Origin of the sequence: Massilia suwonensis (assembly GCF_042655665.1) — a bacterium.
In the GTDB taxonomy this organism is placed as follows: domain Bacteria; phylum Pseudomonadota; class Gammaproteobacteria; order Burkholderiales; family Burkholderiaceae_D; genus Telluria; species Telluria suwonensis.
The window spans coordinates 503,699-560,218 of record NZ_JBHSMR010000014.1; the positions used below are offsets into that span (position 1 = coordinate 503,699).

Here is a 56,520-nt window from a genome sequence, read left to right on the forward strand (position 1 = left end):
ACGCCGCTGACGGTGATCGTCGGCTTCCTCGAGATCGCCATGTCCGACCCGTGCATGGACGCGGGCACGCGCGAAGCGCACCTGAAGCTGATGACCGAGCAGGGGCAGCGCATGCAGCGCCTGATCGAGGATATGCTGACGCTGTCGCGCCTGGAGTCGGACGAGTTCCCGCTGCGGCGCGAGCGGGTCGACGTCGCGGCCCTGATCGAGTCGGTGGCGTCGGAAGCACGCGCGCTGTCGGGCGGACGGCATGAGGTGACGGTGGAGATCGACGGGCCGGATGTCATGGGCAGCATGGAAGAGTTGCGCAGCGCCTTTGCCAATCTCGCGTCGAATGCGGTGCGCTATTCGCCGCAGGGCGGCTGCATCGCGCTTTCCTGGCGGCGGGGAGACGACGACCTGCAGTTCGCGGTGAAGGATTGCGGGATCGGGATCGATCCGCAGCATATCTCGCGCCTGACCGAGCGCTTTTATCGAGTGGACAAGAGCCGTTCGCGCGAGACGCAGGGGACGGGGCTCGGGCTGGCGATCGTCAAGCACGTGCTGTTGCGGCATGGCGGGCGCCTCAAGATCAGTTCGACGCCGGGGGAGGGGAGCACCTTCGTTGCCTCTCTGCCGAATACTTCGCTTCAGAGTTAACTGTAGGGTGGAGTCCCGACTCCACGCGGTGATACGCGGCGGCGAGATCATCGCGCACGATAACGGAGCCGTCACGTATCACCGCGTGGGCTCGGAGAGCCCACCCTACGATACCCCTAAGTCTCGTCTCATCCACTGCCCCATGTTGCGCGGTACAATCGAGAATTGTCCTTCTCGATCCCGCACATGCTCTCTCGACGTAGCTCTCTCATCGCCCTTGGCGCCTTGCTGCTCACCGCCTGCGGCAGCACGCCTCCGCCGCCAGCCCCGGTTCCGGTCTTTGTCCAGGCCCCGCCCGCAGCACCTAAGAAAATCAGGATCGGCCTCGCCCTCGGCGGCGGCGCCGCGCGCGGCTTCGCCCACATCGGCGTGATCAAGGCGCTGGAAGCGCAGGGAATCCATGCCGACATCGTGGTCGGCACCAGCGCCGGCTCGGTGGTCGGCGCCCTGTACGCCTCGGGCTACAACGGCTTCGCGCTGCAGAAGATCGCCATGGACATGGACGAGGCCACGATCTCGGACTGGGCCATGCCGCTGTTCTCGAGCAGCCCCGGCCTCCTGAAAGGCGAGGCGCTGCAGAACTACGTCAACAAGGCGGTCGGCAACCGGCCGATGGAAAAGCTGCCGAAACGCTTCGGCGCCGTCGTCACCGACCTCAAGACCGGCGAAGCCATCATGTTCGACAAGGGCAATACCGGCATGGCCGTGCGCGCCTCGTCCGCCGTGCCTTCGGTGTTCCAGCCGGTGAAGATCGGGAACAAGACCTATGTCGACGGCGGCCTGGTCGCGCCGGTGCCCGTAAAATTCACGCGCGAGAAAATGGGCGCCGACTTCGTCATCGCGGTCAACATCTCGACCCAGGCCGACACCCAGGCCACCGTCAGCTCGCTCGACGTGCTGATGCAGACCTTCAGCATCATGGGCCAGCGCCTGAACCACTTCGAACTGAAGGAAGCGGACGTCGTGATCACGCCGGCCCTGGGCAAGATGGGCAGCGCCGATTTCGCCGGCCGCAACCTCGCGATCCTCGCCGGCGAGCAGGCCGCCGCGGCCGTCATGCCGCAACTGAAGGCCAAGCTGAAAGCCAAGCAGCAACCATAACAAGCAAAGGAAGAAACCATGAAGACCAAAGCAGTCCTGACCCTGGAAGACGTGAAAAAGATCGCCGCCGGCGCCGAAGCCGAGGCCCTGGCCAACAACTGGGCCGTGAGTTTCGCCATCGTCGACGACGGCGGCCATCTGTTGTGGATGCAGCGCCTGGACGGCGCGCCGCCGATCTCGAGCCACATCGCCCCGGCCAAGGCACACACGGCCGCGCTGGGCCGCCGCGAATCGAAGCAGTACGAGGACGTCATCAACGGCGGCCGCGTCTCCTTCCTGTCGGCGCCGGCGATCCAGGGCATGCTGGAAGGCGGCGTACCGGTCATCGTCGACGGCCAGGTCATCGGCGCGGTCGGCGTGTCGGGCGTGAAGTCGAACGAGGACGCGCAGATCGCCAAGGCCGGCATCGCGGCACTGGGCGCCTGATTCAAGGGACAGGATGCCGCCTGGATGCGTGCGCCATGCACGCGTCCAGGCGGCGTATCATTTATCGCGCAAACGTAATTGCGACAGGGAAAATACGGCTCATCCATACGATGAATCGGACATTTTGCCCCGCAATGCCGCGATGGTGCATTGCCGCAAAGCTTATTCCGCGCTATAATTGAGAGGTTTAGCCATTCACTTACTTGCCGTAGCGCCTACCCTCCATTCCTCATTCAAAAACGTCTTCCACCCTATGAACGCTTAACGCGTCCGCAGGTTTTGGATGCCGGTCTGACGTGGCGCAGCTACGGTAACTTTATTGGGAGTTACCCTTGCCGCCATTTTTTTCTGGCCCAGCCGTCCCGGCCATCCTGGCCCTCGCAGACGGAACGATTTTCCGAGGAGTTTCCATTGGCGCCGCCGGTCACACGACCGGTGAAGTGGTCTTCAATACCGCGATCACCGGCTACCAGGAAATCCTGACCGACCCCAGCTACTCGCGTCAGATCGTCACGCTGACCTACCCGCACATCGGCAACTACGGCGTCAACGGCGCCGACGTCGAAGCGACCAAGGTCCACGCCGCCGGCCTGATCATCCGCGACCTGCCGCTGCTGGCATCGAACTTCCGTTCCACCCAATCGCTGTCGGACTACCTGAAGGCCGAGAACGTCGTCGCGATTGCCGGCATCGATACCCGTAAACTCACCCGCCTGCTGCGCGAGAAGGGCGCCCAGAGCGGCGCGATCCTGACCGGCACCCAGGGCAACCAGCCGTCGGAAGCACAGGCGCTGGAACTGGCGCGCTCCTTCCCGGGCCTGTCGGGCATGGACCTGGCCAAGGTCGTGTCGGTGAAAGAGCCGTATGTCTTCACCGAGACCGAGTGGAAGCTGGGTTCGGGCTTCGGCAAGCAGGACAATCCCCAATACCACGTGGTCGCCTTCGACTACGGCGTCAAGCGCAACATCCTGCGCATGCTGGCCGAACGCGGCTGCAAAGTCACCGTGCTGCCGGCCGAGTCGACCGCGCAGGATGCACTCGCGCTGAACCCGGACGGCATCTTCCTGGCCAACGGACCCGGTGACCCGGAACCATGCGACTACGCGATCAAGGCGACCGCGGAACTGATCGAGAAGGGCATCCCGACCTTCGGCATCTGCCTCGGCCACCAGATCATGGCGCTGGCCTCGGGTGCGAAGACGATGAAGATGAAGTTCGGCCACCACGGCGCGAACCACCCGGTGCAGGACCTCGATTCGAAGAAGGTCCTGATCACGTCGCAGAACCACGGTTTCGCGGTCGACCCGGAAACGCTGCCGAAGAACTGCCGCGTGACCCACGTCTCGCTGTTCGACGGTTCGCTGCAGGGCTTCGCCCGTACCGACAAGCCGGCCTTCTGCTTCCAGGGCCACCCGGAAGCATCCCCTGGCCCGACCGACGTCGCCTATCTGTTTGACCGCTTCATCGGCCTGATGCAAGCCCAGGAGAAGAACTAATGCCAAAACGTAGTGATATCAAAAGCATCCTGATCATCGGCGCCGGCCCGATCATCATCGGCCAGGCGGCCGAATTCGATTACTCGGGCGCGCAAGCCTGCAAAGCCCTGCGCGACGAGGGCTACAAGGTCATCCTGGTCAACAGCAACCCGGCGACGATCATGACCGACCCGGAAATGGCCGACGTCACCTATATCGAGCCGATCACCTGGAAGGTCGTCGAGCGCATCATCGACAAGGAGCGTCCGGACGCGATCCTGCCGACCATGGGCGGCCAGACCGCGCTGAACTGCGCGCTCGACCTGCACCGCCACGGCATCCTCGACAAATACAAGGTCGAACTGATCGGCGCCTCGCCGGAAGCGATCGACAAGGCCGAGGACCGCTCGAAGTTCAAGGACGCGATGACCAGGATCGGCCTCGGTTCGGCACGCTCGGGCGTGGCGCACTCGATGGACGAAGCACGCGCCGTGCAGCGCGAGCTGGGCTTCCCGACCATCATCCGTCCATCCTTCACGATGGGCGGCACCGGCGGCGGCATCGCCTACAACGAAGAAGAGTTCGAGACCATCTGCAAGCGCGGCCTGGAAGCCTCGCCGACCTCGGAACTGCTGATCGAAGAGTCGCTGCTGGGCTGGAAAGAGTACGAGATGGAAGTCGTGCGCGACAAGGCCGACAACTGCATCATCATCTGCTCGATCGAAAACCTCGATCCGATGGGCGTGCACACCGGCGACTCGATCACGGTCGCGCCGGCACAGACGCTGACGGACAAGGAATACCAGATCATGCGCAATGCGTCGATCGCGGTGCTGCGCGAAATCGGCGTCGATACCGGCGGCTCGAACGTGCAGTTCGCGATCAACCCGATTGATGGCCGCATGATCGTCATCGAGATGAACCCGCGCGTGTCGCGTTCCTCGGCGCTGGCCTCGAAAGCCACCGGCTTCCCGATCGCGAAGGTGGCGGCCAAGCTGGCGGTGGGCTTTACGCTGGACGAGCTGCGCAACGAGATCACCGGCGGCGCCACTCCGGCTTCCTTCGAGCCCTCGATCGACTACGTCGTCACCAAGATCCCGCGCTTCGCCTTCGAAAAATTCCCGGCGGCGGACAAGCACCTGACCACCCAGATGAAGTCGGTCGGCGAAGTGATGGCCATGGGCCGCACCTTCCAGGAATCCTTCCAGAAGGCCCTGCGCGGCCTGGAAGTGGGCGTGGACGGCCTCAACGAAAAGACGCGCGACCGCGAAGTCATCGAAGAGGAACTCGGCGAGCCGGGTCCGGAACGCATCTGGTACGTGGGCGACGCTTTCGCCCAGGGCTTCACGCTGGAAGAAGTGCACGCGCTGACCAAGATCGACCCGTGGTTCCTCATCCAGATCAAGGAAATCGTCGACATCGAGCTGTGGCTGGACCATCAGAAGCTGGAATCGCTCGACAAACCGACCCTGTACAAGCTCAAGCAAAAGGGCTTCTCGGACGCGCGCATGGCCTTCCTGATGCACACCACGCAGGCCGCGGTGCGCGAGCGCCGTCACGCGCTGGGTATCCGTCCGGTCTACAAGCGCGTCGACACCTGCGCCGCGGAATTCGCGACCAATACCGCCTACATGTACTCGACCTACGACGAGGAATGCGAAGCGGCGCCGACCGACAAGAAGAAGATCATGGTGCTGGGCGGCGGTCCGAACCGCATCGGCCAGGGCATCGAGTTCGACTACTGCTGCGTGCACGCGGCCCTCGCGATGCGCGAAGACGGCTACGAGACCATCATGGTCAACTGTAATCCGGAGACCGTGTCGACCGACTACGACACTTCGGACCGCCTGTACTTCGAATCGCTGACGCTGGAAGACGTGCTCGAAATCGTCGACCTGGAAAAGCCGGTCGGCGTGATCGTGCAGTACGGCGGCCAGACGCCGCTAAAACTCGCGCTGGACCTGGAGGCGAACGGCGTGCCGATCGTCGGCACCTCGCCGGACATGATCGACGCCGCCGAAGACCGCGAGCGCTTCCAGAAGCTGCTGCAGGACCTGAACCTGCGCCAGCCGCCGAACCGTACCGCGCGCACCGAAACCGAGGCGCTGGCGCTGGCTTCCGAGATCGGCTACCCGCTGGTGGTGCGTCCGTCCTACGTGCTGGGCGGCCGCGCGATGGAGATCGTGCATGAACAGCGCGACCTCGAGCGCTACATGCGCGAAGCGGTGAAGGTGTCGAACGATTCGCCGGTGCTGCTGGACCGCTTCCTGAACGACGCGATCGAAGTCGACGTCGACTGCATCTCGGACGGCGAAACCACCTTCATCGGCGGCGTGATGGAACACATCGAACAGGCCGGCGTGCACTCGGGCGATTCGGCCTGCTCGCTGCCGCCTTACTCGCTGTCGCAAGAGACCATCGATGAACTGAAGCGCCAGACCGCGCTGATGGCCAAGGGCCTGAACGTGGTCGGCCTGATGAACGTGCAGTTCGCGATCCAGCAGTCGGAAGTGGACGGCAAGACGGTCGACACCGTGTTCGTGCTGGAAGTGAACCCGCGCGCATCGCGTACCGTGCCGTTTGTCTCGAAAGCCACCGGCATCCAGCTGGCGAAAGTCGCGGCGCGCTGCATGGTCGGCCAGAAGCTGGCGGAGCAGGGCATCACCAAAGAGGTGACGCCGCCGTTCTACAGCGTCAAGGAAGCCGTGTTCCCGTTCGTGAAGTTCCCGGGCGTCGATACCATCCTCGGACCGGAAATGAAGTCGACCGGCGAAGTGATGGGCGTGGGCGAAACCTTCGGCGAAGCCTTCATCAAGTCGCAGCTGGGCGCTGGCATCAAGCTGCCGGAATCGGGGCGCGTCTTCCTGTCGGTGAAGGCATCGGACAAGCCGCGCGCGGTGCAGGTGGCGCGCGACCTGGTCTCGCTGGGCTTCACGCTGGCGGCCACCAAGGGCACGGCGGCAGTCATCGCCGCGGCCGGCCTGCCGGTGCTGGCGGTGAACAAGGTGATCGAGGGCCGTCCGCACGTGGTCGACATGATCAAGAACCACGAGATCGAGATGGTGATCAACACGGTCGAGGAAAAGCGCAGCGCGATCACCGACTCGCGCACCATCCGCACCTCGGCGCTGCTGGCGCGCGTGGTCACCTACACGACGATCGCGGGCGCTGAAGCCGCGATCCAGGGCATGCGCCATTTGAATGAGATTCGGGTCTACGATTTACAAGGCCTGCATAACACTCTAAACTAAGCGCAAGCAGTACCCGTCAAACCACAGAGCTCGCGCGGTCGTCAATCGCGCGCCTCTGTGGTTTTCACTTGGTACGTCCACGAATTCAATAAGTTGAGTTGAAATGAATAACACTGTCCCACTGACCAAGTTCGGCGCCGAATTGCTGAAGGAAGAGCTGCACCAGCTCAAGACCAAAGAACGCCGCATCGTCATCGACGCGATCGCCGAAGCGCGCTCGCACGGCGACCTGTCGGAGAACGCCGAATACGACGCCGCCAAGGAACGCCAGGCTTTCGTCGAAGGCCGCATCGCCGAACTCGAAGGCAAACTGAGCACCGCCCAGATCATCGATCCGGCCACCCTGGACGCCGAAGGCCGCGTGGTCTTCGCATCGACCGTCGACCTGGAGGACCTGGAAAATGGCCAGAAGGTGAGCTACCAGATCGTCGGCCTCGACGAAGCCGACCTGAAGCTGAACAAGATCTCGGTCACCTCGCCGATCGCGCGCGCCCTGATCGGCAAGTATGCCGGTGACGTGGTCGAAGTGCAGGCCCCGTCGGGTCCGCGCGAATACGAAATCCTCGAAGTGCGCTACGTCTGATGGCCGGCCGCCTGCCCGCGGCACGGCTGCTGGTGGCGGCGCTGTGGGCGGGCGCCCTGTGGGTGCTCGGCTACATCGCCGCGCCGGCGGTGTTCGGCAGCGCCCAGGGACCGGTGGCCGGCGACATCGTCGGCGCCTTCCTGCGCCGCCTGGCCTGGATCAGCATGGCCTGTTCGGCCCTGATGCTGGTTCTGGTGCAGGTGTCGAAGGACCTGGAAGCCGGGCGCCGGCGCTTCCTGCAGTTACTGGTGCTGGCGATGCTGGCCTGTGCGCTGGTGATGTATGTCGGCCTGCAGCCGGCGATGGCGCAGATGCGCGAAGCGGCGGGGCCGCTGGGCATCCGTGCTTCGCCCCTGTGGACGAAGTTCGCCATCCTGCATGGCGTCTCGCAGCTGTTTCACCTGATTGAAAGCGTACTGGCAGCCGTCCTGCTCGTAAAGAGCCGTTGACCTTGTAGGGTGGGCACTCCGTGCCCACGCGGTTTCTGCGCCAAAAAAAACCGGAGACTGGCTCCGGTTTTTCGATCACTTGTTCAGTGCATTCTTCTTGGTACTGGTCTGGCGCGTTTTGGCGCGCTTGATGTTGCCGCCGGCGGTAACGCGTTCGTTCCCCTTGATCATGACCTTGGTGACGCTCGGCTTTTTGGTGCCGCTGGCGCTGGCCTTGACGATGGTGACTTCGCGCATGCCCTTGCCGGCCTTGCTGCTGCGTTCCTTGACGGCTTCCTTCTTGGGACGGTACAGGACCAGCAGCTTGCCGATGTGCTGGACCGGGGCGGCGCCCAGTTCTTCGCAGATCTGTTCGTAGATGGCGACGCGCTCTTCGCGCTCGTCGCCGAAGACGCGGACCTTGATCAGGCCGTGTGCGTCGAGACTGGCCGCGATTTCCTTCATCACGGATTCCGTCAGGCCCGATTCGCCGATCATGACCACAGGCTTCAGGCCATGGGCTTCCGCGCGCAGCGCGCTGCGTTCGACGGGTGTAAGTGTAAGCATAATAATTTTTAGATGAACCGATAAAAGCAGTATTCTACGCGAATGGCCAAGAACAAATTAAACAAAAACTGGTTGCACGACCATATTAACGACCCTTACGTGAAACAGGCGCAGAAAGACGGCTTCCGCGCCCGCGCCGCCTACAAGCTGAAAGAAATCGACGAGGCGGAAAAACTCATCAAGCAGGGCCAGGTCATTGTCGACCTCGGCTGCACGCCCGGCAGCTGGGCCCAGTACACGCGGCGCAAGCTGGCAGGCAAGGAGGGCGGGGGCATCAACGGCACCATCATCGGCCTCGACATCCTGCCGATGGAGCCGATCGCCGACGTGCATTACATCCAGGGCGACTTCCGCGAAGATGTTGTTTTGGACCAACTGGCAGCCGTGCTCGAAGGCCGCCGCACCGACCTGGTGCTTTCCGACATGGCGCCCAATTTGTCGGGCATTCCGACCGCGGACGCCGCGCGGATGGAACATTTGATCGATCTCGCGATTGAGTTTTCTCAAATGCATCTGAAACCCGGTGGCGCATTGTTGGTCAAGTGCTTCAAGGATATGGGCTTCACGCAGATCGTCGAGAAGTTCCGGCTTGAATTCAAAACGGTCAAGCAAATCAAGCCGAAGGCAAGCCGCGACAAGTCGTCGGAAATTTTCTTGCTCGGGCGTGGTCTGAAGAATCCTGTCGAATACAAATCCGCACAGGATGACGGCGCAGCTCTTGATATTTGAGATCGCAGCCGCACATGCACCGCGTGATGCCTCCGTCTCTACGTGCACCGGACCCTTCCGCGCGCATTGTCGAGGTCGAAATGGTGGCAATATGGCATCATGGCGGTTTGTGCATCGCACGGCCTGCGTGTTGTGAGTAAATCCCGAGTAAAATCGGGGGTAAAATCGGCAATCTCAAATCGGTATTGGTGCGATTCGCATCGGAGGAGTTTTCGTGAATAATATGTTTTCCAAATCTGCCATCTGGGTGGTAGTCGCACTGCTGTTGTTCATGCTGTTCAAGCAGTTCGACAACCATAGCCCTGCCGGTGGCAGCAAGACCATCGCTTATTCCGAGCTGCTCGACGATGTGAAAGCGCGCCGCGTCAAGGACGTCGTGATCGAAGGCCTGAACGTGACGGCCACCCGCACCGACGACACCAAGGTGCGCGCCACCTCGACCGTCCTCGACCGCGGCCTGATCGGCGACCTGCGCGAGAACGGCGTGCGCTTCGACGTCAAGCCGCCGGAAGAACCGAGCTTCCTGCAACAGATCTTCATCTCCTGGTTCCCGATGCTGCTCCTGATCGGCGTCTGGGTCTTCTTCATGCGCCAGATGCAGGGCGGCGGCAAGGGCGGCGCTTTCTCCTTCGGCAAGTCGAAGGCGCGCATGCTCGATGAAACGAACAACAGCGTCACCTTCGCCGACGTCGCCGGCTGCGACGAAGCGAAAGAAGAAGTCAGCGAGATCGTCGACTTCCTGAAAGATCCGACCAAATTCCAGAAGCTCGGCGGCCGCATCCCGCGCGGCGTGCTGATGGTCGGTCCTCCGGGTACCGGCAAGACCCTGCTGGCGCGTGCGATCGCCGGCGAAGCGAAAGTGCCGTTCTTCTCGATCTCGGGTTCCGACTTCGTCGAAATGTTCGTCGGCGTCGGTGCATCCCGCGTGCGCGACATGTTCGAGAACGCCAAGAAACACTCGCCTTGCATCATCTTCATCGACGAGATCGACGCCGTCGGCCGCCACCGCGGCGCCGGCATGGGCGGCGGCAACGACGAACGCGAACAGACGCTGAACCAGCTGCTGGTCGAGATGGACGGCTTCGAGGCCACCTCGGGCGTGATCGTGATCGCCGCCACCAACCGCGCCGACGTGCTGGACAAGGCGCTGCTGCGTCCGGGCCGTTTCGACCGCCAGGTGATGGTGGGCCTGCCGGACATCCGCGGCCGCGAACAGATCCTGAACGTGCACATGCGCAAGGTGCCGATCGGCGCCGACGTCAAGGCCGACATCCTGGCCCGCGGCACCCCGGGCTTCTCGGGCGCGGACCTGGCCAACCTGGTCAACGAAGCGGCCCTGTTCGCCGCGCGCCGCAACAAGCGCGTGGTCGAGATGGGCGACTTCGAAGACGCCAAGGACAAGATCTACATGGGTCCGGAGCGCAAGTCGATGGTCATGCGCGAGGAAGAGCGCCGCAACACGGCTTACCACGAGTCGGGCCACGCGGTCGTCGCCAAGCTGCTGCCGAAAGCCGATCCGGTGCACAAGGTCACGATCATGCCGCGCGGCTTCGCGCTGGGCCTGACCTGGCAGCTGCCCGAGCACGACAACCTGTCGGGCTACAAGGACAAGATGCTGGAAGAAATCTCGATCCTGTTCGGCGGCCGTATTGCCGAGGAGATCTTCGTCGGCCAGATGTCGACCGGCGCCTCGAACGACTTCGCCCGTGCGACCAAGCTGGCGCGCTCGATGGTGACCCGTTTCGGCATGTCGGAAAGCATGGGCGTGATGGTCTACGAAGACAGCGAGAACGAAGGGTTCTTCGGCGGCGCTACCAAGACCATTTCGGAAGCGACCCAGCAGAAGGTCGATGCCGAGATCCGCGCCATCCTCGACACCCAGTACGCGCTGTCGCGCCGTCTGCTGGAAGAGAACCGCGAGAAGGTCGAAATGATGACCAAGGCCCTGCTCGAGTGGGAAACAATCGATTCCGAGCAGATCAACGACATCATGGCCGGCCGCGAGCCGCGTCCGCCGAAAGCCGGCCTGCTGACCAAGCGTACGCCGCCTGGCGACAGCGGTTCGGGCGGCGTTGCCACCAACGCGACGGCTCCGGCCTGATCGTAGCTTGACTCGATCTTGCGCTTGATCGCCTAGCACCTCCTCAGCAAAAGACATCCATCCGGATGTCTTTTGCTCGTTAACGAGCTGGCGACGCGCCGTCCCCATCCATTTTTCCCGGTTCAACTATGCGTCACCTGTTGCAATGCGGCCGTTTCAGCTTCCGGCTGGAACAGCGCCCCCTCGTCATGGGCATCCTGAACGTCACGCCCGACTCCTTTTCCGATGGCGGCCGCTATGGCACGCTCGAGTTCGCCATTTCGCATGCCGAGGAGATGGTGCGCGACGGCATCGACCTGATCGACATCGGCGGCGAATCGACCCGTCCCGGCTCGCCCAGCGTCCCGGTCGAGGAAGAGCTGCGCCGCGTGATGCCGGCCATCTATGCGCTGCAGGAAGTAGGGCGGGCCTTGTCGGTCGACACCTGCAAGCCCGAGGTGATGCGCGAAGCAATCATCGCCGGCGCCGACATGATCAACGACATCAACGGCTTTCGCGCGACTGGCGCGATCGAGGCCGTCAAGGACAGCGACTGCGGCCTGTGCATCATGCACATGCAGGGCACGCCCCAGGACATGCAGGCCGAGCCGCAATACGCGGATGTGGTGGCGGAGGTGATCGCCTTCCTGCGCGAGCGTATCGATGCGCTGCTGGCGGCCGGCATCGAGCGCGAGCGCATCTGCGTCGATCCGGGCCTGGGCTTCGGCAAGACGGTCGAACACAACTATGCCTTGCTGCGCGCAACCCGCCGCATCGAGGAAGAACTGGGCTTCCCGGTCCTGATCGGCCTGTCGCGCAAATCGATGATCGGGGCCGTCACCGGCCGTCCGGTCGAAGGGCGCTTGCCTGGTAGCATTGCAGGCGCGTTGGCTGCTGTGGCGCATGGCGCTAAAATCCTGCGCGTACATGATGTAGCAGAGACGGTCGATGCGCTGAAGGTCTGGCGCGCGGCCACCATTGATTAACAGAAAACAAAGAGAACAAGCATGGCACGCAAATATTTTGGTACGGATGGCGTTCGCGGTCAGGTTGGCGTGGCACCGATCACCCCTGACTTCGTGATGCGCCTCGGCTACGCCGCCGGCAAGGTGCTGGCCAAGGACTATGCCGCAGGCAGCCGTCCGACCGTGTTGATCGGCAAGGACACCCGCATTTCCGGCTACATGCTGGAAGCCGCGCTGGAAGCGGGCTTTTCCGCCGCCGGCGTCGACGTGATGCTGGCCGGCCCGATGCCGACCCCGGCGATCGCCTACCTGACCCGCGCGCTGCGCCTGCAGGCCGGCGTCGTTATTTCCGCCTCGCACAATCCCTTCCAGGACAACGGCATCAAGTTCTTCTCGGCGCATGGCACCAAGCTGCCGGACAGCGTCGAGCTGTCCATCGAGGAAGCGATCGACCAGCCGATGGATTGCGTTCCATCCGACAAGCTGGGTCGTGCGACGCGCCTGCGCGATGCCCAGGGCCGCTACATCGAATTCTGCAAGAGCACCTTCCCGAACGAACTCGACCTGCGCGGCCTGAAGATCGTCGTCGACAGCGCCCATGGCGCCGCCTACGCCATCGCCCCGCACGTGTTCCACGAACTGGGCGCCGAAGTGGTGTCGATCGGCGCCAGCCCGGACGGCTTCAACATCAACGCCGGCTTCGGCGCGACCGCACCGAAGGCGCTGTCCGCCGCCGTGGTCGAGCACAAGGCCGACCTCGGTATCGCGCTCGACGGCGACGCCGACCGCCTGATCATGGTCGACGCCAGCGGCCGGGTCTATAACGGCGACGAGCTGTTGTACCTGATGGTGCGCGACCGCATGTCGACCGGCCCGGTGGAAGGCGCCGTCGGTACGCTGATGACGAATATGGCGCTGGAAGTGGCTTTCAAGGAACTCGGCATCGGCTTCGCCCGCGCCAAGGTCGGCGACCGCTACGTGCTGGAAGTGATGCAGGAGCGCGGCTGGCTGCTGGGCGGCGAGGGCTCGGGCCACCTGCTGGCACTGGACAAACACACCACCGGCGACGGCATTGTTTCGGCCCTGCAAGTGCTGTCGGCCCTGAAGCGCAGCAACAAGTCGCTGGAAGCCTGCTGCGCCGAGCTGACCCTGTACCCGCAAACCCTGATCAACAAGCGCGTCGCGCCCGGTTTCGACTGGACCAAGGACAGCGCCATGGTGGCGGAAAAGGAAGCCGTCGAACGCGAACTGGGCGACAACGGCCGCGTGCTGATCCGCGCGTCGGGCACCGAACCGCTGATCCGCGTGATGGTCGAAGCCAAGGACGCGGCCATGGCCGAAAGCATGGCGCGCCGCATCGCCGACAAGCTGGCGGCCTGACGCTCAGCTTTAACTGCAGCCGACTATTGCCGTCCTTGCATTGACGCGCCGCGCTCCGGCGAGTATCATCAAAGCATTCGGAGTGTAGCGCAGCCCGGTAGCGCACCTGGTTTGGGACCAGGGGGTCCAAGGTTCGAATCCTTGTACTCCGACCAAGCATTACAAACGGGCCGTCTTCGACGGTCCGTTTTCATTTCTGCGCCGGCACTCGCCGGCACATCTCTGCCCATAGCTCAGTTGGATAGAGCATCAGCCTTCTAAGCTGAGGGTCGCTGGTTCGAACCCAGCTGGGCAGGCCAGCGTTTCAATTTCTTAGTTCAGACCACGTGGCCCGGCGCCGGCTTTGTCGCGTGCTTGGCAAACGACTTCGCCAGTACGGCATGCCGGTGCTCGAAGAACTTTTTCACGAACCAGCCCACGATCGGGCCCGCCACGCGCGGTTTGAAGGTCAGATTGTCGGTTACCAGCGTGCCGCCCGCCGTCGGCGTGACGATGCGCTCATGGCGCCAGGAACGCATCGAGAGCAGGGGCGATTGCTCGACGAAACGGCGGCCCGGCTCGATTTCGGCGAAGGTCAGCTTCGACATGTCGATCGGGAAGAGTCCGAGCAGCAAAAACTGGCAGCGGCACAGCGGCTTGTCGAGCGTGGTGTCCTCGCCGATATGGGTCATGCCCTTCGGGAAGGTGATCTTGAGGACAGGCCACATCTCGGCCTTGATGCCCTTGATCGAGGTCGACCAGGCCCAGACTTCTTCGGAGGAAGCCGGAACGGTCGTCGTGAAAGTATGTCGTACTGTGCTCATCGGGCCTCCGCTGTTCATGAGGTCGATTGTGGGCGCAAATGTGACATCGATATGTTAGCCAGTTCGCAGTTCGAACAAACTGTTACAAATCATTCCGGCCTCAGCCACACATAACAGGGGCGCCCTTGGCGCCCCTGTTCGGCTTATTTCAGATTACGGCCTTGCCAGATCCCGAGGTACTTGCTTGCCTTCGGATTCTTCGCATTCCACTTCGGCGTGTCCGTGCCGTTGGCGATGTTCCAGATTGCCAGCGCAACGGTGCGATCGACCGCGGCCATGTTCTCGTAATCGATCTTGTCCCAGTGGTCGCCCGCGCCGTGGTAGTCGGGGAAGGCATAGGCCACGCTCACCGTGTGCGAGGGGATACCCTGGTCGGCAAGCGCCTGGTTGTCGCTGTGCGCGAAATACTTGTCGCTGTTGACCGGGTGCTTCGAGACGCGGATGCCGGTATCGTCGCCGGCGCTCTTCAGGATCGCGCCGACCTCGGAAAAGTCGAAGCCCGTGACGGCGAAGGCACGCACCTGTGGGCCTTCGCTGTCGTCTGTACGGCCGACCTGTTCCAGGTTAATGCCTGCAATCGTCTTTTCGATCGGCACCAGCGGATGGGCGCCGTAGTAGCGCGAGCCGACCAGGCCGTGCTCCTCGCCGAACACGGTCATGAAGACGATGCTGCGCTTCGGGCGGGTCTTGTGGGCGCTGAAGGCCTTGGCCAGCTCGATCACCGACACCGTGCCGCTGCCGTCGTCGTTGGCGCCGTTGAAGATGACGTCGCCCGGTCCGGTCTTGGTGCCGACGTGGTCGTAGTGGGCCGTGACCAGGATGTAGCTGTCCTTCAGCACCGGGTCCGAGCCGCGCAGGACGCCGACCACGTTGCGCACTTTCACCGGCGCAGCAGGCGTGCTTGGGGGATTCTTGGCCCGCTTCGGATCGATCAGGTTCCAGTCCGCCGTCTGGAAGTAGCCGTCGTCGCCGAGCGGCTCCAGGCCGGCCGCGCGAAACTGCGCGGCGATGAATTCGGCAGCGATGTCGAGTCCCGGCGAGGGCGTGCCGCGGCCGCCGAGAGCGTCGGAGGCCAGGAAAGACAGGTTGCCGCGCATCGACGCAGCCGAAATGCGTTCGAGCACGGGTGCGACCTCGGCAGGGACGGGCGCGGCGGCGAGGGGCAGGGCCAGCGACAGGCCGAGCAGGGCAGGGAGGGCGCGGGGAAGCAGACGGCGGGGCAGGGACATGGGTGTGGTCGTGAGTTGATGAAGTAGCAAAGCTGTCCAAGTATAGCGCCGCACCTTGTCCGGGGGAACATATGCATGCGAGTGCGATCAGGCTGTCTACGGGCTTGATCTTGTCTGTCTGGAAACGGGCGCCGCCGGCGTGGTCTTTATGTTAACGTCTCGGCTATCTGCAGTCCGCGGTCGGCGGACTCGTCCATTTACGGAGTGTGTATGCGTGTTCATCGTTTACTGGGGCCTGCCGTCTTGCTGGCTGCGTTCGGGATGTCGGCTGCGGGGATTGTCCAGGCCGAAACCCAGCCGCAGGCAAGCGCGCCGCAGGGCGACACCTACACGCTGAAGCTGCCTGCCGGCGAGTCGCCTGCCGAGGCGGCGCAGTCCGGCACTGTCCAGTTCATCGGCACGGCAACCGTGCTGATCCGCTACCAGGGCCTGACCATCCTTACCGATCCGAACTTCCTGCACAAGGGCGATCACGTGCACCTCGGCTATGGCCTCACTTCGCAGCGCCAGACCAATCCCGCCATCGAATTCGACAAGCTGCCCCCGATCGACCTGGTGATCCTGTCGCACATGCACGAGGACCACTTCGACAAGCTGGTGCAGGAACGCCTGAACCGCAACACGCCCATCGTGTCGACGCGCGAGGCCAGCGAAAAGCTCAAGCGCCTGGGCTTCCAGCAGCGTTTCGCCCTCAGCGAATGGGACAGGCTGGAAGTGAGCAAGGGCGAGACGCGCCTGCGCATCACCTCGGTGCCGGGGCGCCACGGCGCGGCCGGGGTGTCGGTGCTGCTGCCGAAGGTCATGGGCAGCGTGCTCGATTTCGGCGCCCACGCCGATACCCCCGACTACCGCATGTACATCAGCGGCGACACCCTGGTCTACGACGACATCCGCAGCATCCCGCAGCGTTTCCCCGGCATCGACCTGGCCCTGCTGCACCTCGGCGGCACCCGCATCCTGGGCGTGTTCAAGGTGACGATGGACGGCAAGGACGGCGTGCAGATGATGCAGATTGTGAAGCCGAAGAAAACCATCCCGATTCACTACAACGACTACGACGTGTTCAAGTCGCCGCTCGCCGAGTTCGCGCGTGAGGTCAAGGCGGCGGGCCTGGAGGAGGGTGTCGTCTACCTGGCCCACGGCGACACGTACACGTTCACGCCGCGCAAGCCCTGAACGGGGCCGTCAGCCCTGGATCGCCCCGCTGGCCGGCGATTCGGGGTCGATCGAGGTAATCTCGGCGCCGAACTCGTGCGGCATGACGACCGGCACCTGCAGGCAGATGCTCTTGGTCGGCAGCACGGCTTCCCAGGCTTTTACCAGTTCGCGGTAGGCGACGCCAACGGGGCGAATCTTGCGCTCGAGGTCGAACAGGCCCAGTGCATTCACATTTCCATTGTTCACCCGCAGCGCACTGTCCCAGTCGACCTGGTCCGTCAGCGAATACCAGGTGAAGCCGATCAGGGGCACGCCGTTGTTGCGTACCCGCAGCACGTTCGCCCATTCCTTCTTCAGCCAGTACACGGCCTCGTCGCCGGCCGGACCCTGGCACAGGTTCGTTTCGGTGTGCATCACCGGCAGGCGGTAGCGGTTGTAGTACTGGTGGGTAATGACCGCATAACCGAAGATTTCGCCGGCCGCGCGCGTCGCGCCGTCGGCCGAAACGTAATGCTCGTTGGTCTGGTAATAGTCGTTCCCCATGATGCAGTGGTGTTTCAGGTTGTGCTGCAGGAAGAAATGGTATTCCTCGCGCTTCATCCCGTTGTCGAGCAGGTATTCGTACATGTCCGAGTCGACGCGCCGGCCGTAGTTCAGGTCGAGGGCCAGGAAGCGGCGCGCATTGTTGATCTCGGCCGGGCCGATGGCGTCGGGCGATTCGGCGTGGAAGTATTCGGTCGATTCGCTCTGGATGAACAGGGCGTCGGGACGCACTTTCAGGATCGCGTGCATGGCCAGGATGTTGGCCCTGACCAGGTGCTTGATCGCAGTGACGAAGGCGGCGTCGGTGCGCAGCTGCTCGTTCCACCAGCCATACAGGGTCGAGAACACGGCGCAGATCCACATTTCGTTGATCGGCGTGTACATCTGGACCCAGGGGTAGCGCCGCGCAAAGGCGGCGGCATAGTCGGCGAAGAGTTCGGGAAAGTCCGGATTCTGGAAATTGCCGATCCAGTCGGGCACGCCGAAGTGGCACAGGTCGACGATGGGCGCGATGTTGCGGCGGTGCAGGTCGGCGAAGGCGAGGTCGGCGAACTCCCAGTCGAAACGGTTCGGGCCGAGCCAGGTCCGGTGCAGGGGAGGGCCGTAGCGCAGCACGCGCAGGCCGAGTTCCTGCACCAGGTCGAAGTCGAGTTTCCAGTGCTTGTAGTGGCCGCATTTTTCCAGCTCGTCCATGCGCAGGCGGCCACCCTCGATGGTCGGGGCGCTGTTCTCGATCCCGGTCGCGAAAATGAAACCTGCGTGCATCTGTTCCCTCCGTCGGTATCAGGGCGCTGCCAGTATGGCATACGGCGCCGGCTGCTGCTGGCGTGCGCACGCGCTCGTTCGGAACGCGCTATGCTGTCAACTCAACAATACCGGGCCCGCCACCTGCATGCCGACCGACCAGCCTTGCGCGCACGACCTTGCCAATCGCCGGATGGTCATCGGCCTGCTGCTGTCGCTGCTGGCGCATGCGCTGATCCTGTCGATTGGCTTCGGGCTGTCCGGCCAGCATGAGGGCGGGGCAAGGCCGATCACGGTCAGCCTGGCGCCCTTGCCGCCGGCTTCCCCCGAGCACGAGCCGGCGCCGGTGGCTGCGGACGCGGTGCCTTCCTTGCCGCCCACGCCTTTATCGCAGCGAACGCCTGGCTCCGGATTCCGCGTGGTCGATCCGGTACCGATGGCGCCGCCGCCCGTCGCGCCCCAGGCCCAGGCCCGGCCCGCCAGGCGGCGGCGCACGCCGCGTCCGCTGCTGCCGCCGCGGGAGACCCCGTCGACGCCCGTGATCGTGCAAGAGGACAATCCCGATGCCGCGTTCAGCGTGCCGCTTGCCGATGAGCGGCCTGAGCCGGTTGCGCCGGTGCCTGAGGTGAAGGAGCCGGAGCCGCTGGCAGCCGAGGCGGCGCCGGAACCGGAACCGGAAGAGGATGCGGCCGGGCTCGCACGTGTGGAGCAGCAGCGCGCGGCCGAAGAGGAAGCGCTGCGCCTGGCGCAGGCGCAGGCGGCCGAGCGGCAACGGCTGGCCGAGGACGAGCGGGTCCGCGCGGCAGAGCGTGTCCAGGCGCAACGCCTGGCCGGGGAGCGCGCCCTGGCGCTGCAACGCCAGGCACAGGCGGAGCAGGAACAGGCACGCCAGCGCGAGGAAATGGCAGCAAGGGAACGCCAGCTTGCCGGCGAGGCCGAGGCGCGGCGCGTGCAGGAAGAGCAGCTGCATCGGGAGCGCGACAGGCAGCTGCGCGTGGCGCGGGACGAGGTCCGCGCGCGCGAACTGGCGGCACAGCGGGCACTTGCCGAGGAAGAGCGACGAATTGCCGCGGCGCGCGAGGCCGAACGCCAGGCTGTAGAGCAGGCTGCGCAGCGGCTGGCGGCCGAGCGCGAACAAGTAGCCCGGCAGCGGGCCGAGGAAGTTGCCCGCGAGCAGGCCCGGCAGCTGGCGCGTCAGCAGGAAGAAGAGGAACGGACGCGCCGCCAGCGCGCCGAGCAGGTGGCGGCCCAGGAAGAACTGGCGCGTCAGCAAGCCATCGAGCAAGCGCGCCGGCAGGCACGCGAGGCTGCCGAGGCCGAACGCGCGCGCCAGGTGGCGCAGGGAACGGGCAGCGGCGACCCGCCCGGCACGGCGCCCGGGAACGGTTCGGGCATCGGCGGCACCCTGCCGCGCGCTACGCTCGGTGGCGCCGGCCTGGGCGGCAGGGCACGCGAACTGCTGCGTGGGATCGAGCTCCCCGGCACTCCGCCGGCGGCGCTGCGTCCCGCCCAGCAGATGGCGGAGGGACGCCGGCGCGTAGTCGACACCCTGGAGCGCGACGTGCCCTTGCGTCTGTATGTCGACAGCTTCCGTCAGAAGATCGAACGCAATGCCGCGCAGATCCGGATGCAGGTGGCGGGCGGGCCGGGGCGTGCCGACCCGCTCGTCAGCGTGGCCCTGCGCAGCGACGGCAGCGTCGACGACGTCACGATCGTGCGCTCGAGCGGCCGCGCCGATCTCGACGAGGCCGTGCGCCGCATCGTACGCCTGAATGCCCGCTACGCCGCGTTCCCGCCGAACGTGGCTGCCCGTTTCGACGTGATCGAAATTCGCCGGATCTGGTTGTTTGCCGAAACCCTGAAACTGCTCGAGGAAGTGCGTTAACGCCTGCCGAATTTTCCGGTAGCAATAAAGCATGGACGACGCGCTCCTCGGCTCGCCGTACCCGCCTCGACTAAGTCTGCCGTTTGATATGCAGCAAAGCCGCCTGTGATGAACGCCGTACGCTGAGTTAGTCAGCAATATAACGGCAGTCCAATTCACGGGCCAGGTCATGAATTTTCCAACAGAAATTTTGCGTTGGCGCTTAGTCGCCGTGGCAACCGCATTCGTGCTGGCCGGCTGCACCACCGGCCTGCAGTTCCATGCACAAGACAGCAAGGGCAACGCCGAGCCCGCGCCGCCGACCGAAATGATTACCGAAGAGCTGATCGCGGCCGAGAAGCGCTCCAGTGCACAGCAGGGCGAACAGAACCTGTCGCGCCTGATGGTGCCGCACCCGCCGCCTTACACCATCGGGCGAGGCGACGTCCTGGCCATCGTCGTCTGGGACCACCCTGAGCTGGCAGGCGGCGGCGTCACGGCGGCCACCGCCGCAGCCGACGCCGCTGGCACAGGGGCCAACAGCAACTCGAATGCGCCGCAGCCGGGCTTCGTGGTCGACCACCAGGGCCGCATCCAGTTTCCCTTCGCCGGCCTGCTGCCGGTCGAAGGCCTGACCGAGGACGCGGCGCGTGCGCTGCTGACGCAAAAGCTGGCGCGCTACATCGCCAACCCGAACATCACGCTGCGCGTCCAGGCCTATCGCAGCAAACGGGTCTACATCGACGGCGAAGTCAAGCAGCCCGGCCTGCAGGCGATCAACGATATCCCGATGACCCTGGTCGAAGCGCTGAACCGGGCCGGCGGCCTGCTGCCGACGGCCGACCAGAGCCGCATTGCGCTCGAGCGGGGCGATGCGCGCTACAGCATCAACCTGCGCGACCTGGTCCAAAAGGGCATCAACCCGGGCAACATCATGCTGGCCCCGGGCGACGTCGTGCGGGTGCACTCGCGCGACGAAAGCAAGGTCTTCGTCTCGGGTGAAGTCGTTCAGCCGAAGGCGCTGACGATGCACAACGGCCGGCTGACGCTCAATGAAGCGCTCGGCGAGACGGGCGGCATCAGCCCCTTGAGCGGCGACGCGCGCCAGATCTATGTCGTCCGCAAGACGCCGGAACGCACGCGCGTCTTTCAGCTCGACGCCCGCCTGACCGGCTCGCTGGCCATGGCCGAGTCCTTCGAACTGCGTCCGAAAGACGTGGTCTACGTCGCCGCCTCGCCACTGGCGAACTGGAACCGCCATCTCAGCCTTCTGTTCCCCGGTGCGCTTACCTCCGCGGTCAGCGTCACCAACCGCCCGTGAACATCGGAGACAAGCTATGACCAAACCGACCGACCATCTTCCGATGACGCATGTGCCGCACCATCCGCCGATCCTGAGCATCCCCTTCGATCCGCGCTCTTCCATGAACGCCGCCGACGAACCGGCGGCCGATCTGAAAGGGCATTTCAACACCCTGTAGCCGAGTCCGATGATGCCGATGACCGCCGTGCGGTCGCGCAGTTTGGCAGTGAGCTGCTGCAGGTGGGCCGATTGTTGTTCGTCGCGCATGTGTTCCTCGCCAACTTTAAGTGGTGGGTGGGTGGAGAAGGGGTGCTGCCGCTAGATACGGAAGGGCACGAATTTGTGGATGAGACTCAGCCGTGCCTTGCCCGATTCGAGTTCGGGTTCGGGAGCTTGTGCCGGCGTGCTGGCCGGAAGCTGGGGCGTGTATTCGCTGACGATGGCCTTGACCATCGATTCGATCATGCCGCGCTCGTGCGTTTCGCAGGCCATCATCAGGCAGGTGATGCAGGTCTCGAGGACACTCGGGCGCAGGGCGTTTTCCTTCATGCGCATGATGCGCGGGTGCTCGCTGGGGAAGACGGTGCCGTCGGTCAGCAGCTCCTCGTGCAGCTTTTCGCCCGGGAACAGGCCGACGAACTTCACTTCGATGTCGCCGTCGGGGTGCTGCGGCGTCTTCTCGGTCAGGCCGGACATGGCGAGCAGCGTGCGCGCCAGCTCGACGATGCGTACCGGTTCGCCCATGTCGAGGACGAACACGTCGCCGCCCTTGGCCATGGCGCCGGCCTGGATGACCAGCTGGGCCGCTTCGGGGATCAGCATGAAGTAGCGCGTCACGTCGGGGTGGGTGATGGTCAGGGGCCCGCCGCGTGCGATCTGACGCTGGAACAGGGGAATGACGGAACCCGAGGAGCCGAGCACATTGCCGAAGCGGACCATGCAGAAGGTCGTTTGCCCGTCGTGCCTGGCCGCGGCCGCCTGGAAGATCAGCTCGGCAATACGCTTGCTGGCGCCCATGATGTTGGTCGGGCGTACCGCCTTGTCGCTCGAGATCAGGACGCAGGTTTCGACGTGGTGGGCGGCGCAGGCGGCGGCGATGACCTGGGCGCCCAGCACGTTGTTGCGCAGGCCTTCGACGATGTTGGTTTCGACCAGCGGCACGTGCTTGTAGGCGGCGGCGTGATAGACCGTGTCGATGTGGCCGTCGGACAGGACGCGCTCGACCAGGTCGGCATTGCAGACCGAGCCCAGGTGGGCGTCGATGCGCAGGTCCGGGAAGCGGGTGCTGAGTTCCTGGCGGATGGTGTACAGCGCGAACTCGGAATGATCGAGCAGGTGCAGGCGGGCCGGGCCGAGCGTGACGATCTGGCGGCACAGTTCGCTGCCGATGGAACCGCCGGCGCCGGTGACGAGCACGGTCTTGCCGCGGACGCAGCGGGCGAACAGGTCAAGCCGCGGCGGGACCGGCGGGCGGCCGAGCAGGTCTTCGAACTTCAGTTCGCGGATCGAGTCGCGCGGGCGGGTCCGGTCGTCGGCCAGGTCGACCAGCCGGCTCAGGATCTTGGTGGTGACGCCGGCCCCGGCAAGGCGCTGCATGATGTCGCGCAGGCGTTCCGGCGGCATGCCGGGGACGGCGATGACGACGGTGCGGATGCCGTGGGCGCTGACCAGGTCGGCCAGGCGGTCGGTGTGGAACACGCGCAGTCCGGCGATGGTGCGGTCGTTCAAGGCGCGCTTGTCGTCGAAAAAGCAGACCGGGCGGTATTCGTCGCTGTTGCGCATGGTTTGCGCTAGGCGCGCCCCGGCTTCGCCGGCGCCGTAAATGGCGACGGCATCCGAGGCCGGCCGGCGCGTGCTGTGGTTGCGCAGGAAATTACGCATGCCGATACGCGAGGTGACGACATAGGAAAAAACGATGAACCAGTAAATCGCGAGCGCGCTGCGCGGGAACATGGCGTCGTTAATCGCGAACAGCACGACATAAGCGCACAATACCGCGATGCCGAGTGCAAATCCGGTCGCGCTCAATAAGCGGCCGTCGATAAAGCGAATCACCGCGCGATACAGGTCGGACATCGAAAAAGCGGCGATCGTCACCAGGGCCACGATCAGGTACGAGGCGGGGCCATAATGGGAGGCGAGTTTTAAATCGCCGCCGCGTAATAACATCGCGATCAGAAAACATAATGGCAAGGCGACCAGATCGATGCAGACCATCAGTACTATTTTGGTGGTCCGATGCAGCGATACCATTCCGGCGCAAAACTGGCTTAATACACGGTTCGAAAAGGTTGGCATGATGCGCGTTACTCGTCGGATAGTTGCAATGGGATCGGTAAAGGCGTTGCGCGTCGAAATGGCAGTGCGTAATGAAATAGAAAGCGCGCGGAAGAGAAAGAAAGATTCCCTCGGAAATAATCAACAGGAAAATATAATCCCTTAAAAAGCTACTATCGTTGTTGAGTAAATTTATTATCTGCTTCAGCCGGATTGCTGAGTTTGACCCTGCTCAACCACGAATTGCGAATTAAAACGAAACTGGCTGTTTATTTAATTTAGGAAATGTAATTTGGAAATAAATCGAAATCCGGCCGGCAATAGATTTCCGATAGGAATATATTTAAAAACAATTGTGCGGAAAAAGAGAGACGGCCGTAAGCGCACGAAGCATTCATGCGTACGGCGCGGGAGGAGCCGGGATGTCGGCCAGTGACAGGCAAGCGCTGCGGCACTGGGGCGGCAGCGAGAAGAAAGGTCGCCGGCTGCGGGCGCCTGTCGCAGGCGCCGCGCAGCAGGGCGGATCAGGCCCCCGGACGGGGCTGCGGCGCCATGGGCGGCACCACGATGTTGTCGTTCAGGCGCAGGAACTTGAAGCCGGCCAGGCGCTGGCCGTTCTTGCCTTCGCGTGCATTGCGCGCTTCGCGCTCGGCGGCGCGGGCGATGAAGGAATCGAAGCTTTCCTCGCGCACCTTTGGCTCTTGCGAATGCAGGAAATGGCGCTCGCCGTTCGCTCCGAGCACCACCAAGCCGACGTGCGAGGCCCAGTGCTCGCCGTCGCGGGTCGAGATCACGTTGACGAAATCGCCTTCCCGCAGCTGAGCGGCGATGGCCGCGACCTGCTCCTTGGGCACATAGCTCTGGCGGCTGGTTTCGACCGGGATGTCGCGTTCGGTGTTGTGGCGCGTCCTGAGGAAGCGCGCGCGGTCGACCCGCATGCCATAGCTCGGTCCGTTCGCGCCCGCCAGTTCGGCGCTGATGTCGGTGACGAGCCAGTTGTTGGCGACGTTCCAGTCCATCTCGGTGTAATGGTTTCGGGTGGCGACGCCGATCACGCCGTCGCGGTAACGGATGCGTTGCAGCATCCAGAAAAATTCTTCCCAGGAGCGCGACAAGGCCATCGCATAGGTGTGTTCCGCGAATACGACGCAATCGCTTCGTTCGAGGCTGAACATCGGCAAATCGTCGTGGACTTCGAAGGGAAACTCGCCCAGCAGGTTCAGCAGGTAGGGTTGACCCAGGTTCTTGCGCCCGATGGCGGCGATGCGGTGGCGCAGGTCGGGCTCGGCGGCGTGGACCCAGGCCACGTAGCGCCCGGCTTCGACCGGCGTCATTTGATAGATCTGCTTCTGGAGGATGGTGTCGATCGCCACCGGGGCGGCCGGCGCCGTCCCGGCGGGCGGCGAAGTGGTCTGGCTGGCGCAGCCGCCCAGCGTGGCGGCGGCGAGCAGCAGGGGAATGAAGCGCATGAACGAATCTCCGTGTTGTGTTTTCAACACGCTAACGCGGCCACACGGAATTTGACAATAACAATCTGTCGGCCATCCATCACCTGATGTTGTACAAGTCGAACATTCCTTCAAGTTATGGCTGCGGGATCACAAGTAATTTTCCAATAATTAACTTATAGCCAATACTATCAATATGGCCGCGCTCGTCCGCCGCCGCCCGCAGTACACATACTTATATCAGGAGAGAGAGCATGTTCAAACAGAAGCCCCTGGCAGCCGCCGTTTCGATGGCGCTGTGGAGCCTGGCCGCCTTGCCGGCGATGGCGCAGACGGCAGACGCCGAAGCACCGATGCAGACCGTCGAAGTCACCGGCATCCGCGCCTCGATGGCGAAGTCCTTGAGCGTCAAGAAGAATGCGACCGCCAACGTCGAGGTCATCACGGCCGAAGACGTGGGCAAGATGCCGGACAAGAACCTGGCCGACTCGCTGCAGCGCCTGTCCGGTGTGGCGGTGCGGACCGACTACGACGAGGCGGAAAAAGTGTCGATGCGCGGCACGAACGCCGACATGACCCTGATCATCTTCAATGGCCACACGGTGTCCGGCGGCGACTGGTACGTTGCCGACCAGCTGTCGAGCAGCCGCTCGACCAGCCTGTCGCTGATGCCTTCGCACGTGCTGAACCAGGCCGTGGTCTACAAGACCTCGCAGGCGAATATCGTCGACGGCGGCCTGGCCGGCACCATCAATGTAACGACGCGCAAGCCGCTGTCGCAGAAAGAGCGCCTGAGCGGCGTCATCAGCGGCGGCGTGAGCTATGCGGACCTGCCGGGCCGCGCTGCGCCGGACATGAACGCCACCGTCAACTGGAAGAACGAAGCAGGTACGGTCGGCGTGATCGTGCAGGGCTTCGCCGAAAAGCGCCATGTGCGCCGCGATTCCGTATCGCGCTTCGCCTATGCGGGCGGCAGCGGCTGGGACGTGATCGACACCTCCAAAATGCTCGGCATTACCGATGCCTCGCTGGCCGGCAGCGGCTACACGGCGGCCGAGCTGAACGGCGTGCGCCTGCCGGGTTCGATGAGCACGGAATTCGTGGAGAGCGTGCGTGACCGCAAGGGCGGCATGTTCTCGGTCCAGTTCAAGCCGAACAGCGACCTCGACGTGACCATGACCGGCTTCCACTCGGGCATGAAAGCGAACAACTTCGGCCGCCTGAATGCCGGCGCCATGTTCAGCATGCTGCGCGGCGAGGCTGGCCCGACGGGCGGCACCACCCCGACCTCGGTCAATGGCCAGCGCGTCTACGCACAGATCAAGAATCCGGTGATCGTCGAGGAAACCACGCTGTACGGCGACAAGCTGCGCGTGCTCAAGAGTGCGGACATCCTGTACCCGACCGGCACCCCGCCGCAATATATCGGCGAAACCGAAGGCGCCTACCGCGACGGCGCGAAGTCGAGCAGCGCCTTCCTCGACCTGGACGCCAAATACCGCGTCAACCAGGACCTGACCCTCAAAACGCTGTTCTCGACCACCCGCGGCGTCGGCGAGACCGGCCTCGACCAGGGTCTGACCTACACCCGCTACGGCACCGGCGTCTCGTACGCACTCGGCAGCCTGCGCGATGCGCCTTTCGTGCAGTACTACGGCACCGGTCCGAATGTCCCGGGCCGCAACGCCGACGGCAGCGGCTTCGCCCTGACCGGACGCGCCGCTTCCGGCGTGAAGACGACCGACAAGGAAAGCAGCCTGCAACTGGATGCGGAATACCGTCTGGAAAAAGGCCTGTTCCAGTCGATCGAGACCGGCATTCGCTACGCCGACCACCGCCGCGAAAGCGCACGCCGCTTCCCGCAGCTGCGCAGCAGCGTGCTGGCGACCAACGCACCGACCGGCGCAGACACCTGGATCCCGTATCCATCGGACTTCGGCGCCGGCCTGGACGGCCCTAACGGCTGGGACAATACCAGCTGGACCCTGACCCCGGACGCGCTGAAGGCGTATTTCGCCGCCAACAGCAAGGCGACCTCGCCCGACTGGGAACGCCGCGCTGCGAGCGAACTCGACATGCGCGAACGCCAGAGCGCGGCCTACGTGATGGCCAACCTGGAAATGGATCGCCTGTCGGGCAACATCGGCATGCGTTTCGTCCGTACCCGGGTCAATGCACAGGTTCCGATTCCGCTGCCGACAGGCGCCTGCGCCCGTTCCGCGCCGAACGAGCCGGCAATTCCTTGCCCGGCCTTCCCGACCGCGCTGACGACCGTGGGCGAGGGCGTGCAATACTATGACGACACGGTGTTCAATCCACTGGCCGGCGTCGTGTACTACAAGCGGCCGACCGACCAGACCTTCGACAACTACCTGCCGAGCCTGAACCTGCGCTACGAGCTGACCAAGGACATGATCGCGCGCTTCGGCGCCAGCAAGACCCTGGGCCGCCAGAACTACAACCTGCTGGGCGCCGGCTACAGCGGTGCCACCTGCCTCGTCACCGGTTGTACCGTCAACGGCCCGAACCCGAACCTCGGACCGATGGTCGCGAAGAATATCGATGCTTCGTGGGCATGGTATTTCGCACGCCGGTCGATGGTTGCCGTGAATGTCTTCTACTCAAAGATCGATGGCTATCCGAAGACCGGCTCGCCCGGTGCGGACAGCGTCGAACTGGTCGACCCGCGCGACAGCATCCTGAAGACCTTCGCCGTCAACAGCTCGCTGCAGCAGGGCGCGAAGATCGCAGGCATCGAACTGTCCTACGAGCAGCCCTTCGGCAACACGCCTTTCGGCTTCACCTCGAACGTCAGCCGCGCCAAGACCAAGGTCGACGACGGCCGTCCGATGACGGGTGCTTCCGAATACGCGGCCAACCTGGGCGCCTACTTCGAGAACGACCGCCTGTCGGCGCGCCTGGTGGCGAACTATCGCAGCGAGTACGTGAACACGACGACCGCCCCGACGCCGAACTCGACGAACAACAAGTCGCTCGTCAATGGCATCCTGATGTTCGCGGCGCCGACCATGGCAGCACCGGTGACGACGCTGGCCTTCAACGCCAGCTACAACATCTCGCCGAACCTGATTGTCTCGTTCGACGCGACCAACCTGACCAACGTCAAGCGTGCCTACTATCGCTACAGCGAAGAAGAGCAGCAAAAGCTGGACGTGATCGGCCGCCAGTTCTACCTGAACCTGAAGTACAAGTTCTGACAGGCAGGCTGGCAAGCTGAACGGGGAGCGCGCTCCCCGGATTGCCCCCAATGGCCGGCGACGGTTGTTGGGGGCTTTTTCTTTGCGAAGCGGGATGCGCATGCCTTGCGCGCTATCAAACGGGACGCGGCGGCGCAGGGCAGCGTTTACGCCGGCTCAAGTCCGGACGTCGATTGAGGACTAGTGTATGAGCCTCCTTCCACCTCCCGGTTCCCATATGAACGCCGAACTCACATTCTGGGGGCACAATTGCTTCCTCGTCGAAACCGACACCGAGGCCTTGCTGATCGACCCGTGGCTGAACGACACCGGGGCATTCTTCGGCAGCTGGCACCAGTGGCCGCCCAACGGGCACCTGCGCGGCGAGGTCGTGGAACGCTGTACCGGCAAGGCGCTCGCCATTTTCCTGACGCACGAACACCAGGACCACTTCGACCAGTCGACGCTGGCGCTGTTCGCCGCCCATCCCGACTGCACCGTGTACATCCCGGCCTACAAGGACAAGTTCCTGCTGGATGCCCTGTGCGGCATGGGCCTGCGCGCGGTCGAGCTGGCCGAGGGCGAATCGGTCGGGAAGGGCATCCGCCTGCGCATCTTCATCGACGACAGCGGCATCAACCACGACAGCGCGATTTTCGTGCAAGCCCCCGGCCTGACCTTCTTCAACCAGAACGACTGCAAGCTCTTCGACCGGCTGCGCATGCTCAAGAACGAGCTGGGGGAGATCGATTACTACAGCGTGCAGTATTCGGGAGCCAACTGGCACCCGGCATGCTTCGACTTGCCCGAGGGCCAACGGCGCCTGCTCGCCAAGAGGAAAGTGCTCGCCAAATTGCGCAACGTGCTGACCGGCATAAAGATCCTGGCGCCGCGCCAGTTCGTGCCGGCCGCGGGGCCGGCCTTCTTTCCCTTCCTCGATCCGGCATTGAACAGCGGCGAGGGCACGATCTTCGTCCACCAGGACGAGCTGGGCAAATACCTGGCGCAGAACGGCGTTCATAAGGTCGTGTATCCGCGTCCGGGCGAGCGCGTGGCGATGGACAGCAGCCGCACGCCCATTCCCGGCCCCACGCCCGACGAACTCGCGCACTACCGCGCCACGCATCGCGACGTGTGGCAGGAACTGCGCGACGGCTTCTCGAAGGAGCGCTTTGCGCAGGTGCTGCAACGCCGGCTGGACCTGATCGCCGGGATCGCCTTGCCGCCCGATACGCCGGCGGTCGCCTTCAACTGGGGCCCGTCGCAAGAAGACTGGCTGGTGGCCGACCTGGCAAACAACAAGCTGCTGCAGTCGCAGGAGCCGGGCGCGCCTTGCGAGACCATCACGGCCGACACCCGCTACTTCTCGCTGATGTGCGGCGCGGACCGCTGGCAGGACATCGTGCTGAGCATGCAGGCGCGCGTCCAGCGGGTGCCCGACGTGTACAACACGCTGGCCAACATCTTCCTCTTCGCCGACGAATCGAACCTGCGCCAGTCGCTGCTGCAGAACCTGAACCTGTCGAAGGAACGGATCGTCATCGAGCACCGCGGGCAGAAATACGAAATCAACCGCTATTGCCCGCACCAGGGCGGCGACCTGGCCTATGCCCTCATCGACGACGACATGAACGTGGTCTGCCCGCGCCACAGCTGGCGCTTCGACCTGGGCTGCGAAGGCATGTGCAAGTCCTCGGGCATGAGCATCGAGGCCGTGAAGCTGGTGGAAAGCCCGGGGGAGCCTGCCAGCGCGAAGTGAAGCGCGCCGCCAGGGTCTCGTCGACAAGGGAGCCGCGAAGGGAGCTGCGGCTCCCTTTTTTGCGCCCGTGTATGCCTGGTCCTACAACACGACGCGCCAGTTTGGCCGCTCATCCGTAGAGCGAGTGTGCGGCATCTAACGGTCCGGATCTTATGCGTTCGATATGATGAAGCCGTGTGAGTGAGGCGCCAGCGAATTCGTTCTGCAGGCCTGCCAAATACCTCAACAGGTTAGCCGGTCGCCTCGAGGATCGGCACCAGATTCCAGCCGGCGCCAGGTGGCGGCGGCTCATAAAAACCGGAAGCGGAGGCCCCATGTCTGCCACGACCAAGAATCCCCCGAAGCACCTGGTCCGCGAATACCTCGCGCGCCGGACGCGCGATCCGCAACCGCCGCCGACGCCTGAAGAAATCCGGCGCCAGCTTGGCTGGGGTATGCTGATGCCGGCGGACCTGAAGCTCGGCACCGGCCGGTCGTGATCCGCATGGTGACCCATCTTCCGGGCACATCGTTTTCATAGAGGAGAAGCACATGACCAAGCGTATTGGTAACAAACACGAAGCCCAGCACCGCGGCAAGGACGAACGTCTCGACATCCGCCGCACCAACATCGAACGCGAGGCCGTCAAGCAGGCCACCGCGCGCGCCAAATACCGCAACCAGGTCAAAGGCCAGCCGCCGATGAACCTGTCCGAATCTGCCTGATTTCGCCTGATTTCGCCCGCTTTTCCCTGGCAGTACACGGCCCGCCCGTAAGGCGGGCTTTTTTTCGTCCCTTGCCTCCGATTCGGGTTTGCGCACAGCGCCGTTCGCCGATTTCTTCGCCATTCGCCGACCCGGCGCCGCCATTCGCCGAAAGGCGCTTTCCTCCTCTGCCGGGCCCCGGTATCGTCCGACCATCACAACACGGAGGGCGACATGAGTACCGAACGCAGCTACACGGCACGCAAGCAATTGATGTGGGGACTGGTCCTGATCGGGCTGGGCGTGATCTTCCTGCTGGACCGCGCCGATCTCGTCGACGCGTCCACGTTCTGGCATTATTGGCCGCTGCTGCTGGTCGTGGCCGGCATCAACCAGACCATCGGCTATCCGAGCGCGCGCGAATTCAAGGGCGGGCTGTGGACGATCTTCGTCGGCCTGTGGCTGTTCGCGGTGTTCGAGGGCCTGTTCGGCCTCACCTTCGGCAACAGCTGGCCGCTGTTCCTGCTGATGGCCGGCCTGCAGCTGGTGCTGTCGCCTTTCGTCCAGCGCCGTTTCCCGCAATCGAAGGAGAATGACCATGCATGACCAAAGCTACGCCGAGCGCCGCGCCGCGCGCCGCGCACAACGGGCCGCACGCCGCGCCAACCGGGGCATGACCAGCCAGGTCCTGATGGGCGTGCTGGTGATCGCCGTCGGCCTGCTGTTCCTGCTCGATAACCTCGACATCATCGACCTGCACGACGCCCTCGCGTTCTGGCCGATGATCTTCATCTTCGCAGGCGTGGCCAAGCTGCTCGACACCACCAGCCCGGACGGCTACCTGGTCGGCCTGGCCGGCATCGGCATTGGCGTGACGATGATCCTGCACCGCCTCGGCATCATCTATTTTTCCTGGCGCGCCTTCTGGCCGCTGATCCTGATCGCCGTCGGCGCGATGGTGGTCTACCGGGCCATGACCGGCCGGCCGACGGCGCGCTTCGGCGTGGCGGTCGTGGACGGCAAGGACGGCAAGGACAGCGTTCAGGAGAGCGTGGACCCATCGGCCCGGACCGTCGACGTGACGGCGGTGCTGGGCGGCTTCGAGCGCCGCGTGCACAGCAAGGACTTTCGCGGCGGCGAAGTGACCGCGGTGATGGGCGGCTGCGCGCTCGACATGCGCGACGCCTCGATCGCAGGCGAAGCGGTGATCCACGTGTTCGCGTTCTGGGGCGGCGTCACATTGAAGGTGCCGCCCGACTGGACCATCATCCTGGAGGGCACGCCGATCCTGGGCGGCTTCGAAGAGAAGACGATCGCCCCGCCGGACAACAGCAAGCGCCTGGTCGTGCGCGGTTACGCGATCATGGGCGGCGTGGAAGTGCGTAACTGATGATCGGGGCGCCGGGAAACCGCCGCAGCACCGCGCTCTATCTGGCCGCCTGGGCCTTGCTGGGCGCCTTGCTGGCCGGCCTGATGGTGGCGGCCGGCGACGCGCCCTGGGGCGCGAGCCTGCTGTTCGCCGTGCCGCTGGCGCTGGTGTACGGCTGCGCCAGCGGCTTTTCCTCCTACTACCTGTGCCGCGCCTATCCGCTGGCCGGCAAGCCGCTGTACGCGGTGCTGGGCGTGTTCACCTGCAGCGCCGTGTGCGCCAGCGCGCTCTGGACGGCGGCCGGCGGCGGCTTCGCCGACGCGTTGCGCGGCCTGGTCACGGGCATGCCGGCCATGACGCGTCCCTTCGCGGCCCTGATGTTCGGGCTCGGCGTGATCCTGTACGGCCTGAGCGCCGTGGCCCACTACCTGGGCCTGGAGTTCGAGCGTGCGCGCACTTTCGAGCGGCGCGAGCTGGAGATGAAGCTGGCGGCGCAGGAAGCCGAGCTGCGCATGCTGCGCACTCAGATCGATCCCCACTTCCTGTTCAACAGCCTGAACTCGATCAGCGCGCTCACCTCGATCGACCCGGGCCGCGCGCGCGGCATGACCTTGCAGCTGTCCGACTTCCTGCGCCGCAGCCTGGGCATGGACGCGCAGCGCAAGGTCGCGCTGAATGAGGAGATCGCGCTGGTGCGCGCCTTCCTCGCGATCGAACAGGTGCGCTTCGGTGCACGCCTGCGCTTCGAGGAAGCCATCGGCGAAGGCGCGGGGCAGTGCCTGCTGCCGCCGATGCTGCTGCAGCCGCTGGTCGAAAACGCGGTCAAGCACGGCATCGGCAATCGCCTGGACGGCGGCACGGTGCGCATCGCTGCCGAATGCGCGGGCGCGCTGCTGCGCATCCGGGTCGAGAACGACGCCGACGAGGACGATGCCGCGCCAACCGGCAGCGGCTGCGGCATCGGCCTGGCCAACGTGCGCCAGCGCCTGCTGGCGACCTATGCACACGAGGCGAGCGTGCACTGGGCGCGCTTCGACGCGCAGTTCCGGGTCGACATCGCCTTGCCCATCGAAACCAAGCCCATCACGGAGAGCTGAATTATGCGTGTCATCATCGTTGACGACGAATTCCTGGCGCGCGCACTCTTGCGCGAATACCTGGCCGCGCATCCGGGCATCGAGATCGTGGCCGAATGCGCGAACGGCTTCGAAGCGGTCAAGGCGATCGCCGAACTGCAGCCGGACCTGGTCTTCCTCGACATCCAGATGCCGAAACTCGACGGCTTCGAGGTGGTGGAACTGGCGGGCGCCCGCACGCAATACGTGTTCGTTACGGCCTACGACCAGTTCGCATTGAGAGCCTTCGAGGTGCGCGCGATCGACTACCTGCTGAAGCCCTTCAGCCGCGAGCGCCTGGCCCAGGCACTGGACAGCGTTCGCGCGCGCACGACGCCGCCCGAACAGGTCGAGGCGGTGGCCCAGGAGGCGGCGCGCCGCAACGGCCCGCTCGAGCGCGTCCTGATCCGCGACGGCGCCCGCGTGCACGTGGTCCCGGCGGCAAGCATCGACTGGATCGAGGCGCAGGACGATTATGTCCAGATCAGCGCGGGCGGACGCACGCATTTGAAGAACGGACGCATGGCCGAACTCGAGCAGGGCCTCGATCCGGCGCTGTTCCTGCGCGTGCACCGCTCCTACATCGTCAACGTCGGCGCGATCGAACGCATCGAGGCCACGAGCAAGGACAGCTGGTGCGCGGTCCTGAAGGACGGCAAGCGGGTGCCGGTCAGCCGCAGCGGCTACCAGAAGGTGCGCGACCTGCTAAGCTGATCAGTCGGCGATGCGATCCACCTGCCACCAGCGTGGAAGCAGGGCGCGCACTGCCGGCTGGTCGAAGCGGTCGTCGATCAGGTAGACCACGCCCTGGTCTTGCTCGGTGCGGATCACGCGCCCGGCCGCCTGCACCACCTTCTGCAGGCCGGGATATAAATAGGTGTAGTCGTAGCCGGCGCCGAACATCGCCTGCATGCGCGCGCGCAGCTGTTCGTTGACGGGGTTCAGCTGCGGCAGGCCGAGGGTGGCGACAAAGGCGCCGATCAGGCGCGCGCCCGGCAGGTCGATCCCTTCGCCGAAGGAGCCGCCCAATACCGCGAAGCCGATGCCGCGGCCTTCGGGATGAAAGCGCGCGAGGAAAGCGGCGCGTTCGGGCTCGCTCATGCGCCGCTCCTGGCGCCAGATGGGTACGTCCGGATGCAGTTCGGCGAACAGGTTCGCGGCCTGCTCCAGGTAGTCGAAGCTGCTGAAGAAGGCCAGGTAGTTGCCCGGCGCCTGGGCATACTGGTCCGCCATCAGGCGCGCGATCGGCGCCAGCGAGGCGGCGCGGTGCTGGTAGCGCGTCGAGATGCGCGCCGCGATGTGCACTTTCAGCTGGCCGGCGTGGAAGGGCGATTCGACGTCGACCCAGCCGCTGTCCTCGGGCAGGCCGAGCAGGTCGGCGAAATAATGCCAGGGGCTGAGGGTGGCCGAGAACAGGGTCACGGAATGCGCCTGTTCGAAGCGGGGTTTCAGGAACGACGCCGGCACCACGTTGCGGATGCAGAGCAGGCTGTCCTTTTCATTGCGCTGGCGCGTCAGGTCGTACACCGAATGCTCGCCGAAGGATTCGGCCAGGCGGGTGAACTGCAGGGCGTCGAAGTGGAAGCGCTGCAGGTCCGGGTCGAGCGCGCCGGGGTTCTCGGCGACGAAGTCGTTGATCGCGCTGGTGGCGCCGGTGAGGGCGTCGAGCAGCTTGTCGCCCGGCGTGTCGAGCACCTGGTAGGGCAGCGGAGCGGACCCGTCGATCTCGGCCCAGACGCGGCCGATCCGCGTCAACGCCTTCTTCACCAGCGGCGGCGCGCCGGCTCGGGCGGCGCGCAGGGCGGCGCGATCGAGCTCGCCCGAATACATCGAGCGCGCACGGGCGACCATGTTGTGGGCTTCGTCGACCAGCACGCTGGCGCGCCAGCCGTTGGCCTGGGCCAGTGCGTACAGCATCGCGCTGCCGTCGAAATAATAGTTGTAGTCGCCGACCGCGATGTCGGTCCAGCGCGCCATCTCGCTGCCCAGGTAATACGGGCAGACGTCGTGGGCCAGGCCGACTTCGCGCAGGGCGGCGCGGTCCAGCATCGGCACCTCGAGTGCGGCCTGGCGCGCGGCCGGCAGGCGGTCGTAAAAGCCCTGCGCCAGCGGACAGGCGTCGCCGTGGCAGGCCTTGTCCGGATGCTCGCAGGCCTTGTCGCGCGCCGTCAGTTCCAGCACGCGCAGCGGCAGTTCGGGGGCGTGCGCGCACAGCGTCCTGGTCGCGTCGAGCGCGAGCTGGCGGCCCGGGGTCTTCGCGGCGAGGAAGAAGATCTTGTCGATGCGCTGGCTCGGCGCCGCCTTCAGCACCGGGAACAGGCTGCCGATGGTCTTGCCGATGCCGGTCGGGGCCTGGGCCAGCAGGCAGCGCTTCGATGCATTCGCCTTGAACACGGCTTCGGCGAGCTGGCGCTGGCCGGGACGAAAGTCGGCATGGGGAAAGCGCAGCGCAAGCAAGCCCTCATCGCGCGCCTCGCGGTGGCGCAATTCCTGCTCGGCCCACGCGACAAAGCGGCTGCAGGCTTCCTCGAACAGCGCTTTCAACTCGGCCGCGCTGCGCGTCTCGCGCAGGGAGGTTTCTAAACCGCTGCCGATTTCGTAGTACACCAGCGCGAGCTCGACCTGGTCCAGCCCGCGCGCGGCGCACAGCAGGTGGCCGTAGACGCGCACCTGGGCCCAGTGCAGGTGGCGGTGGTTGTCCGGCATCGAGGACAGCTGGCCGCGGTAGGTCTTGATCTCCTCGATCAGGTTCTGCTCGGGATCGTAGCCGTCGGCGCGGCCGCGCACGTGCAGGGGACCGTAGTCGCCGCTCAGCGAGACTTCGGTCTGATAGCCGGCACCGCGGCGCGCGGTGACGACCGCGTGGCCGGCCATGCCTTCCTGGGCCGTGGGCGAGGGCGTGAAGCGCAGGTCGAGATCACCGCGCTTGGCCGTGAATTCGCATAGCGCTCGTACCGCGACGACATACTGCGCCTCGCTCAAGCGGCCTGCTCCCACTGCAGGTAGCACACGGCCACCGGCATGTCGTGCTGGGCGCAGTACTCGATCCAGCGCAGCTGGTTGTCCTGCAGGCGGTCGCCCGGCCCCTTCACTTCGATCATGCGGTAGCGCCGCTCGTCGGGGAAGAACTGGATCAGGTCGGGGAAGCCGGTGCGGTTCGCCTTCAGGTCGGCCAGGATGCGTTCGCACCAGCGCTTCACGTGGGCGGCGGGGATGCAGTCGAGCGCCAGCTCCAATAGCGGGCGGTCGAGGTATTCCCAGGCCACGAAGGGCGCGGAGATGCCGGCCTTTTCCTCGAAGTGGGCGAGGATGGTGGCGCGGTAGCGGCCGTCCTCGCACTGGGCCAGGCAATCGGCGAATTCGGCGGCGCGGCGCTGGTGGAAGTCCAGGCTGTACAGGTCGGCGGGCGCGCGGTGGAAGGGGTGGAAGAAGGCGCCGGGAATCGCGGCGAAGATCGCGCGCCAGCACAGCAGGCCGAACAGGGCGTTCGCCAGCATGTTCTCGACGTAGAACACGGGCGCCGCCTCGCTGCCGAGGTAGTCGCGCACCGCGCCCTCGACCCAGGGACCGTCGCCCGGCACCGGCAGGCGCAGGTCGAGGCGCACCGGGGCCGGCGGGCGGGGAGCGATCGCCTTCGGATGGCCGAGTTTACGCGCCAGGCGCGGCTTCATGCGCGACAGGTGCTGGCGCTCGGCGTCGTTTTCCGGCGCGCTTTCCGCTTCCTGCAGCAGCTGCCAGGCCTCCGAATAGCGCTCGGCCTTTTCCAGCACCCGGATCGCGCGTCCGCGGGCGCCGGGGTAGCCGCATTGGGTGTAGATGTCGATCGCGCGCGGCCAGTCCTGCAGCTTCTCGACGTGCTGGCCGACCTGGAACAGGAATTTTTCGCGCCGGCTGTCGAGCCAGTCATTCTCGAAGGGCTGCAGGGGCAGGTCCTGCAGCACGTCCTCGATCGGCTCCAGCCCTTCGGCGAAGCGTTCGCGGCATGTGTGCAGGTGCAGGTAATGGTCGATGTCGCGGCGGTCGCGGAAACCCCGCGAGGCGGGCGAGAACTCGACCTGCTCGTAGCGGAACAGGCCGAGGTCGGCCAGCACGAACTCGGTCCAGTCCTGGCGCAGGTTGCCGAAGAAGATCAGGCGCAGGCGCTCGCAAAGGGGTTTCACGAGGATGCGGAAGGCGACGTCGGTGCAGCCGGCGTACCAGCTCGAAAACGCGCGGCTCTCGCCGAATGCTTCGCGCAGGGCTTCGAGCTGCTCGGCCTTGCGCGCACTCTTTTGCTGCAATTTGTCACCAAAGGCGGCGGCGATCTCCGGCTTGGCCAACAGTTCGAACAGTTCGTCGAGCGTCAGTACGGGATCGAGCGCGATCCAGCCGCTGGGCAGCAGCTGATGCGCCGCCTCGACCGGGCAGCCGATCTCGGCGTAGATCATCTTGCTGGCCCGGAACAGCTCGCCCTTGCGCATGACCATGCGCACGAAGAGCGCGCGTGCGGCTTGCGGCAGGGTGGGGAAGGCGGCGATGAAGGCTTGCTCCTCGTCGGTCAGCAAGTCGCGATAGCGCTCGCCGATCCAGTCGAGGACGTTCTGGAAGTTATCCAGGTAATAAAACTCGTTTTCCAGAACCCTGTGCATGATGTGAGGCGACAACTGTGCTTATGTACAGTATAGCCTCGCGCAGTGCGAAGACCCAACCCTTTCGGCCGCATGGATGAGCTGCCGTGGTTTTTTGCCACATCAGGGGCGGGCGGGTTTCGATGGACACCTGGATCCGCTGCAGCTCGACTCGCCGCGGTGGCGCTCGGAGTGCTGGATGATGGCGGAGATGAGGGCGACGTCGCTGTCGACCGGGGCGTCGGCGGCCGCGGCAGGCTTGCGGGCCCGCGCGCTGTTCCCGGTTTTCGCTTTCGCAGGGGCGGTGCTACGCGCCTGAGCCGGTTTCGACGGTTTCGCCGCTTTCGTCGGGTTGGAGGCGACTTTTACCGTCTTCTCCGCTTTCTTCTCGACGCGTGCGACCGTGCGAACGGGCTCCGGCTTGGCGGGCCTGGCCTGCACGCTGTCCTGCGCCGGTGGTGCCGGCGGCGGCTTCGTGCCGTTCACTTCGTGCGGCGGCAGCATCACCAGCGGCGGCACCGCGCTGGCGACGGCGACCTCGCGCTTGGGCGGGGATTCGTCGACGATGAGGGCGGTGCGCGGCGCGTCGACCGGATGCGCGGCGGCGATTGCCGGCGGCGCCTGGGGCGGTGCGGCGGCGTCGGGAATCGCCACCGGCACGCCGACGTCGGCCGTATCGTGCGCGGTCTGCAGTTCCTGCGCGCTCTTGTGGTTGTCGTAGGCGAGCCAGGCGATGCCGCCGGCCAGGATGCCGGCCAGCGCCGCCGCCGCGCCGTAGGAGGCCAGGCGCACGCCCGACATGCGCGGGCCCAGGCGCCGCGCCGAATCGCGTTCCAGCATCGCGAGGATGTTCTCTTCTCCGGCGCCGCGGCGCGACGACATCAGGTTTGGTCTTGTCGAGCCTGCTTGATTTTCGTCTGTAGGGCGCACGGCATACCTCCTAAGATGGACGTTTCTGTGTCGATTAGAAACCCTCTGGGAAATCCCATGCTGATCTTCCAGGTCTTCGACAAGGGCGTATTGGACGACGCCGAGGGCCGCCAGATCGACTTTCGCAACACGATCATCATCCTGACTTCGAACACCGCGTCTTCGACGATGATGCAGGCCTGCCTGAACAAGACGCCGGCCGAGATGCCGAAACCCGAGCAGCTCAACGAGATGATCCGCCCGCAGCTGATGAAGCAGTTCAAGCCGGCCTTCCTCGGCCGCCTGTGCACGGTGCCCTTCTACCCGATCGCGGACGAGGTGCTGGCCAATATCATCCGCCTGAAACTGAACCGCATCGGCCAGCGCGTACGCGACAACCATGGCGCCACCTTCGAATACGACGAGGCGCTGGTGAATGCGGTGCTGTCGCGCTGCACCGAAGTCGATTCGGGCGCGCGCAATGTCGACACCATCCTGAACGGCACGCTGCTGCCCGAGATCGCCGACAGCGTGCTGGCCCGGATGGCCGAGGGCGGCGCCATCGCGCGCATCAAGGTCGGCGCGACCAAAGCGGGCAAGTTCAAGTACGCGATCGAAGCCGCGTAAGGAGAAGACATGTTCACCGTCGACGCCTTACTCAATCCCGTCAGCCCGACGTCTCCCTGCGGCGAGGACCTCGCCTTCTCGCCCGAACTCGATGCGATCGCCCAGGCGCGCAAGGCCGACGATCCCTCGATCGAGCAGGGCGCCTGGGTCACGACGCTCAAGGAGGCGGACTGGAAGTTCGTCACCAAGCGCTGCGCGCTGCTGATCGAGACGCGCAGCAAGGACCTGCAGCTGGCCGTCTGGCTGGCCGAGGCGAGCGCCAAGACGGGCGGCCTGCGTCTGCTGGGCGACGCGCTGCAGGTGATCGCCGCCCTGTGCGAGCGCTACTGGGACGACCTGTATCCGCTCGCCGACGAAGACGGTTTCGAGCGCCGCATCGGCAACCTCAGTTGGCTGTCGGCGCGCGTGCCGCAACTGGTCGCGGAATGTCCGGTGACCGAAGGGACGGCCTTTTCGATGCGCGACATCGAAGCGGCGCGCGCCCATGGCGCGGAGGCGATCGCCAACGTGGAAGCGGCACGCGGCCGTACCTCGCGCGCCTTCCAGCAAACGCTGCTGGACGACTGCCGGCACTGCCTGGCGGCGCTCGGCGACATGGAAGCGGCGATCGACGCGCGCTTCGAGGCGGACGGACCGGGCTTCAGCGGCGCGCGCACGGCGCTGCAGAACCTGGCGCATTTCGTCACGCCGGCCGCGTCCGCGGTCGCCACGGTGCCGGCGGCGATGACGCCGGCCGCGGCACCTTCCGCAGCGGTCGTGGGCGTGGCCGTGCCCGTCGTTGCCGGTGCGATCGCCAGCCGCGCCCAGGCCCTCGCTCAGCTGCGCGCGGTAGCCGACTATTTCCGCCAGACCGAGCCGCACAGCCCAGTCGCCTACCTGGCGGAGAAGGCCGCGCGCTGGGGCGAGCAGCCGCTGCACCTGTGGCTGAAAACGGTGGTGAAGGATGCGGGCGCACTGGCTCACGTCGAGGAGCTGCTGGGGATCGTGCAGGAAGAGGGCGGCGGGTGAAATATTCTTTCACGCAGGGCGGCTGAATGAAAGAATATTCCAGGGCGGCACAAGCCGCCCTGTTGCGTTAACGATCGATCATTGCGCCGGTTTGTCGGCGGAAGCATCCGCCGCCGGCTTGTCGGCGCCAGGATTGACGAGCGAGGACGCCTTGGCGATCTGCTCCTCGACATTCTTGACGGCCGCGCGCGTGGCCTGGGTCACCTGTTCGTAGCCTTTGAAGGCATTGTCGATGGCGGCCTTGATGATTTCGACGGCGTTCTCCGAACCTGGCTTGACGTTCTGGGTGACGTCGTAGATCAGCGCAGACAGCGTGCTCTTGGCCTCGGCCACATGGACGTCGGCCGCGCGCCGAAACTCGCTTTGCATGTCGTCGATGATGACCTTCAGCTGGGCGCGGTATTCGGCGCTGTCGCCCACGTTCGGCGCCATGCGGGCCGACAGGGCGTCGAAGGCGGCGCGGGCGTCGCGCGCCTGGGACAGGTCGCGGCTGGCTTCGAGCGTCTTGTCCATGGTGCTGCGGGCGGTGGCCATGTTCAGGTTCATCACCTGTTCCAGTCCCTTGACGGTCTTGTTGGCAAGCATGTCAAAGGTCTGCATTTGCAGGTCAAACAGGGTCTTGGTAGCGGATGCGAATTGTTCCGGACTCGTGAACATCAATGTCTCCTCGTTTCTATGGATATAGCGATCGGCGACCTGCGAACTACAAATCTATTATTTAGCAACGATGAGCTTTTCGCAACGGCTATCCCGATACGGCCCGGCCGCGCGCTCCCAGCCAGGGCCGAGCGGCGTCTGCGAACAGGCCAGCTGGCCGTCCGCCTTGCTGCGCCACTGGTACCAGGGCGCGGGTTTGGCGGCAGCCGATGCCAGGACGGCGGCGAATGCGAGCGCGGACAGGCGTGCGAAAGTCTTCATCGTGACCCGAGCATACCTCATATCGCGCTGGCCTTGAGCTTCCCACGATGGGAAGGTGTATCCTGCCTGGCATGAATACACTGAATATCGGCGAGGCGGCGAAGGCGTCCGGCGTGTCGGCCAAGATGATCCGCCATTACGAATCCATCGGCCTGATCGACGCCGCGCGCCGCACCGACGCCGGTTACCGCCTCTACGCGCAGCGCGACGTGCAGGTGCTGCAGTTCATCCACCGGGCGCGGGCGCTGGGGTTTTCGCTGGAACAGATTCGGGAATTGCTGGCGCTGTGGCAGGACAAGGCGCGCGCCAGTGCCGACGTACGCGCGCTGGCACGCAGCCATATCGAGGAACTGGAAAAGAAGATCGCGGAGATGGAGGCGATGAAGCGGACGCTGTCGAGGCTGGCGGCGTCCTGCCATGGCGACGAGCGCGCCGACTGCCCGATCCTCGACGACCTGGCCGCAGGATAAAAGGGCAGACTACAACGCAAAACGCCGCAATCCTTTTGCAAAGATTGCGGCGTTTTGCGCCGGCCAGACTTCAACCAGAAAAGCTTTGGTGCCCACGGAGGGACTCGAACCCCCACACCTCGCGGCACATGGACCTGAACCATGCGCGTCTACCAATTCCGCCACGTGGGCCTGCATTTACAACATTACGATACTACTACTGCTAACAACGTGCTGCCTGTGAGTCGTACGCTCAAGAGCACACGCTACATTACAGCGCTTTCAGCGGATTTACTACTTGTAGATGGTGCCCACGGAGGGACTCGAACCCCCACACCTCGCGGCACATGGACCTGAACCATGCGCGTCTACCAATTCCGCCACGTGGGCATTTAATACAGCATTACATTACAACGGTACAACAAGATACAGCGGAGTACATCCAGTAGTTGGTGCCCACGGAGGGACTCGAACCCCCACACCTCGCGGCACATGGACCTGAACCATGCGCGTCTACCAATTCCGCCACGTGGGCAATGTGTTACAACCTACCGAAGCTGATACAATATCAGGCTTTCTCGTTTTTCGCTAGATCAACTTTCGCTGCTCCGGCGCCGAAATCCTTCTACCGCCACTGCTTTTCTTTCGCTTCACAATACTGTCGTTGCGAAAGAGCCGAGATTATAGCGGAAGGTTTGCAAAAGTCAAAGACCCGTCGGCATGCTCATTGCATACACGCCTCGCACGCTTAGTTAGGCGAATCACAGGGTCCTCCGTTACACTACGCCTGCACAAGGTGTCAATCCAACCATGGTCCGGCCGGTCCGGACGCCATTAATAAGAATCCAAGAAAACCGATTTGAAGCAACCTACTCATACTATTCCTAGCCGAGAGGAAATCCTCGGCGTATTCCGTAACGCAGGGACGTCGCTCGATGCGACCACGCTCGCACGTGCCCTGAACGTCAAGCCCGCCGCGGTCGAAGTGCTCGGGCGTCGCCTGAATGCGATGGAACGCGACGGCCAGCTGCGCAGCGACGGAAACGGCACCTGGTCGCTGGCCGACCAGTCCGGCTTCATCGCCGGCAAGATCAGCGCCCACCGCGACGGCTACGGCTTCGTCATCCCCGACGAGCCGGGCAACGACCTCTTCCTCAACGATAAAGAGATGCAGAAAGTGCTGCATGGCGACAAGGTGCTGGCGAAAGTCACCGGCACCGACCGCCGCGGCCGCCTGGAAGGCACGATCGTCGAAGTCGTCGAGCGCGCCAACACCCACGTCATCGGCCGCCTGCTCAACGAAGGCGGCGTCTGGATCGTCTCGCCGGAAGACCAGCGCATGAACCAGGACATCCTGGTCGCCGGTTCGCCCGGTAAAGCCAAGTCGGGCCAGGTCGTCAGCGTCGAGCTGATCGAACAGCCGGCGCGCTTCCAGCAGCCGACCGGCCGCATCGTCGAAGTACTCGGCGAACTGGACGACCCGGGCATGGAAATCGAGATCGCCGTGCGCAAGTTCGGCGTGCCGCACGTGTTCTCGCCGAACGCCCTGAAGCAGGCCAACCGCCTGCCGAACGAAGTCGTGGACAGCGACCTCGCGGACCGTGTCGACCTGCGCGACGTGCCCCTGGTGACCATCGACGGCGAAGACGCGCGCGACTTCGACGACGCCGTCTACTGCGAGCCGATCAAGATGGGCCGCGAGGCTGGTGGCAAACCCGGTTTCCGCCTGCTGGTCGCGATCGCCGACGTCAGCCACTACGTGAAGCCGAACGACGGCCTCGACGTCGACGCCATCGAGCGCAGCACCTCGGTCTACTTCCCGCGCCGCGTGATCCCGATGCTGCCCGAAAAGCTGTCGAACGGCCTGTGCTCGCTGAACCCGGCCGTCGACCGCCTCAGCCTGGTGTGCGACATGGTTGTCAGCGCCCAGGGCGAAGTGACGGCCTACCAGTTCTACCCGGCCGTGATCCACTCGGCCGCGCGCCTGACCTATAACCAGGTCGCCGAGATCCTCGACGATCCGCGCGGCGAGGAAGCAAGCCGCCGTCCGGCCATCGTGCCGCACCTGCTGAACCTGAACGGCGTGTTCCAGGCCCTGTTGAAAGCGCGTCAGGAACGCGGCGCGATCGATTTCGAGACGACGGAGACCTATATCGTCTGCAATGCGATGGGCAAGATCGAAAAGATCATCCCGCGCACCCGCAACGACGCGCACCGCCTGATCGAGGAATGCATGCTGGCCGCGAACGTCTGCGCCGCCGACCTGCTGATCCGCCACAAGCACCCGGGCACCTTCCGCATCCACGCCACGCCGACCGAGGAAAAGCTGAACCAGCTGCGTACCTTCCTCAAGATGACCGGCCTGAACCTGGGCGGCGGCATGAAGCCGACCGCCGGCGACTACGCCGCGCTGATGCGCGAGATCAAGGAGCGTCCGGACGCGGCCCTGCTGCAGACCATGCTGCTGCGCTCGATGCAGCAAGCCGTCTACAGCCCGGACAACGTCGGCCACTTTGGTCTCGCCTACGAGGCTTATGCCCACTTCACCAGCCCGATCCGCCGCTATCCCGACCTGCTGACGCACCGCGCCATCAAGGCCGTGCTGGCCGGTAAAAAGTACGAGCCGAAGGGCATCGACCTGTCCAAGCTGAACACGACCGTGTCGAACGCCACGCGCAAGCAGATGGCCAAGGACAAGGCCGAAGGCAAGGCCAAGGACGAAAAAGACCTCACGATCTGGGACGCCCTCGGCGTGCACTGCTCCGCCAACGAGCGCCGCGCCGACGAAGCTTCGCGCGACGTCGAGAACTGGCTGAAGTGCTACTTCATGCAGGATAAACTCGGCGAGTCCTTCACCGGCATCGTCGCCGGCGTGACGACCTTCGGCATCTTCGTGCAGCTCGATGAGCTCTACGTCGAAGGCCTGGTCCACGTGACCGGCCTGGGCGAAGACTACTTCCAGTACGACGAAGCGCGCCACCTGCTGCGCGGCGAACGCACCGGCAAGACCTTCGGCCTGACCGACCGCGTCACCGTGCAGGTGGCCAAGGTCGACCTGGAAGCACGCAAGATCGACCTGGTGCTGGCGCCGGAGGGCAGCGTGGCAGCGGCCCCGACGCAAGCGCAAACGCAAGAAAAGTCCGAGGGCAGCAAGCTCGATCGCATCCTCTCGAATGCCCAGCCGACACCGGCCGCGCAGCGCGAAGAGGGCAAGGGCGGCCGCAACAAGCGTTCGCGCCGTGGACGCAAGGAGCGCGCGGCGGCACGCGAACTGGCGGCACAACAGCTGGCCGAGATGACGCCGGAAGTAGTGCCTGAACCGGTGATCGCACCAGTGGCCGAGCCTGTCCCCGAGCCGGTCGAAGCCGCGCCTGCACGCCGTTCGCGCAAGGCCAAGGCAGTGGCGGAGGGGCCGCGTGTCGAAGCGCCGGTGCCAGCCGAAGCCGAGCCAGCCGCACCAGCCAAGCGCGCGCGCAAAGCCAAGGCCGCAGCACCGGCCGAGGCCATCGCCGAGCCGGCGGCGCAGGTGGTGCCAGTCGAAGCCGCACCGAAGCGTGCCCGTAAAACCAAGGCCGCCGCCGAGCCGGCAATCGAGGCACCAGTGCCGGAGGCCCCAGCCAAGCCGCGCCGCACCCGTGCCGCCAAGCTTGAAGCCGCACCGGTCGAAGAAGTCGCTGCCCCGGCAGCAAAAAAGAGCGTCGCCAAAAAGAGCGCCGCCAAATCCGCCGCCAAGGCGGGAACCCCATCCAAAACGAGCAGCAAGAAGAAAAGTAACGCATGAAGAATAAAATGATTTTCGGCTTCCACGCCGTGACCTCGCGCCTGCGCCACGAAGCGCAGTCGGTGGAAGAGATCTTTGTGGACGCCGAGCGCAACGACGCCCGCATGAAGGCCCTGATCGCCAACGCGAAAGAGGCCGGCGTGCGCGTCATGCCGGTTGACGCCGCGCGCCTGGACAAAATTGTCGGCACCCGCCGCCACCAGGGCGTGATCGCCTTCGCCAGCCAGCTGGCGCTGGCGCGCAACCTCGACGAACTGCTCGACGCCATCGACGGCCCGCCGCTGCTGCTCATCCTCGACGGCATCACCGACCCGCACAACCTGGGCGCCTGCCTGCGCGTGGCCGACGGCGTCGGCGCGCATGCAGTCATCGTGCCGAAAGACCGCGCGGTCGGCCTGAACGCCACCGCGGCGAAAGTCGCCAGCGGCGCCGCCGAGACCGTCCCCTACATCACGGTCACCAACCTGGCGCGCACCATGCGCGAGCTGAAGGACCGCGGCATCTGGCTGATCGGCACCTCCGACGACGCCGACAAAGGCCTGTACGAAGCCGACTTCACCGGCCCGACGGCGCTGGTGATGGGTTCCGAAGGCGAGGGCATGCGCCGCCTGACCCGCGAAACCTGCGACCTCCTGGTCAGCATCCCCATGTTCGGCTCGGTCGAAAGCCTGAACGTCTCGGTCGCCTCCGGCGTCTGCCTGTACGAAGCTCGCCGCCAGCGCGGCGTGTCGGTCTGATCGACTGAAACGCGTGGGCGGCAGAGCCGTCCTCCCTATAGCCGTTTAAACGCGCGGGCATGCCCGCCCTACGTTACGCCTCAGCCGCAGGTCGTAGTGCACCGTAGGGCGGGCATGCCCGCGCGGATTCAGCACGCCATTAGCTCGGCAGGCCCCACCCACGACGACCGCCTACGCTTGTCTGCCGAGCGATGCCTCCAGAATTGACCCCCTCCCAAGCAACAAGTAGCCATATCAGCTACCATTTGCCCCTGCATTCCTCCTGTACTTACTTTATGTTTTCCTCGTTGCGCGAAGATATCAACAGCATCATCGAACGCGACCCGGCCGCCCGTAACGGCTGGGAAGTGCTCACGTGTTACCCCGGCTTGCACGCCATCGTCATGCACAAGTGGGCGCATGCCTGCTGGAAGCTGAACCTGAAGTGGCTCGGCCGCTTCATTTCCTACCTGGCGCGCGTCGTCACCGGCATCGAAATCCACCCCGGCGCGACTATCGGCCGCCGCGTCTTCATCGACCACGGCTTCGGCGTGGTGATCGGCGAGACCGCCGTCGTCGGCGACGACTGCACCATCTACCAGGGTGTGACCCTGGGCGGCACCACGCTGGTGGCCGGCACCAAGCGCCACCCGACGCTCGAGCGCGGCGTGATCGTCGGCGCCGGCGCTCAGGTGCTGGGCGCGTTCACGGTCGGCGAATTCGCCAAGGTCGGCTCGAATGCCGTCGTCGTGAAACCGGTCCCGGCCGGCGCCACCGCGGTCGGCAACCCGGCCCACATCATCCGCAAGGAAGACCAGTCGCGCAGTGCGCGCATGTTCGCCGCCTACGGCGTTACGCCCAACGGCGACGACCCCCTGTCGAAAGCCCTGCGCGGCCTGATCGACCACGTGGCGCGCCAGGACGAGCAGCTGGAAAAGCTGACGGCCACCATCAAGGCGGCCGGGATCGCCTGTCCGAACATCTGCGAGGGTGATAAACTCGATTCGGCCGAACTGAACCGGCTGGTCGACTAAGGATTTACATGACTGAAGAAATCATCGCCGGCGAAGGCAGCACGCCGGTACTCGATCCGTTCGAGATCCGCGTGCTGGCCGTGCTGGCCGAAAAAGAAGCGCTCACGCCCGACAACTACCCGATGTCGCTGAACGCCCTCGTCAACGGCTGCAACCAGCTCTCGAGCCGCGATCCGGTGATGCAGCTGAGCGAAGACACGGTCCAGGACACGCTGCAGCGCCTGATCGAACGGCGCCTGGTCAGCGGCGTGAGCGCCGCCGGCGCCCGCGTCACCAAGTACGAGCACCGCATGCGCATCAAGTGGACGCTCGAGCAGGACAAAGTGGCCGTGTTGACCGTGCTGATGCTGCGCGGCCTGCAGACGGCCGGCGAGATCCGGACCCGCACCGGCCGCCTGCACGAATTCAAGTCGGTGGCGGACGTGGAAGCGGCGCTGCAGTTCCTGATCGATAAATATCCGCCGCTGGTGGCCAGGCTGGAACGCGCGCCCGGCACCAAGGAGCCGCGCTACGGCCAGCTGCTGGGCGGCGAGATCTCGGTGGCGCGCGAGGATTCGGCCTTTGGCAGCGCAGCCGCTCCGGCAGCGCCATCGTCCCGCGTCGGCCAGCTGGAAGAGGAAGTCGCCGCCTTGCGCGGCGAATTGAACGAACTCAAGGCGCAGTTCGAGGCGTTCCGGCAGCAGTTTCAATAAAAAAAGCGGCTTGCCCGGCAAGCCGCTTTTTCGCTGGGCGGACCGGCTGCCGCCGGGCGCCACGTCTATTTCCCCTTAGCCTTCGTCGCGCCAACGGCGCAGCCGGACCGCAGCCAGGATCATCGCCACGCCCGCCACCACGCCGGTCCAGAGAGCCGGCTTGGCCAGGGTCGACCACGAGTAGCTCAGCATCGGCAGCAGGGGAACGCCGCTGTTGGTCGGCGCCGGCAGGTCGCTGGCGCCCATGAACCAGGTGCCGGGGACCAGGCCGAGCAGGATGGACTCGAGCACGTTGTTGATGATCCAGTCGGCATTGATGGTGACGCCGCCGGCCATGCCGAGCAGGAAGTCCAGCCATTTCAGCAGCACGGCAGCCATCAGCGGCACGCCCACGGCCCACAGGAAGACCTTCGACTTGGCCCAGCTCGACACCAGCAGCAGCCAGCCCGCCGTCGGCAGCGCCCACAGGATGTAGACCGGCAGCATGCCGACCAGGTAGAAGGGCGCCAGGTAGAAGTTGACGTTGGTGAGCACCGCGCCGAACAGGTTGACGCCGTGGTAGCTGGTCGCAATCCCGGCGAACAGCAGGATCGCCAGCGCCGCGGCGGTGGCCACGCCGATCGTGATCAAGGGGGCGACCACCAGCACCGTGACCAGCTTCGACAGCACGGTATCGGCGTCCGAGATCGGCAGCGACTTCCAGAACAGGATGCTGCGGTCGCGCCGGTCGTCGTAGAGCGCGGCCAGGCAATAGAAGAAGGCGACGATCGGCAGCACGAAGAAGATCGGCGCACCGACCGCGATATAGTTGTTGGCGGCGACGCTCGCCATGCGCTCGCGCATTTCAGGCGTGACGGCCTTCGCCATGTTGACCGAGGTCGTGTGGACTTCCTCGCCTTCGACGCGGATGGTGACGTTCTCGGTCCCCATCTTGCCGCTAGCGACGCCGTAGCCGACCACGCCGCCCACCAGCACCACCATGATGATCGCGGCGATCAGCGGCGCCCACACGAAGCCGCCCTTGTTCTCCCAGAACTCGCGGCGCAACAGCCATTTCATCGTATTCATGCGTAGGTTCCTTTCATCGTTGCCACGAACAGGTCGGCGACGCTCGGATTGCGCGTCTCGCCGAGGGCGGCCAGCTGGGCGCGCGACACGCCGCCGGCGCGTGCCGAGTCGAACAGCATCACGTTCTTGCCGAACACGGTGCGCTGGTCGAGCGGTTGCAGGGCATTGGCCGCATTTACCTTGTCGGCCGCGACCATCACTTCGACATAGCGCTCGCCGACTTCGTCCATCGAGGCGGCCAGCACGATCTTGCCGTCGCGGATGAAGAGCAGGTCGGTCAGGATGTGCTCGACTTCCTCGACCTGGTGCGTCGTGATGATGATGGTCTTGTTCTCGTCAAAATAGTCTTCCAGCAGGTTCTGGTAGAACTGCTTGCGGTAGATGATGTCGAGGCCCAGGGTCGGCTCGTCGAGCACCAGCAGCTTGGCGTCGATCGCCATCACCAGCGCCAGGTGCAGCTGCACGATCATGCCCTTGGACATTTCCTTGACCTTCATGGTCGGCTTCAGGCGGGTGTTGGCGATGTATTTCTCGGCGCGGGACCGGTCGAAGCGCGGATGCACGCCGGCCACGAAGTCGATCGCATCCATCACGCGCAGCCAGCGCGGCAGGATCGCGACGTCGGCGATGAAGCAGACGTCCTGCATCAGGGCGTCGCGCTGGGTGCGCGGGTCGTGGCCCATCACGGTCAGCTGGCCGTCGAAGGGGATCAGGCCCAGCGCGGCTTTCAGCGTCGTGGTCTTGCCGGAACCGTTGGGGCCGATCAGGCCGACGATGCGGCCGGCCGGGATGTCGAAGTCGATGCCGTCGATGGCGGTCTGCTTGCCGTAGCGCTTGGTCAGGCCACGGGCGGAAATCACGGCGCTCATGCTGAACCTCCCGGCTGCGAGGTGTGCAGCAATTGTTCGACGTTCAGGCCCAGCAGGCGGATGCGTTCGACCATCGCCGGCCATTCTTCGCGCAGGAAGCGCTCGCGTTCGCTCGCAAGCAGTTTCTCGCTTGCTCCTTCAGTGACATACATGCCTATCCCCCTTCTTTTTTCTACTAGGTTTTCGTCCACCAGTTCCTGGTATGCCTTGGAAACGGTGATCGGGTTCAGTTGGTACTCGGCCGCGATCTGGCGGACCGAGGGCAGGGCGTCGCCCGCTTTCAGGATTCCGTCGAGCATCATGTCGATGACCCGGTCCTTCAGCTGGCGGTAAATCGGTGCGTTGTCGTTCCAGCCAATGTTCATGGATGGCCCCCCTGTCGCCCGGGTGCTGCAGTGCGCTGTGTCATGTCTGGCTCCTGGTGGTGAAGTATCGCTGTGGTGTTGTAGTGAACTATAACAGTGACACTTTTTGAAGCAGGGCAAATGCGACGAAATGCAGAAAAGCGGACCTGGACGGCGTAAATGCCGGAGCGGAGGGGGCCGTGGCGGCGCCTCGAACGGGCTGACTTGCTCATGTTTCATGCCAGCATCATAGTGGAGAACAGCCCCTTGAAAACTCACCAACTATTGCAAATAGAGCGGGAAGGAAATGGCAGGGAGGGATGCAATGCTCACCGCGCCTCACAGGCCGGGAATATTAGCAAAGTTTCTTTCATTAAATACACTTTTACGCATAGAATCTTGCCTCTAGGAATAGCGCAGGCCGCGTTGTTCAATAAGGAGACGAGCGATGTTGAAACGAGAAATGAAGCGATTCGAGCTGGCTTGCGCCGCTGCGCTGCTCGGACTGATTGCCGGATGCGGTGGCGGAGGCGGCGGAACCGCGGCGCCGCCGCCCGTCGTAAATGTGCCGGTCACCCAGTTCGCCGTCGGCGGCACCGTGACGGGTCTGGAGCAGGGTGGCAGCGTAACCCTGAGCAATGGCACGGAAAAGCTGGCCGTCACCGCGAACGGCAGTTTCGCGTTCCCGACGAAACTGGCGGCCGGAACCGCTTTCAGCATTTCCGCAAGCGCAGCATCGGGCCATACCTGCAAGCTCAGCGAGGCAACGGGCACCCTGGGCAATGCCGACAGCACCAGGACCGCCGTGGCCTGCATGCCGGTCGTGCTGGCCGGCGCCATGAGCGCCTTGCAGGGCCCGGTCGACGTGGCAGCCGACGGCAAGGGCAACCTGTACGTCGTCGACAGCGCCACCTATTCGGTCGTGAATTTCTCGGCGGACGGCGCGATGAGCGTGCTGGCGGGCGGTTCGGACAAGCCGGGCTTCGTCGACGGTCCGGGCGCGCAGGCGCGGTTCCGCTTCGGCCGCGGCGGGATTGCCTTCGACGACAGCGGCAACCTGCTGGTTGCCGATTCCTGCAATGGCGCGATCCGCAAGATCACGCCGGAGGGGATGGTGTCGACGCTGGCCGGCCACGGTACCCCGTATAGCGATAACGTGCTCAAGGAATGGACCGGGAACGAGACCATGGATGGGGTCGGCACCGCCGCCGCATTCGCTTTCCCGGAAAAGCTGCTGGCGGACGGCGCGGGCGGCGTCATCGTCATCGATTCCAGCATGAGCGGGCCGCCGCGCAGGGTCAGCGCCGCGGGCGTCGTCACCAGCGATTACCTGATGACCACCACGGGCGCCATGTACACGGGCCTGTTGACGGCGATGGCGCGCGGCGCCGACGGCACGATGTACATGGCGGACAGGCAGCGCATCTACCGCTACGAATCCGGCATGCTGGTGGCGCTGGCCGGCTCGGCGACGTCGGGCAGCACCGACGGCACCGGGGCGGCCGCCAGGTTCTCCTCGGTCCGCGACATGGTGGTCGCCCCCGGCGGCGCCCTGTACGTCGTCGACAGCTCGCAGATTCGCCGGGTGACGCCCGCCGGCGTCGTGAGCACCCTGGCCGGAGACGGGCGCGCCGGGGATGCGGTGGACGGCCGCGGCCTGGCGGCGCGCTTCTCCTCGCCGATGTCGATCACCCTCGACGGCAATGGCATTGTCGCGCTCGACCCGGCGTCCGGCCTCCTGCGCCGTGTCGGCTTCGACGGCGAAGTGACGACGCTGGCCACCCCGGCGCCGAGCCGCGGCAGCGTCGACGGCCGCGCCGGCGCCGCCCGCTTTACGACGGTCAGCTCGCTGAGCGCCGATGCCGGCGGCAATCTGTATGTCGCCGAAAGCGCAAAGCACGTGGTGCGCAAGGTCATGCCGGACGGCACGGTGAGCACCATCGCCGGGCAGCCCGGCGTGTCGGGAACCGCCGACGGGGCCCTTGCCGGCGCCACCTTCAACGCACCGCGCATCGTGGCCCCGGGCCGCGACGGCAGCCTCTGGGTCGCCCAGTCCACCGGCCTGCGCAGGATCCACGACGGCATGGTGACGACGGTGGACCCGGGTATCCACGCCGCCGCCCTCGCCATCGATGCCGACGGCAACGCGATCGTCGGCACCGGCGTCAGCTCCCACGAACTGGTGAAGATCACGCCGCAGGGCCAGAAAACCGTGCTCGTCGGCTGGCAACAGGTCGCCGTCCTGTCGGGCGACCAGAACAACTGGTTCATTCCGCAATCGGTCGCCATCGACGGCGCCGACAACATCTACGTGGCGGACATGGCTACCGTGGCTGTCTACAAACTCGACAAGGCAGGAAAGCTGAGCCTGTTCGCCGGGACGCCGCTCAAGGAAACGGGCGACGTCGACGGCCCGGCCAACACGGCGACGCTGGGCTTCTACGAGCTCGACTACATGACGATCGACGACAAGGGCAACCTCTACCTGAGCGGCCAGGGCGGCGTGCGCATGATCAGCCCGGCGGGCGTGGTGTCTTCGCCTAGTTATGCGTGGGGGAAAACACCGATCGCTGCCGTGGCCGTCGCGAATGGCAAGCTGTACGGCATGGCGCGCTACGCGCTGCTGCAGACCTGGCTGCCGTAAGCACGATTTCACCCAGGGCAGGGTGCCGCACGGCATCCTGCCCCCTGCCTGAGTTTCTCTTCCAACGCGGCACTCGCCGCGACCTTCTAGCCCAAACACTCCCCGGGCTTGTCCTTTTTGCCGTTTCCAGACCGCAGCCATGCAGGCTGCATGCGCTTCCTGTGGGAAATCGTTTGTGTTCGTTTTTCGCCACGAGGAAATTTCTATTGAGCGACACCTAAAAAAAAAGTGTGCAAAAATCAATTATCAAAATTTCTTGTAATTTTTTTATCATTACAAGGCATGTCGATAGGTGAACGGCGCAGGGTGCGCCAGCTCGTAAGTGCTCAAGGAGAAAAAAGTGAAACTCAAACGTTTTGAATACGCAGTTGCTACGGCACTGCTGGTGTTGCTGACCGGTTGCGGTGGCGGCGGTGGCGGTGGCAGTAGTGGCGGCGGAGGTGGCGGCAGCGGCGGTGGCGGTGGCGGCACCGGTACGACGCCGACCCCGACTCCGACTCAATACACCCTGGGTGGCACTGTCTACGGCCTGGCGCCAGGCGTGCCGGTCACCGTTTCCAATGGCAGCGACCAGAAACTCGTCACCGCCAACGGCAACTTCACCCTCGATGCCAAGCTGAACGCAGGCGCATCCTACAACCTCACGGCCGTTCCGCCTTCGGGTTACCGCTGCGAGGTGGCCAACGGCTCGGGCGCGATCAACGCCAACGTCACCAATGCCGTCGTGGCATGCGCGCCGGTGCTGGCGAACCAGGTCGCGGGCCAGGTGGCCGGTCTCTCCACCGCACTGAAGGAGCCGCTGGCGGTTGTCGCCGATGCCTCCGGCAACGTGTATGTCGCCGACGCAGGTCCGCACACCATCTTCCAGGTGAACAAGGATGGCGTCGTGAACGCATTCGCCGGCAAGACCGGCCGCCCGGGCATGGCCGACGGTTCGGCCGACACGGCGCAGTTCTGGCTCGGCGGCGCAGGCGGCCTCGCCCTGGACGGCCAGGGCAACCTGCTCGTGTCCGACGGCTGCAACGGCGAAATCCGCAAGGTCAGCGCGACCGGTGCGGTCACGACCCTGGCCGGTGCCGGTTCCAATGTCTGCAAGAACATCGCGACGGCCTCGGCACGTACCGACGGCACCGCCACCGCGGCACGCTTCGAGCGTCCGGGTTCCATGGTGTCCGACAATGCCGGCGGCGCGATCGTCATCGATACCAACGGCGCCAAGCCGGCGATCCGCCGTGTGAGCGCGGCCGGCGTGGTGACCACCCAAGAATTCAACCAGCCCGATCCGAGCGCGACGATCGCCCTGCAGCGCATCGCGCGCGGTCCGGACGGCACCTTGTATTTCTCGGACTCGAACAACCGCATCTGGAAGGAAGCCAACGGCTCGCTGGTGTTCGTGGCAGGCAAGCTGCTCGGCAGCACCTCGGAAGACGGCACCGGCGCGGCGGCACGCTTCATGGCCATCACCGGCATGGTCGTCCTGCCGAACGGCGACATGTACGTGACCGACCTCGCCAAGGTGCGCAAAGTGACGCCGGCCGGCGTGGTGTCGACGCTCGCGGGCGACAACACCAAGCGCGGCTACGCCGACGGCCAGGGTACGGCCGCCGTGTTCGGCGCGCTGCTGGGGATCACCTACGATGTCCAGAGCAACAGCCTGGTCGTCGTCGACAGCGGCCAGGAAATCCTGCGCCGGATCAGCCTGACCGGCGCCGTGACGACCATCTCCGGCACGCCGAAGCTGCGCGACACCGTCGACGGCCCAGGCATCGCCGCGCGCTTCGGTTCCTTCAGCTCGCTGACTGCGGGCAGCGACGGGAACCTGTACATGGTCGACCCGTCCACCCACGTGGTGCGCAAGGCAACGACCGCGGGCTTCGTGACGACCGTCGGCGGCGCCGTCAATACCCCCGGCACGACCGACGGTCCGCTGGCCTCGGCCCGCTTCAACTTCCCGCAGCGTATCGCGGCCGGCAAGGACGGCAGCCTCTGGATCGCACAAACGACCGGCCTGCGCCGTATCCTGAACAACAACGTCACCACGCCGAATGCGAGCATCAAGGCGGTCAACCTGGCGGTCGATGCGAACGGTAACGCAGTGGTCGTGACCGGCACCGAATCGATGCAGGTGCTGCGCGTGACGCCGGAAGGTGTGGCGACGCCGCTGGTGACGCTGGCCCAGGTCCAGACCCTGCTGCAGCGTCCGGATGCGGCGTTCACCCCGCAATCGGTCGCGATCGATGCCGCCGGCAACATCTACATTGCCGACACCGCGACGGCCGCCGTCTACAAGCTGAGCACCGCGGGTGTGCTGTCCGTGTTCGCCGGTACGCCGTTCAATGAAGCCGGCAACGTCGATGGCGCAGTCGGCACCGCCACCCTCGGCTTCTACGAGATCGACCACCTGGCGATCGACGAGGCGGGCAACCTGTACCTGAGCGGCCAGGGCAGCGTGCGCAAGATCAGCCCGGCGGGTGTCGTGTCGACGCCAAGCTATGGCTGGGGCAATGCCGACATCGGCGCCGTCACCGTCCTGGGCGGCAAGCTGTACGGCATGACGCGCTACGCGCTGCTGCAGTCCGCCCTGTAATCAGGCGACGGGCGAGCCGTCGAGACCATGGCGCGTGATGGCGCCATGGTCGTCGACGGCGATCCAGCCGCCGCGCGGCGGCTGGGCATCGGATTCCCAATCGGGCAGGACATAGCGGCGCTTGCCGCCATGCAGGTGCAGGGCAGGGCGGTGGGTATGCCCGTGGATCAGCACCCCGGCGTCCGTGGCCGCAAACACCGCCTCGATCGCCTCGGGGGTGACGTCCATCGTTTCGTAGGATTTGGTCGTATGGGCTTCGCGGCTGCCTTCGCGCAGGCCGGCGATGATGGCCTTGCGCTGGGCCAGGGGCATGGCCAGGAACTGTTCCTGCCATTTTCTATCGCGCACCATCGCGCGAAATTCCATGTACTTCGTATCGAGCGTGCACTCGGCGTCGCCGTGCACGAGGGCGATGCGCTGGCCGCCGATGCTGGCCACGTAAGGCTCGTCCAGCAGGCGCAGGCCGGCCGCTTCGGCAAAGCCGCTACCGACGAGAAAGTCGCGGTTGCCCGCCATCCAGAACAGTTCGACCCCGGCCTCGCTCAGGGAGCGCAGCGCCGCGATCACGCGCGCATGGAAAGGCGTGTCGAGGTCGTCGTCGCCGGCCCAGTATTCGAAAATGTCGCCCAGGAGATAAAGCTGCCGCGACTGCGCCGCCTGCTCGTCGAGGAAGCGGAAGAAGGCCTCGGCCGTCCGCGGATGGGATTCCTGCAGGTGCAGGTCGGAAATGAAAAGCGCGGCCGTGCGCGCGGGAGTGGATGTGGACAAACGGGCTCCCGCGCGAGGGTTCAGATAAAACTTGTTGCTATTGCTTAGATTACTTCGGCTTTTTCGATGATGATCGGCTCGACCGGCACGTCGGCGTGCATGCCCGAACGCGAGGTGGCGACCTTGTTGAGCTCATCGACGACGTCGGTGCCGGCGGTGACCTTGCCGAACACGGCATAGCCCCAGCCGTCCTGGCCCGGGTAGTTCAGGAAGTCGTTGTTCTTGGTGTTGATGAAGAACTGGGCCGATGCCGAGTGCGGCGCCGAGGTGCGGGCCATGGCGATCGTGTACTTGTCGTTCTTCAGGCCGTTCTTGCCTTCGTTCTCGACGGTCGCGTCGGTCGGCTTTTGCTTCATGCCAGGCTCGAAGCCGCCACCCTGGA

Annotated in this window: 49 protein-coding genes, 5 tRNA genes and 1 pseudogene (2 of these 55 only partly in view); 35 read left to right on the forward strand and 20 right to left on the reverse strand. The window is 64.9% G+C overall.

The window, feature by feature from the left end; all coding sequences use genetic code 11:
* The 7 genes from phoR to ACFPQ5_RS22690 form a co-directional block, all read left to right on the forward strand.
* A protein-coding gene (gene phoR / locus ACFPQ5_RS22660) for a phosphate regulon sensor histidine kinase PhoR (protein ID WP_379761069.1) crosses the window boundary here: on the forward strand, positions 1–639 show its 3' portion. Its footprint begins 654 nt before the window's first position; the window shows 639 of its 1,293 coding nt (coding positions 655–1,293); the start codon falls outside the window, past its left edge; the stop codon is at positions 637–639.
* A 186-nt stretch (positions 640–825) separates the two neighbouring features.
* The gene (locus tag ACFPQ5_RS22665) at positions 826–1,740 is read left to right on the forward strand and encodes a patatin-like phospholipase family protein (RefSeq protein ID WP_379761071.1); all 915 of its coding nucleotides are present in this window, start codon (positions 826–828) and stop codon (positions 1,738–1,740) included.
* An 18-nt stretch (positions 1,741–1,758) separates the two neighbouring features.
* The gene (locus ACFPQ5_RS22670) at positions 1,759–2,166 is read left to right on the forward strand and encodes a GlcG/HbpS family heme-binding protein (RefSeq protein WP_379761073.1); all 408 of its coding nucleotides are present in this window, start codon (positions 1,759–1,761) and stop codon (positions 2,164–2,166) included.
* A gap of 332 nt (positions 2,167–2,498) precedes the next feature.
* Positions 2,499–3,662: a glutamine-hydrolyzing carbamoyl-phosphate synthase small subunit gene (gene carA / locus ACFPQ5_RS22675; RefSeq protein WP_379761075.1), complete on the forward strand. Its 1,164-nt coding sequence runs from the start codon at positions 2,499–2,501 to the stop codon at positions 3,660–3,662.
* Complete coding sequence (carB, locus tag ACFPQ5_RS22680; RefSeq protein ID WP_379761077.1) at positions 3,662–6,892, forward strand: carbamoyl-phosphate synthase large subunit; 3,231 nt, start codon at positions 3,662–3,664, stop codon at positions 6,890–6,892. The genes carA and carB overlap by 1 nt, the downstream gene beginning before the upstream one ends.
* A 103-nt stretch (positions 6,893–6,995) precedes the next feature.
* Positions 6,996–7,475, forward strand: coding sequence for a transcription elongation factor GreA (greA, locus tag ACFPQ5_RS22685; RefSeq protein ID WP_379761080.1), 480 nt, complete (start codon positions 6,996–6,998; stop codon positions 7,473–7,475).
* Positions 7,475–7,924: a DUF4149 domain-containing protein gene (locus tag ACFPQ5_RS22690; RefSeq protein WP_379761082.1), complete on the forward strand. Its 450-nt coding sequence runs from the start codon at positions 7,475–7,477 to the stop codon at positions 7,922–7,924. Before greA ends, ACFPQ5_RS22690 begins: the two co-directional genes overlap by 1 nt.
* A 75-nt stretch (positions 7,925–7,999) precedes the next feature.
* Here ACFPQ5_RS22690 and yhbY read toward each other — a convergent pair whose 3' ends face one another.
* Positions 8,000–8,470 carry a ribosome assembly RNA-binding protein YhbY gene (gene yhbY / locus ACFPQ5_RS22695; protein ID WP_136222616.1) on the reverse strand — a complete coding sequence of 157 codons (471 nt, stop codon included), beginning with the start codon at positions 8,468–8,470 and terminating at the stop codon, positions 8,000–8,002.
* Between the two features lie 42 nt (positions 8,471–8,512).
* Between yhbY and ACFPQ5_RS22700 the strand changes: the two genes are divergently transcribed.
* The 6 genes from ACFPQ5_RS22700 to ACFPQ5_RS22725 all read left to right on the forward strand — a co-directional run bounded on the left by ACFPQ5_RS22700 (position 8,513) and on the right by ACFPQ5_RS22725 (position 13,923).
* On the forward strand, positions 8,513–9,199 hold the full coding sequence (locus ACFPQ5_RS22700; protein WP_136222618.1) for an RlmE family RNA methyltransferase: 687 nt from the start codon (positions 8,513–8,515) through the stop codon (positions 9,197–9,199).
* Positions 9,200–9,413: 214 nt separating this feature from the next.
* Positions 9,414–11,300 (forward strand): ATP-dependent zinc metalloprotease FtsH, encoded by a 1,887-nt coding sequence (gene ftsH / locus ACFPQ5_RS22705; protein ID WP_379761085.1) that lies wholly within the window; start codon positions 9,414–9,416, stop codon positions 11,298–11,300.
* 128 nt (positions 11,301–11,428) lie between these two features.
* Positions 11,429–12,265, forward strand: coding sequence for a dihydropteroate synthase (gene folP / locus ACFPQ5_RS22710; protein ID WP_379761087.1), 837 nt, complete (start codon positions 11,429–11,431; stop codon positions 12,263–12,265).
* A 21-nt stretch (positions 12,266–12,286) separates the two neighbouring features.
* Positions 12,287–13,624 carry a phosphoglucosamine mutase gene (gene glmM / locus ACFPQ5_RS22715; protein WP_379761089.1) on the forward strand — a complete coding sequence of 446 codons (1,338 nt, stop codon included), beginning with the start codon at positions 12,287–12,289 and terminating at the stop codon, positions 13,622–13,624.
* Between the two features lie 78 nt (positions 13,625–13,702).
* Positions 13,703–13,779: transfer RNA gene (locus tag ACFPQ5_RS22720), tRNA-Pro, on the forward strand.
* 67 nt (positions 13,780–13,846) lie between these two features.
* Positions 13,847–13,923, forward strand: a tRNA-Arg gene (locus ACFPQ5_RS22725).
* A gap of 18 nt (positions 13,924–13,941) precedes the next feature.
* Here ACFPQ5_RS22725 and ACFPQ5_RS22730 read toward each other — a convergent pair.
* Both ACFPQ5_RS22730 and ACFPQ5_RS22735 read right to left on the reverse strand, forming a co-directional pair.
* The gene (locus tag ACFPQ5_RS22730; protein WP_379761091.1) at positions 13,942–14,427 is read right to left on the reverse strand and encodes a hypothetical protein; all 486 of its coding nucleotides are present in this window, start codon (positions 14,425–14,427) and stop codon (positions 13,942–13,944) included.
* Between the two features lie 143 nt (positions 14,428–14,570).
* Positions 14,571–15,656 carry a M28 family peptidase gene (locus ACFPQ5_RS22735; RefSeq protein WP_379761093.1) on the reverse strand — a complete coding sequence of 362 codons (1,086 nt, stop codon included), beginning with the start codon at positions 15,654–15,656 and terminating at the stop codon, positions 14,571–14,573.
* Positions 15,657–15,866: 210 nt separating this feature from the next.
* Here ACFPQ5_RS22735 and ACFPQ5_RS22740 point away from each other — a divergent pair, with 210 nt between their 5' ends.
* Positions 15,867–16,832: an MBL fold metallo-hydrolase gene (locus ACFPQ5_RS22740; RefSeq protein ID WP_379761095.1), complete on the forward strand. Its 966-nt coding sequence runs from the start codon at positions 15,867–15,869 to the stop codon at positions 16,830–16,832.
* Positions 16,833–16,841: 9 nt separating this feature from the next.
* On the opposite strand, the gene ACFPQ5_RS22745 is transcribed toward ACFPQ5_RS22740, so the two are convergent.
* A complete protein-coding gene (locus ACFPQ5_RS22745; RefSeq protein WP_379761097.1) occupies positions 16,842–18,122 on the reverse strand; it encodes a family 1 glycosylhydrolase in 1,281 nt (426 codons plus the stop codon).
* A gap of 96 nt (positions 18,123–18,218) precedes the next feature.
* Complete coding sequence (locus ACFPQ5_RS22750; RefSeq protein ID WP_379761099.1) at positions 18,219–18,659, reverse strand: hypothetical protein; 441 nt, start codon at positions 18,657–18,659, stop codon at positions 18,219–18,221.
* Positions 18,660–18,717: 58 nt separating this feature from the next.
* Here ACFPQ5_RS22750 and ACFPQ5_RS22755 point away from each other — a divergent pair, with 58 nt between their 5' ends.
* From ACFPQ5_RS22755 to ACFPQ5_RS22765, 3 genes are all read left to right on the forward strand, one after another.
* Positions 18,718–19,986, forward strand: a complete 1,269-nt coding sequence (locus ACFPQ5_RS22755; RefSeq protein WP_379761101.1) for a TonB family protein — start codon at positions 18,718–18,720, stop codon at positions 19,984–19,986.
* Positions 19,987–20,197: 211 nt separating this feature from the next.
* Positions 20,198–21,286: a polysaccharide biosynthesis/export family protein gene (locus tag ACFPQ5_RS22760; RefSeq protein ID WP_379761103.1), complete on the forward strand. Its 1,089-nt coding sequence runs from the start codon at positions 20,198–20,200 to the stop codon at positions 21,284–21,286.
* Between the two features lie 16 nt (positions 21,287–21,302).
* On the forward strand, positions 21,303–21,446 hold the full coding sequence (locus ACFPQ5_RS22765) for a hypothetical protein (RefSeq protein ID WP_379761105.1): 144 nt from the start codon (positions 21,303–21,305) through the stop codon (positions 21,444–21,446).
* 140 nt (positions 21,447–21,586) lie between these two features.
* Here the strand turns inward: ACFPQ5_RS22765 and ACFPQ5_RS22770 are convergent, their stop codons facing one another.
* Entirely contained in the window at positions 21,587–23,485 is a 1,899-nt protein-coding gene (locus ACFPQ5_RS22770; RefSeq protein WP_379761107.1) for a polysaccharide biosynthesis protein, read from the reverse strand.
* On the opposite strand from ACFPQ5_RS22770, the gene ACFPQ5_RS22775 reads away from it, so the two are divergent.
* The gene (locus ACFPQ5_RS22775; RefSeq protein WP_379761109.1) at positions 23,475–23,711 is read left to right on the forward strand and encodes a hypothetical protein; all 237 of its coding nucleotides are present in this window, start codon (positions 23,475–23,477) and stop codon (positions 23,709–23,711) included. The genes ACFPQ5_RS22770 and ACFPQ5_RS22775 overlap by 11 nt on opposite strands.
* Before the next feature lie 358 nt (positions 23,712–24,069).
* Here ACFPQ5_RS22775 and ACFPQ5_RS22780 read toward each other — a convergent pair whose 3' ends face one another.
* Positions 24,070–25,014, reverse strand: a complete 945-nt coding sequence (locus ACFPQ5_RS22780; protein WP_379761111.1) for an N-acetylmuramoyl-L-alanine amidase-like domain-containing protein — start codon at positions 25,012–25,014, stop codon at positions 24,070–24,072.
* A 233-nt stretch (positions 25,015–25,247) separates the two neighbouring features.
* Here ACFPQ5_RS22780 and ACFPQ5_RS22785 point away from each other — a divergent pair, with 233 nt between their 5' ends.
* From ACFPQ5_RS22785 to ACFPQ5_RS22820, 8 genes are all read left to right on the forward strand, one after another.
* On the forward strand, positions 25,248–28,211 hold the full coding sequence (locus ACFPQ5_RS22785) for a TonB-dependent receptor (RefSeq protein ID WP_379761113.1): 2,964 nt from the start codon (positions 25,248–25,250) through the stop codon (positions 28,209–28,211).
* A gap of 187 nt (positions 28,212–28,398) precedes the next feature.
* Complete coding sequence (locus tag ACFPQ5_RS22790) at positions 28,399–29,949, forward strand: Rieske 2Fe-2S domain-containing protein (RefSeq protein ID WP_379761115.1); 1,551 nt, start codon at positions 28,399–28,401, stop codon at positions 29,947–29,949.
* A gap of 314 nt (positions 29,950–30,263) precedes the next feature.
* The gene (locus ACFPQ5_RS22795; RefSeq protein WP_168710087.1) at positions 30,264–30,428 is read left to right on the forward strand and encodes a hypothetical protein; all 165 of its coding nucleotides are present in this window, start codon (positions 30,264–30,266) and stop codon (positions 30,426–30,428) included.
* A gap of 52 nt (positions 30,429–30,480) precedes the next feature.
* Entirely contained in the window at positions 30,481–30,654 is a 174-nt protein-coding gene (locus ACFPQ5_RS22800; RefSeq protein WP_379761118.1) for a hypothetical protein, read from the forward strand.
* Positions 30,655–30,867: 213 nt separating this feature from the next.
* Positions 30,868–31,239, forward strand: a complete 372-nt coding sequence (locus tag ACFPQ5_RS22805) for a LiaF transmembrane domain-containing protein (protein ID WP_379761120.1) — start codon at positions 30,868–30,870, stop codon at positions 31,237–31,239.
* Positions 31,232–32,023: a LiaI-LiaF-like domain-containing protein gene (locus tag ACFPQ5_RS22810; RefSeq protein ID WP_379761122.1), complete on the forward strand. Its 792-nt coding sequence runs from the start codon at positions 31,232–31,234 to the stop codon at positions 32,021–32,023. Before ACFPQ5_RS22805 ends, ACFPQ5_RS22810 begins: the two co-directional genes overlap by 8 nt.
* Positions 32,023–33,099, forward strand: a complete 1,077-nt coding sequence (locus ACFPQ5_RS22815) for a sensor histidine kinase (RefSeq protein WP_379761124.1) — start codon at positions 32,023–32,025, stop codon at positions 33,097–33,099. Before ACFPQ5_RS22810 ends, ACFPQ5_RS22815 begins: the two co-directional genes overlap by 1 nt.
* 3 nt (positions 33,100–33,102) lie before the next feature.
* Positions 33,103–33,831, forward strand: a complete 729-nt coding sequence (locus ACFPQ5_RS22820; RefSeq protein ID WP_379761126.1) for a LytR/AlgR family response regulator transcription factor — start codon at positions 33,103–33,105, stop codon at positions 33,829–33,831.
* Here the strand turns inward: ACFPQ5_RS22820 and ACFPQ5_RS22825 are convergent, their stop codons facing one another.
* The 3 genes from ACFPQ5_RS22825 to ACFPQ5_RS22835 form a co-directional block, all read right to left on the reverse strand.
* On the reverse strand, positions 33,832–36,099 hold the full coding sequence (locus ACFPQ5_RS22825; RefSeq protein WP_379761128.1) for a helicase C-terminal domain-containing protein: 2,268 nt from the start codon (positions 36,097–36,099) through the stop codon (positions 33,832–33,834).
* Positions 36,096–37,745, reverse strand: coding sequence for a VRR-NUC domain-containing protein (locus ACFPQ5_RS22830; protein WP_379761130.1), 1,650 nt, complete (start codon positions 37,743–37,745; stop codon positions 36,096–36,098). Before ACFPQ5_RS22830 ends, ACFPQ5_RS22825 begins: the two co-directional genes overlap by 4 nt.
* A 102-nt stretch (positions 37,746–37,847) precedes the next feature.
* Positions 37,848–38,606, reverse strand: a complete 759-nt coding sequence (locus tag ACFPQ5_RS22835; protein WP_379761132.1) for a hypothetical protein — start codon at positions 38,604–38,606, stop codon at positions 37,848–37,850.
* Positions 38,607–38,714: 108 nt separating this feature from the next.
* On the opposite strand from ACFPQ5_RS22835, the pseudogene ACFPQ5_RS22840 reads away from it, so the two are divergent.
* Together ACFPQ5_RS22840 and tssA are read left to right on the forward strand one after the other, a co-directional pair.
* Positions 38,715–39,260 (forward strand): annotated as a pseudogene (locus ACFPQ5_RS22840) (AAA family ATPase); the annotation flags it as partial.
* A 9-nt stretch (positions 39,261–39,269) separates the two neighbouring features.
* Positions 39,270–40,268: a type VI secretion system protein TssA gene (tssA, locus tag ACFPQ5_RS22845; RefSeq protein WP_379761134.1), complete on the forward strand. Its 999-nt coding sequence runs from the start codon at positions 39,270–39,272 to the stop codon at positions 40,266–40,268.
* A 78-nt stretch (positions 40,269–40,346) separates the two neighbouring features.
* On the opposite strand, the gene phaP is transcribed toward tssA, so the two are convergent.
* Both phaP and ACFPQ5_RS22855 read right to left on the reverse strand, forming a co-directional pair.
* Positions 40,347–40,925: a TIGR01841 family phasin gene (phaP, locus tag ACFPQ5_RS22850; RefSeq protein ID WP_379761136.1), complete on the reverse strand. Its 579-nt coding sequence runs from the start codon at positions 40,923–40,925 to the stop codon at positions 40,347–40,349.
* A 57-nt stretch (positions 40,926–40,982) separates the two neighbouring features.
* Positions 40,983–41,186, reverse strand: a complete 204-nt coding sequence (locus ACFPQ5_RS22855) for a hypothetical protein (RefSeq protein WP_379761138.1) — start codon at positions 41,184–41,186, stop codon at positions 40,983–40,985.
* Between the two features lie 80 nt (positions 41,187–41,266).
* On the opposite strand from ACFPQ5_RS22855, the gene cueR reads away from it, so the two are divergent.
* Positions 41,267–41,656, forward strand: coding sequence for a Cu(I)-responsive transcriptional regulator (cueR, locus tag ACFPQ5_RS22860; RefSeq protein WP_379761402.1), 390 nt, complete (start codon positions 41,267–41,269; stop codon positions 41,654–41,656).
* 86 nt (positions 41,657–41,742) lie between these two features.
* On the opposite strand, the gene ACFPQ5_RS22865 is transcribed toward cueR, so the two are convergent.
* From ACFPQ5_RS22865 to ACFPQ5_RS22875, 3 genes are all read right to left on the reverse strand, one after another.
* Positions 41,743–41,827 (reverse strand) — tRNA-Leu (locus tag ACFPQ5_RS22865).
* A 113-nt stretch (positions 41,828–41,940) separates the two neighbouring features.
* Positions 41,941–42,025: transfer RNA gene (locus tag ACFPQ5_RS22870), tRNA-Leu, on the reverse strand.
* Between the two features lie 60 nt (positions 42,026–42,085).
* Positions 42,086–42,170: transfer RNA gene (locus ACFPQ5_RS22875), tRNA-Leu, on the reverse strand.
* Between the two features lie 324 nt (positions 42,171–42,494).
* Between ACFPQ5_RS22875 and rnr the strand changes: the two genes are divergently transcribed.
* The 4 genes from rnr (at position 42,495) to ACFPQ5_RS22895 (ending at position 47,858) form a co-directional block, all read left to right on the forward strand.
* On the forward strand, positions 42,495–45,416 hold the full coding sequence (gene rnr, locus ACFPQ5_RS22880) for a ribonuclease R (protein WP_379761140.1): 2,922 nt from the start codon (positions 42,495–42,497) through the stop codon (positions 45,414–45,416).
* Positions 45,413–46,153 (forward strand): 23S rRNA (guanosine(2251)-2'-O)-methyltransferase RlmB, encoded by a 741-nt coding sequence (gene rlmB, locus ACFPQ5_RS22885; protein ID WP_379761142.1) that lies wholly within the window; start codon positions 45,413–45,415, stop codon positions 46,151–46,153. Before rnr ends, rlmB begins: the two co-directional genes overlap by 4 nt.
* A gap of 275 nt (positions 46,154–46,428) precedes the next feature.
* On the forward strand, positions 46,429–47,166 hold the full coding sequence (gene cysE, locus ACFPQ5_RS22890) for a serine O-acetyltransferase (protein WP_379761144.1): 738 nt from the start codon (positions 46,429–46,431) through the stop codon (positions 47,164–47,166).
* A gap of 8 nt (positions 47,167–47,174) precedes the next feature.
* Entirely contained in the window at positions 47,175–47,858 is a 684-nt protein-coding gene (locus ACFPQ5_RS22895) for a YceH family protein (RefSeq protein WP_379761146.1), read from the forward strand.
* A 75-nt stretch (positions 47,859–47,933) separates the two neighbouring features.
* Here ACFPQ5_RS22895 and ACFPQ5_RS22900 read toward each other — a convergent pair whose 3' ends face one another.
* From ACFPQ5_RS22900 to ACFPQ5_RS22910, 3 genes are read right to left on the reverse strand one after another with little or no spacing between them, the layout of a single operon-like run.
* Complete coding sequence (locus ACFPQ5_RS22900; RefSeq protein WP_379761148.1) at positions 47,934–48,926, reverse strand: hypothetical protein; 993 nt, start codon at positions 48,924–48,926, stop codon at positions 47,934–47,936.
* Positions 48,923–49,795, reverse strand: a complete 873-nt coding sequence (locus ACFPQ5_RS22905) for an ABC transporter ATP-binding protein (RefSeq protein ID WP_379761150.1) — start codon at positions 49,793–49,795, stop codon at positions 48,923–48,925. Before ACFPQ5_RS22905 ends, ACFPQ5_RS22900 begins: the two co-directional genes overlap by 4 nt.
* Complete coding sequence (locus tag ACFPQ5_RS22910; protein ID WP_379761152.1) at positions 49,792–50,160, reverse strand: GntR family transcriptional regulator; 369 nt, start codon at positions 50,158–50,160, stop codon at positions 49,792–49,794. The genes ACFPQ5_RS22905 and ACFPQ5_RS22910 overlap by 4 nt, the downstream gene beginning before the upstream one ends.
* Positions 50,161–50,587: 427 nt before the next feature.
* On the opposite strand from ACFPQ5_RS22910, the gene ACFPQ5_RS22915 reads away from it, so the two are divergent.
* Both ACFPQ5_RS22915 and ACFPQ5_RS22920 read left to right on the forward strand, forming a co-directional pair.
* The gene (locus ACFPQ5_RS22915; RefSeq protein ID WP_379761154.1) at positions 50,588–52,783 is read left to right on the forward strand and encodes an NHL repeat-containing protein; all 2,196 of its coding nucleotides are present in this window, start codon (positions 50,588–50,590) and stop codon (positions 52,781–52,783) included.
* Positions 52,784–53,123: 340 nt separating this feature from the next.
* Positions 53,124–55,370, forward strand: coding sequence for an NHL repeat-containing protein (locus ACFPQ5_RS22920; RefSeq protein ID WP_379761156.1), 2,247 nt, complete (start codon positions 53,124–53,126; stop codon positions 55,368–55,370).
* Here the strand turns inward: ACFPQ5_RS22920 and ACFPQ5_RS22925 are convergent, their stop codons facing one another.
* Positions 55,371–56,138 (reverse strand): UDP-2,3-diacylglucosamine diphosphatase, encoded by a 768-nt coding sequence (locus ACFPQ5_RS22925; RefSeq protein ID WP_379761158.1) that lies wholly within the window; start codon positions 56,136–56,138, stop codon positions 55,371–55,373.
* A 44-nt stretch (positions 56,139–56,182) separates the two neighbouring features.
* Positions 56,183–56,520, reverse strand: the 3' portion of a protein-coding gene (locus ACFPQ5_RS22930; protein WP_379761160.1) for a peptidylprolyl isomerase. Its footprint extends 154 nt past the window's final position; only the last 338 of its 492 coding nucleotides appear in the window; its start codon lies beyond the right edge, outside the window — the gene reads right to left on this strand; the stop codon is at positions 56,183–56,185.

What these genes read in the sequence shown, in the direction of transcription:
- ACFPQ5_RS22665 (WP_379761071.1), top strand. Translation starts at nt 826, where the DNA reads ATGCTCTCTCGACGTAGCTCTCTCATCGCCCTTGGCGCCTTGCTGCTC.
- ACFPQ5_RS22670 (WP_379761073.1), top strand. Translation starts at nt 1,759, where the DNA reads ATGAAGACCAAAGCAGTCCTGACCCTGGAAGACGTGAAAAAGATCGCC.
- carB (WP_379761077.1), top strand. Translation starts at nt 3,662, where the DNA reads ATGCCAAAACGTAGTGATATCAAAAGCATCCTGATCATCGGCGCCGGC.
- greA (WP_379761080.1), top strand. Translation starts at nt 6,996, where the DNA reads ATGAATAACACTGTCCCACTGACCAAGTTCGGCGCCGAATTGCTGAAG.
- ACFPQ5_RS22690 (WP_379761082.1), top strand. Translation starts at nt 7,475, where the DNA reads ATGGCCGGCCGCCTGCCCGCGGCACGGCTGCTGGTGGCGGCGCTGTGG.
- yhbY (WP_136222616.1), bottom strand. Translation starts at nt 8,470, where the DNA reads ATGCTTACACTTACACCCGTCGAACGCAGCGCGCTGCGCGCGGAAGCC.
- ACFPQ5_RS22700 (WP_136222618.1), top strand. Translation starts at nt 8,513, where the DNA reads ATGGCCAAGAACAAATTAAACAAAAACTGGTTGCACGACCATATTAAC.
- folP (WP_379761087.1), top strand. Translation starts at nt 11,429, where the DNA reads ATGCGTCACCTGTTGCAATGCGGCCGTTTCAGCTTCCGGCTGGAACAG.
- glmM (WP_379761089.1), top strand. Translation starts at nt 12,287, where the DNA reads ATGGCACGCAAATATTTTGGTACGGATGGCGTTCGCGGTCAGGTTGGC.
- ACFPQ5_RS22730 (WP_379761091.1), bottom strand. Translation starts at nt 14,427, where the DNA reads ATGAGCACAGTACGACATACTTTCACGACGACCGTTCCGGCTTCCTCC.
- ACFPQ5_RS22735 (WP_379761093.1), bottom strand. Translation starts at nt 15,656, where the DNA reads ATGTCCCTGCCCCGCCGTCTGCTTCCCCGCGCCCTCCCTGCCCTGCTC.
- ACFPQ5_RS22740 (WP_379761095.1), top strand. Translation starts at nt 15,867, where the DNA reads ATGCGTGTTCATCGTTTACTGGGGCCTGCCGTCTTGCTGGCTGCGTTC.
- ACFPQ5_RS22745 (WP_379761097.1), bottom strand. Translation starts at nt 18,122, where the DNA reads ATGCACGCAGGTTTCATTTTCGCGACCGGGATCGAGAACAGCGCCCCG.
- ACFPQ5_RS22765 (WP_379761105.1), top strand. Translation starts at nt 21,303, where the DNA reads ATGACCAAACCGACCGACCATCTTCCGATGACGCATGTGCCGCACCAT.
- ACFPQ5_RS22775 (WP_379761109.1), top strand. Translation starts at nt 23,475, where the DNA reads ATGCAGACCATCAGTACTATTTTGGTGGTCCGATGCAGCGATACCATT.
- ACFPQ5_RS22770 (WP_379761107.1), bottom strand. Translation starts at nt 23,485, where the DNA reads ATGGTCTGCATCGATCTGGTCGCCTTGCCATTATGTTTTCTGATCGCG.
- ACFPQ5_RS22780 (WP_379761111.1), bottom strand. Translation starts at nt 25,014, where the DNA reads ATGCGCTTCATTCCCCTGCTGCTCGCCGCCGCCACGCTGGGCGGCTGC.
- ACFPQ5_RS22785 (WP_379761113.1), top strand. Translation starts at nt 25,248, where the DNA reads ATGTTCAAACAGAAGCCCCTGGCAGCCGCCGTTTCGATGGCGCTGTGG.
- ACFPQ5_RS22790 (WP_379761115.1), top strand. Translation starts at nt 28,399, where the DNA reads ATGAGCCTCCTTCCACCTCCCGGTTCCCATATGAACGCCGAACTCACA.
- ACFPQ5_RS22795 (WP_168710087.1), top strand. Translation starts at nt 30,264, where the DNA reads ATGTCTGCCACGACCAAGAATCCCCCGAAGCACCTGGTCCGCGAATAC.
- ACFPQ5_RS22800 (WP_379761118.1), top strand. Translation starts at nt 30,481, where the DNA reads ATGACCAAGCGTATTGGTAACAAACACGAAGCCCAGCACCGCGGCAAG.
- ACFPQ5_RS22805 (WP_379761120.1), top strand. Translation starts at nt 30,868, where the DNA reads ATGAGTACCGAACGCAGCTACACGGCACGCAAGCAATTGATGTGGGGA.
- ACFPQ5_RS22810 (WP_379761122.1), top strand. Translation starts at nt 31,232, where the DNA reads ATGCATGACCAAAGCTACGCCGAGCGCCGCGCCGCGCGCCGCGCACAA.
- ACFPQ5_RS22815 (WP_379761124.1), top strand. Translation starts at nt 32,023, where the DNA reads ATGATCGGGGCGCCGGGAAACCGCCGCAGCACCGCGCTCTATCTGGCC.
- ACFPQ5_RS22820 (WP_379761126.1), top strand. Translation starts at nt 33,103, where the DNA reads ATGCGTGTCATCATCGTTGACGACGAATTCCTGGCGCGCGCACTCTTG.
- ACFPQ5_RS22830 (WP_379761130.1), bottom strand. Translation starts at nt 37,745, where the DNA reads ATGCACAGGGTTCTGGAAAACGAGTTTTATTACCTGGATAACTTCCAG.
- ACFPQ5_RS22835 (WP_379761132.1), bottom strand. Translation starts at nt 38,606, where the DNA reads ATGTCGTCGCGCCGCGGCGCCGGAGAAGAGAACATCCTCGCGATGCTG.
- tssA (WP_379761134.1), top strand. Translation starts at nt 39,270, where the DNA reads ATGTTCACCGTCGACGCCTTACTCAATCCCGTCAGCCCGACGTCTCCC.
- phaP (WP_379761136.1), bottom strand. Translation starts at nt 40,925, where the DNA reads ATGTTCACGAGTCCGGAACAATTCGCATCCGCTACCAAGACCCTGTTT.
- ACFPQ5_RS22855 (WP_379761138.1), bottom strand. Translation starts at nt 41,186, where the DNA reads ATGAAGACTTTCGCACGCCTGTCCGCGCTCGCATTCGCCGCCGTCCTG.
- rlmB (WP_379761142.1), top strand. Translation starts at nt 45,413, where the DNA reads ATGAAGAATAAAATGATTTTCGGCTTCCACGCCGTGACCTCGCGCCTG.
- cysE (WP_379761144.1), top strand. Translation starts at nt 46,429, where the DNA reads ATGTTTTCCTCGTTGCGCGAAGATATCAACAGCATCATCGAACGCGAC.
- ACFPQ5_RS22895 (WP_379761146.1), top strand. Translation starts at nt 47,175, where the DNA reads ATGACTGAAGAAATCATCGCCGGCGAAGGCAGCACGCCGGTACTCGAT.
- ACFPQ5_RS22900 (WP_379761148.1), bottom strand. Translation starts at nt 48,926, where the DNA reads ATGAATACGATGAAATGGCTGTTGCGCCGCGAGTTCTGGGAGAACAAG.
- ACFPQ5_RS22905 (WP_379761150.1), bottom strand. Translation starts at nt 49,795, where the DNA reads ATGAGCGCCGTGATTTCCGCCCGTGGCCTGACCAAGCGCTACGGCAAG.
- ACFPQ5_RS22910 (WP_379761152.1), bottom strand. Translation starts at nt 50,160, where the DNA reads ATGAACATTGGCTGGAACGACAACGCACCGATTTACCGCCAGCTGAAG.
- ACFPQ5_RS22915 (WP_379761154.1), top strand. Translation starts at nt 50,588, where the DNA reads ATGTTGAAACGAGAAATGAAGCGATTCGAGCTGGCTTGCGCCGCTGCG.